The organism is Micromonospora sp. IBHARD003 (assembly GCF_056106285.1).
The window spans coordinates 6,365,550-6,423,220 of sequence record NZ_JBWBBX010000001.1; the positions used below are offsets into that span (position 1 = coordinate 6,365,550).

At 69.3% G+C, this 57,671-nt stretch carries 17 protein-coding genes (2 of these 17 cut by a window edge); 15 read left to right on the plus strand and 2 right to left on the minus strand.

The window, feature by feature from the left end; genetic code table 11:
• The 12 genes from eccB to ACTWOL_RS28300 form a co-directional block, all read left to right on the plus strand.
• Positions 1–484, plus strand: partial view of a type VII secretion protein EccB gene (gene eccB, locus ACTWOL_RS28245; protein ID WP_474299620.1) — the 3' portion only. The gene continues 998 nt to the left of window position 1, outside the view; the window shows 484 of its 1,482 coding nt (coding positions 999–1,482); its start codon lies off the left edge, out of view; its stop codon occupies positions 482–484.
• 329 nt (positions 485–813) lie between these two features.
• Positions 814–1,149 carry a hypothetical protein gene (locus ACTWOL_RS28250; RefSeq protein ID WP_474299621.1) on the plus strand — a complete coding sequence of 112 codons (336 nt, stop codon included), beginning with the start codon at positions 814–816 and terminating at the stop codon, positions 1,147–1,149.
• Between the two features lie 76 nt (positions 1,150–1,225).
• Positions 1,226–1,546 (plus strand): WXG100 family type VII secretion target, encoded by a 321-nt coding sequence (locus ACTWOL_RS28255; protein WP_474299622.1) that lies wholly within the window; start codon positions 1,226–1,228, stop codon positions 1,544–1,546.
• Positions 1,547–1,649: 103 nt separating this feature from the next.
• Positions 1,650–2,129 carry a type VII secretion system-associated protein gene (locus tag ACTWOL_RS28260; RefSeq protein WP_474299623.1) on the plus strand — a complete coding sequence of 160 codons (480 nt, stop codon included), beginning with the start codon at positions 1,650–1,652 and terminating at the stop codon, positions 2,127–2,129.
• 95 nt (positions 2,130–2,224) lie between these two features.
• Complete coding sequence (locus ACTWOL_RS28265) at positions 2,225–5,527, plus strand: AAWKG family protein (RefSeq protein WP_474299624.1); 3,303 nt, start codon at positions 2,225–2,227, stop codon at positions 5,525–5,527.
• Positions 5,528–5,555: 28 nt separating this feature from the next.
• The gene (locus ACTWOL_RS28270; protein ID WP_474299625.1) at positions 5,556–6,029 is read left to right on the plus strand and encodes a YbaB/EbfC family nucleoid-associated protein; all 474 of its coding nucleotides are present in this window, start codon (positions 5,556–5,558) and stop codon (positions 6,027–6,029) included.
• Positions 6,026–6,391: a hypothetical protein gene (locus tag ACTWOL_RS28275; protein WP_474299626.1), complete on the plus strand. Its 366-nt coding sequence runs from the start codon at positions 6,026–6,028 to the stop codon at positions 6,389–6,391. Before ACTWOL_RS28270 ends, ACTWOL_RS28275 begins: the two co-directional genes overlap by 4 nt.
• A 59-nt stretch (positions 6,392–6,450) precedes the next feature.
• Entirely contained in the window at positions 6,451–46,089 is a 39,639-nt protein-coding gene (locus ACTWOL_RS28280; protein WP_474299627.1) for a hypothetical protein, read from the plus strand.
• 439 nt (positions 46,090–46,528) lie between these two features.
• Positions 46,529–47,311, plus strand: coding sequence for a type VII secretion system-associated protein (locus ACTWOL_RS28285; RefSeq protein WP_474299628.1), 783 nt, complete (start codon positions 46,529–46,531; stop codon positions 47,309–47,311).
• Between the two features lie 1,053 nt (positions 47,312–48,364).
• Complete coding sequence (locus ACTWOL_RS28290; RefSeq protein ID WP_474299629.1) at positions 48,365–51,946, plus strand: DNA polymerase III subunit gamma/tau domain-containing protein; 3,582 nt, start codon at positions 48,365–48,367, stop codon at positions 51,944–51,946.
• A 212-nt stretch (positions 51,947–52,158) separates the two neighbouring features.
• Entirely contained in the window at positions 52,159–53,052 is an 894-nt protein-coding gene (locus tag ACTWOL_RS28295; RefSeq protein ID WP_474299630.1) for a hypothetical protein, read from the plus strand.
• 114 nt (positions 53,053–53,166) lie between these two features.
• Complete coding sequence (locus ACTWOL_RS28300) at positions 53,167–53,478, plus strand: YkvA family protein (RefSeq protein ID WP_474299631.1); 312 nt, start codon at positions 53,167–53,169, stop codon at positions 53,476–53,478.
• A gap of 180 nt (positions 53,479–53,658) precedes the next feature.
• Here the strand turns inward: ACTWOL_RS28300 and ACTWOL_RS28305 are convergent, their stop codons facing one another.
• Entirely contained in the window at positions 53,659–55,485 is a 1,827-nt protein-coding gene (locus tag ACTWOL_RS28305; protein ID WP_474299632.1) for a diguanylate cyclase domain-containing protein, read from the minus strand.
• A 400-nt stretch (positions 55,486–55,885) separates the two neighbouring features.
• On the opposite strand from ACTWOL_RS28305, the gene ACTWOL_RS28310 reads away from it, so the two are divergent.
• A complete protein-coding gene (locus ACTWOL_RS28310; RefSeq protein ID WP_474299633.1) occupies positions 55,886–56,017 on the plus strand; it encodes a hypothetical protein in 132 nt (43 codons plus the stop codon).
• On the opposite strand, the gene ACTWOL_RS28315 is transcribed toward ACTWOL_RS28310, so the two are convergent.
• Complete coding sequence (locus ACTWOL_RS28315; protein WP_474299634.1) at positions 55,998–56,141, minus strand: hypothetical protein; 144 nt, start codon at positions 56,139–56,141, stop codon at positions 55,998–56,000. The two genes, ACTWOL_RS28310 and ACTWOL_RS28315, sit on opposite strands and share 20 nt — an antisense overlap.
• Before the next feature lie 318 nt (positions 56,142–56,459).
• On the opposite strand from ACTWOL_RS28315, the gene ACTWOL_RS28320 reads away from it, so the two are divergent.
• Together ACTWOL_RS28320 and ACTWOL_RS28325 are read left to right on the plus strand one after the other, a co-directional pair.
• Positions 56,460–57,581 (plus strand): tyrosine-type recombinase/integrase, encoded by a 1,122-nt coding sequence (locus tag ACTWOL_RS28320; RefSeq protein ID WP_474299635.1) that lies wholly within the window; start codon positions 56,460–56,462, stop codon positions 57,579–57,581.
• Positions 57,582–57,584: 3 nt separating this feature from the next.
• A protein-coding gene (locus ACTWOL_RS28325) for a helix-turn-helix domain-containing protein (protein ID WP_474299636.1) crosses the window boundary here: on the plus strand, positions 57,585–57,671 show its 5' portion. Its footprint extends 258 nt past the window's final position; the window shows 87 of its 345 coding nt (coding positions 1–87); the start codon lies at positions 57,585–57,587; its stop codon lies off the right edge, out of view.

Genomic DNA, 57,671 nt, shown 5'->3' on the forward strand with positions numbered 1-57,671 from the left:
GGCTCCGCCGACCGCGGTGGCGCCGGAACCGGGCCAGGCGGCCTGCGCCAGGATCGAGCCGACCGGTGACGGGACCAGGGTGAGCGTCGCCCTGTCCCGGACGGCCGACTTCGGTCCGACCGCGCAGCCGGCGCCGGAGGGACTCACCCCGGCCTGTGTGCCCGTGGGCCGGATCACGGTCCGCCCGGGCGGCGGTGCGCTGGTGGGCGCCGTGGGCGCGGGCGGCGGCGTTGTCGGAATGACGCTCTATCTGGTGACGGACGGCGGAGTGAAGCACCGTGTGTCCGGCCTCGAGGCACTCACCGCCCTCGGCTACCACACGGGACAGGTGAAGGGGCTGCCTTCACCCCTGCTCGCGATGCTGCCGAGCGGGCCCGACCTCAACTCCCGGGCCGCCGCGACGGGACACGGCACCACGACGGCGGGCACCTGCACGACCGAAACGGGCGCCAAAACGGGCAGGGAACCGGGCGGCAAGAGCTGACGTCGTGTCCTCCTTGCTCGGAAAAGGGTCAGGAAAACAGGCAGGAAATCGGACGGGTGCAGCGGACGACGTTCCCTTCCGCGCCGAAACGGGCGATGGACCGGGCAGGAAAAGCAGAATTGATGCCCGAACGGATTCCCTCAAGTTACCTTTCTATGACGGTTCTTGGACCCGCCGTATGACCGGCCGTTCGAGTTCCCTGTTGGTGTTGTGTTATCAACTCACCTCTGGCATAAGATCTGTTGGACGCGCCAGCGGATGACAGGAATCCGCATTCGGCTCGCCGTATCGGCAGAGCCAGGCGGCCATTCCCCCAGGAGGTGCGGCACATGGCAGGGATGCAGCAGTCACAGGAACAGGCGACCCGGAACGGTATCAACGCCCTGGAGCAGGCGTTCACCGGCGTACAGAACTGCCGGCAGGACGTCGAGAACATGAAGTTCAACCTTGCCTCGGGGCTCAAGGGGTCGGACGGCAAGGCCTTCCAGGAGCTGCTCAAGCTCTGGGACGACCAGGCGGAGGTCATCTCCAAGAACGTCCGCGACATGGTCAACACCCTCAACGAGACGCTGACCCAGCAGGGCCTCACTCAGGGGTCCAACAACGACGACATCAACCAGGCCTACACGCAGTCCCAGAGCGTGTTCGACGCCCTCCACGGCTGACCGTCGGCAGGCCGGCACCCGGCCGAGGCCGTGCGCTACCCCTGTCCCGTACTTCCCCCAGAGACGAGGCCCCACCATGAGCGACTTCACCGACGGAACCATCTACGTCGACTACGCCCACATGACCAATGGCGCAGACGACATGATCTGGCAGACCAAGGCGATCGCCAGCATCCTGGCGAACCTGGACGCCGAACTCCAGGCGCTGAAGGAGACCTGGGAAGGTGACGACCGGCAGGTCTACAACGACAAGCAGGCTGCCTGGAACGGCGCGGTCGAGGCCATGAAGCAGCTGCTGCAAAACCACTCGGCCCTGCTCCTGGACGTCTCGGACAAATACCGGCGGAGCGAGACGACCCTCACCCAGCTCTGGAGTGAAGTGCGCATCGGCCGCTGAGCCGACTCGACCCCTCCCATGACTTCGGGCGGCGGGCGCGTGCGTGGACCACGGCTCCGCGCGCCCGCCGACCGGCAGTGACCGACGAGCAGGAGACGGACGCATGGCGGGCAACCCCCCGGTCAATCTCAACAAGGCCTGGCTCCAGTCGTTCCTCGACCACGACGTCGCGGATTTCCGCGGTGAGCTCGAGAACATCAGGAAAGATGGGAAGGACGAGGGCACGGAGCACTTCCCGGCGCTCGAGAGTCTCCTCCCCAAGGGCAAGCACCCTGACTATCTGGTGCCGGGCGGTTCCAAGCCCCTCACCCTAGGGGAGCTCGGGAGAGATGCCCCTTCGAACGGGCAGTATCTGAACGAGAGCCTCACGGAGACTATTACCTCTGTCGCCGAGATCTTCAAGAACCAGCACGATCTCTTCGAGGACATCGACGACAACCTGCGAACCAGCATCGAGAAGCTGTTCAAGACGCAGGATGGAAACCTCGAGAAGATCGAGGCCGACAAACTCCTCGACATCTTCTCCGACATCGACGAGTCGCTCGGGGCAGGCAGTGGCAAGTCGGATGACTCGGACGACTGACTCGTCATCAAAGTAGCCCCAGCGTACCGTCGACCGTCCAAGTCTGTCGCCGAATCCGGTACCCGCGCCCCACCTGATACGTATGGAGTATGTCCGTGCCAGAGGAAGTCGAAGAGAAGAAGTCGATAACCACCGACGACAACGACTCCTGGCAGAAAGTCGTTGGTCTGTTCACGGGATACGACGCACCGCTGCGGAATACTCTCTTCGAGAACCTCAAGGGCAATGAGGACATCCCTCAGATGAAGGTGGAGATCACCAAGGACTATGCCAAGGCGGTGAACGTAGACGACCTGTCATGGAAAGTCGACAACGCGGGTGGGAACATCCAGAACACTGATTTCGTCATCCCCTTCTACACGAAGCGCGCAGTCGAAGGAAATTCTGAATTCGTCGACATGTACAGGGCGCGCATCACGCTCCTCGGTCAGAAGAACGGCGATCATGCGCCGGTCGGCGGATCGGTGATGGGGGGGAAGTTCCAGAGCCATATGTCGAACCACCTGAAGTTGGGAAATCGCACGTGGGACACCGGCCCTCTCACTCAGTACTCCTACGGTACGGGTGCCGCTCTGCGTGCCATGCTGGAGCTTGAGAACGGTACCCACCGGTTCAACTGGAACGGCAAGGAAGTCGCTGACCACAACGCCGTAGTCCTCAAGTCCTTCGACACGACCGCAAACGCCTTCGACCGGACGGCGCGGTTCTTTCGTGACCGGCACAAGGAAGTGCAGGAGTGGGAACGCCGTGTCGGCACCGAGCAGAACGACGCATGGCGGGGCCAGGCGGCCGGAGTCTTCTGGAACCTCATCCACACCATCGGAAAGCAGTACGACGGGTATGCCAAGGACATGCTCGCCGGCGACGGACACCACTCCCTGCAGGGCAACAAAATCCGGCAGGCCAAAACGGACTTCCGGAATGCCGCCACCGCTCTGTACAACGCGTGGGATCACTGGCAGCTCTACATGGGCAACCCCTTGCGCTGGCTGCACGACCTGCTCTCGGAGATCACCGACTACATCTGGTATTACAACATCAGGCAGATCAACTACCAGTGGAAAGCCGACGAGAAAGACGCCACGAAGGGCGATATCGCATACGTAGCCACGCACGCGTTCGATCAGCACGCCAGGCGACTGGCAAACACATCTGAAGACTTCGGCGATCTCACGGAGCTCAGCACCTGGAAGAAGATCGGCGAACGTGCGGTGCTGAACTGGGAGAAGTCCGTCAAGGACAACCTTGTGGCAGCCGCCGACGAGGCGCTCAAGGCCGTTCACAACGGATGGAGTTCCTTCGACCTCGGCAACGTCAGGACGCGTGGCGACAAGGACCTCACCACCTCGGTCACGAACGACAAGAACGAAAAGGCAGCCGACGACGCAAAGAAAGCCGCCGACGCCGCGGCCAAGAAGGCCGACGACTTCATGGCCTGGCAGAAGAAGCAGGCGGAAGATAACGCGAAGAAGCAAGCCGAGGCCGAGGCGAAGAACGACCGGATCCGTAAGGAGCAGGAGGAGAAGAACGACCGGATCCGTAAGGAGCAGGAGGAGAAGAACGACCGGATCCGTAAGGAGCAGGAGGAGAAGGCCGCAGCCAAGGAGGCGGAGGCGAAGGCCGCGGCGGCTGCGGCGGAGGATAGGGCCAACAAGATCCGGGCGGATCAGGAGGCGAAGGCCGCAGCCAAGGACGCGGAGGCGAAGGCTGCGGCGGCCGCGGCCGAGGAGAAGGCTGACAAGATCCGGGCGGATCAGGAGGCGAAGGCCGCAGCCAAGGACGCGGAGGCGAAGGCCGCGGCGGCCACGGCCGAGGAGAAGGCCAACAAGATCCGCGAGGATCAGGAGGCGAAGGCCGCAGCCAAGGAGAAGGAGGCGGCCGCGGCTCAGGCGAAGCAGCAGCAGATGCAAGTCGCCCAGTTCAACCAGTCCCGCGCCGAGCAGGAAACCGCTCGCAAGAAGCAGGAGGCCAAGCAGGCTGAGGCTGACGCGAAGGCTGACCAGATTCGCGCGGAGCAGGAGGCGAAGGCCGCAGCCAAGGAGAAGGAGGCGAAGGCCGCGCAGGCTGAGGCTGACGCGAAGGCTGACCAGATCCGGGCGGAGCAGGAGGCGAAGGCCGCAGCCAAGGAGAAGGAGGCGAAGGCCGCGCAGGCCGCGGCTGAGGAGAAGGCCGACAAGATCCGGGCGGACCAAGAGGCGAAGGCCGACAAGATCCGGACGCAGCAGGAACTGCGCCAGGAACAACTGCAGACCGAGCAGGAGAAGCGGGCAAACGAGCAGCGCGCCAAGATGGAGGCCCAGCAGGCAGAGGCCCAGGCGCGTCAGCAAGAAGCCGTCAAACAGGCAGAGGCCCAGCAGCAGCAGATCCGGCAGGGCCTGCTCAACGGCGGCAGTCTTCCGGACGTTGGGACGCCCGGCAGCCCTGACATCGGCGACATCCGCTCCGGCATCCTGAACCCCGGTGATCTGCCTTCGCTCAACACTGCCTCGCCCCACTTCACGGGCGACTCTCTGACCATGCCGGACGGCAGCGTGGTCACCGTCGACGACAACGGACGGGTCGTCACACGGCAACCCGATGGCAGTTCCGTCACCATCGACCCCGACCTGCACACCTCGACCGTCACCCGGCCTGACGGTACGACCGTCTCCGGGCCGCTGAACGTGGGCGATCCGCAACCGCTCCCCGACGGCACCGTCTCCCACATCGACCAGGACGGCAGCGTCGTCCTCGAGTCGCCCGACGGCACGGTCACCACGATCGACCCGGACACGGGCATCGCCACGACCACGCGCCCCGACGGCACGGTCACCTCAGGCCGGCTCAACGGCGACGGTGATCTTCCACAGCTTCCAGGCGGCGGCCACATTCCGTCGTCGGGTTCGTCTCCCCGGACGTCGCCGTTCGGCTCGTTCGAGGAGGAGTTGTACGACGCCGCCCCGTACCAGCCGGGGACGTCGCGGGGTTCGGCCTCTCCGCTCGCGGCCTCTGCGGCGACGCCCGGTACACCGCTGAACACCGGCATGCCGCCGGGAGGCATGCCCATGGGCGGTATGCCCATGGGTGGTATGGGCGGGATGGGTGCGGGAGGCTCCGGGCAGGGCTCGTCGGAGCGTGTGCGCAATGTGATCGACGACGGGCAGACGGCCGGTCGCCGCGGTGCTGCCAACGGCAGGATCCCCGCCGCCCGCTCGGGTCATGAAGAGAACAACGTGCGGGTGTCCACGCCCCGCTCCACGGCCACGACCGGCGGTGCGCCGTTCATGCCCGGGGGCGGTGGGGCGCCCGCGCAGCCGCAGACCCAGAGCGGGGACCGGGCGCGTGACGCGTGGGTGCAGGAAGAAGAAGACGTGTGGGGCACCGACGAGGGCGGCGCGCCCGCCGTGATCGGTCGATGACCCGCCCCGCTACACGAAGGAATCACCGATGACCGACTCCATCGAACAGCAGATCGCCAAGGCCATGGCGGAACTCGAAGCCGTCCAGGGCGCGGTGGCCAAGGCGGAGCAGCAAATGGCCACGGCCTCCGAGACCGTACGGTCCCGTGACCGCGCGGTCGAGGTGACGGTGGGACCGCAGGGCGAGCTGACGGGCTTGAAGTTCCTGGACAACAAGTACCGCTCGATGAACGCTGCTCAGCTCGCGACATCCGTACTGGAGGCGGCAGATCGCGCTCGCGCCCTGATGGCGCGGCAGGTGATGGACGTCTTCGAACCACTCACCCGGCCCAGCGCCGGCGCCCCGGGGCTGCGCGGCGTCGACATCGACTGGGAGCGCATCTACGGGTCCGCGTTGCTCGAAGAGGCAGGGGCGGGACCGGGGCGCAGGTCGAGCGGACTGCACGACGAGATCCACGAGGACACCGACGACGGACAGGGCACGAGGAGGAACGGGTCATGAGCAACACCTACGAGGCGAATCCTGCAGCGCTCCGCAGTGCCGTGGAGCGGATGAAGCAACTGCCCGAAATGGCGAAGAAGTTGGGCGATGACTTCACTGAACAGGAGCGGAACTACACGGAGTGGCCCGGCTGGACCGACGACTTCGCTCGCGAGGTCCGCCCCCAGTACGAGAAGAACAACCAGTACTGCCTGGGCACGAGCAGGGCTCTCTACGAGGCCCTGCACGGTCTGGTGAGCGCGACGCTCGCCAACCTGGACAACATCGAGCGAAACCAGGCGGATGTGCACGACCAGATCGCCGAGCACCAGCGCAAGACCGAAGAGTCCGTCTTCGACGGCGATGCCGGAGGACGGCGCTGACGCGTACCAACTGATCAGCACGATGCGTGGCGTACGGTTCATGGTGAGTGGAGTTTCGGGTGGAGGAGATCAACTTTCCTGACGATGTCAGGAAGATGCTCTGGATCCTGATCGGTGAGTTGCCCCTGCAGGCGAGGGAGGCTCTCGCTTATGCGAGCCGTGAGCTGTACCTCGCGTTTGCCCGGGGGCTGTTGGCGCTCCTCAAGGCGATCCGGCGTTCCATCGCCGAGGCGGCCACCTCTCTGCCGGAAGGCGTGGCGGAGCAGTACGTCGGGGCGTTGTCGCTGCTCGTCGATGACGGGGGTGTGAACCATCTCGACGAGATGATCGCTCAGCTCGAGGCGATCGCCCAGGGGCAGGTCGATTACGCGATCAAGATCCAGGCGGCGAAGTGGGAGATCATCGCCGAGATCACGATGCTGCTGATCGAGCTTGCCACCCTTGCCGCGCTGTCCGTGATCACCGGCTTCACCTCGCTGTCCGAGATGGCACTCGCCAGGGCGCGGAGCCGGCTGGCTGTGCTCATGATCATCCAGCGGTTGCTGCAGAACCCTCTGACGCAGGGTCTCGGGGGGGCTTTCGAGGAGGGGATCCAGAACCTTGCCGTCCAGCTCGCCCAGATTGCTGGGAACCCGCCTGAGCTCAAGCCCAAGGGAGTCGACTGGGGCGAGGTCGGGAAGTCGGCGCTGATCGGCTTCTTCTCCGAATTCTTCAGCAGCCTGATTCGTAAGGGCTCCCAGTCCTTTCGGAACTGGGCCAAGAACAACTTCGACAACTTCGACAACTTCGCGAAGAACAATCCCAACTTCGCCAAGGGACTCCACAACACCAACAACGTCGTTGAGGCAGGTGTGGCCGGTGGGGTCGGTGAAGCGTCGGGTGAATGGGTGGGCAGGGGCCTCACCGACGGCAAGTGGGAGTTCAAGTTGGAGACGTTCGTCGGCGGTGCCACGAGCTCGTCCATCCAGGTGATCGCGGAAGGAGCCATCGGCACGGCCGGGGTGTCGGTGCACAAGATCATCGTCGCGGCCCGGTTCGGCTCCACGAACGTCAACAGGATGGACGACGGTGCAGGTGGCTTCTGGCGCGGAGGGGGCTCGGGTTCCGGTGGCGACGCGTCGCCGGCGTTCCCCGCTCCTGTGCCTACTCCTTACGGCACGGTCGGCGATCAGCCGACGTATGCGCCGCTTTCACCGCCGCCGGTCACCGCCCCCACCCCTACGCCGGCCCTGACACCGCCCCCACCGGTGCCGACGGTGACGCCCTTGCCCGACTCCCTGCCGGGCGCGGGGACCACGCCCGAAACCTCGCGCACGACGGAGTCGGGCGCGGACCTTTCCACACCCCCGCCGAGCCCGTCCGTACACGGGGGGACGACCGCGCTGAACGTGACCCCGTTCACCGCACCGCCCGTGCCGAACGTGCCTCCGTTCACCGCAACGCCCGCTTCGGACACGTCCGCACGCTCCTCGGACATCACGTCCACACTGCTCGGTGACGACCCCTCTGCCGCGACCGGCTCCCCGACAACGTCGCGAGGCGCAGGGGTCTCTCCCTCGCGGGGGACGACGGACGAGGGAATCCTCTCCGACGAGTTTGCCAATGCGCTGCCGGATCCCGCGGAGGTGGACGGCACCGGCAGCTCGAACACGACGGATTACACCGCGCCTGCGGCCGCGGCATCCCCTCCGGCCACCACGTCACCCTCCGGGGCCACGGCGGGTTCGCACCCCGGTCCGTCGGCCGGGCCCACGAACTCGGCGGCAGGATCCCGTACCGTCGTGGACGGTGCAGGTCACGACACGCTCGACGGGGCTGCGGAGCCGACCGAAGAGGCCGATCCCGTTCAGCACGGCAACAGTGGGGCGGACCTGAGCGGCGGGACCGGATCTCGTCCCCAGTCCGGCGTTTCGCGCGATGCCGGTACGCGTCCTGGCCTCGACTCCCACCCCGGGGACACCCCTCGTCAGTCGGCGCAGGACGACACGTTCGACGGTGCTGAGGATGCGCGGGACGCCGACGAAACACCCACCGACACACCCACCGACACGAACGCCGACACAACCACCGACACGAGCGCTGAGGAGACCTCGCAGGAGGCACCGGCCGCGCCCGGGGTGCACCTTGCCCCGCCCCGCCCGACCATCACCGAAACGACCTCGGGCACCGACACCGACATCGACACCGACACGAGCCCCGGGACCGGTCCCGACCTGCTCGCCGCTCCCGTCACCGCACCGCCGGCGGACAGTGCACGGCCTTTGGACGGTCGGCTCACCGACACGGCGCGCCCCGCCGTGCAGCCTGCCGCTCGACCGGGCACCGCACCCGACCCCACGACGACGACCACCGACAGCGGCCGAGTCACGCAGCCACGCACCGGCAACACGGCTACGGCTTCGCCTCCCGCTGCGACCAGCCCGGCCCAACCCGTCCGCACGGTCGGCGGCCCCGGCGGCGACGCGGGCAAGGGTTCGGACGGCAGTGGGGACGTCGCCCCAGCTGGTGTGCGCGAGGGCGACGGGTTGCGCGACACCGGCATGCAGGACGAAATCGATGAGATCACCCCGCTTCCGCCCGAGAGTGCCGGAGTGCGGGACGATCCCTCGGGGTGGCACCCGGACCTGGTCCGCTATGTGAACATCGCCCTGGAGGACATGGGTTGGACCGGCGATCCGGTGGGCGAGGCGGAGGTGGCGGCCCGGCATGCCCAGTTGCCGGAGCACTGGCGGGGTCCGGTGCCGCGCCTGCCGAAGGAGCGGGCCGAGCGCATCGCACGCGGGATCACGGGGCGGGAAGAGCCCGGGCTGCTGGGCGGTGCCCCCGCAGTTGTGGGGATGCCGGCGGGTGAGGATCCGATTCGGGATTGGGAGCAGATCTCGGGTGGTCGGCGGCGGTCGAAGGAGCTGCTGGTCGTCGATGGGGCGGTGCTGCGGCTGGGCACGAATCCGGGTCGGGCCGATCTGCAGCGTGTGCTTGCTGCTGTGGACGAGTGGAAGCGCAGCAAGGGCGGCAAGGCGTCGTCGAGTAAGCGCTGGCCGGCGGTTGTGCGGTTGGTGGGGGCCGTCCAGGCCCGGTTGGGCCGGCTGGAGGCAGAAGGCCGCGGTGCTCAGGCCGGTTCCTCTGCTCGGGCCGGGGCTGCCGTTCAGGGGCAGGCCGGGATGGCGGGATCCGTTTCTGCTGGGCCGCGTCAGGTCGAGGTGGAGGGGTTTGGTCCGTCCAGCGGTTTCGAGGGTGAGCTGCACAAGTTCCGTGTGCCGATGGAGGACGGGGACGATCCGGCGTCCTATGGCGGGGTCGTGGAGCTGCCGGGTCTGCTGAAGATCACCTTTGACAAGGTGGACGGCGTGGCAGTCCTGGAAGTGGTGTCGCTTCCGGCGCGTGGGTTGGTGCGGGGGCAGGACGACGGGCGAGCCGAGCGGTCCGAGGTGGTGGCTGCTTTCCTGGACGTGCTCGATCGGCTCGAGAGGGCGCGCCACGGTGCGAAGCTGTCGCAGATCTTTCCCAGCTCGGCGGGCTTCAAGGTCTTGGTGGACGCGGAGGATCTGCCGGTGTTGGGCGATGGCCAGGGGGTCATCCTCGTCCATCACACCGCGACGGCTCCGCTGAGCGGGGTGATCCCGTTCCTGGAGCATGTCGGCGAGCACATGCGTGTCGAGTCCCTGCCGGTCCAGACTGCGAAAAAGGATCTGGAGGGAGGGGTGCGGTTCGGTCGTGCTGCCGAGTCCCGGTTTCGGGAGTGGCTGGCCGGGCGCCCGGACCTGGCGCCGGCGGCGTGGGATGCCCAGGAGTTGGCGGGCGCGCTCGCTCTTGGGTATACGCAGGTCGCAGCCACGGCACGTGACACCAAGTCGACGAAGGCCTGGGGGAAGGACTTCACTGCGGCCGCTTCCCGGGACTCCCTCCAAGGGATCCGGGCAGCGCTGGGCGACGTGCCGCGCATGTTCCTGCAGGATCAGGCCGACTGGCTCGCGACCGAGTTCGATCGACCCCTTGCCGCCGACATGGAGCTGACCAGTGTGCTGGACAGGCCGCTTGCGCTGAAACACAAGGAGGGCGCCCCGAAACTGACGGTCCGGCACTACCTCGACAACCTGCTCCTCGCCGACCCTGCGCACGTCATCAGCCAGTACGACGCACTCCGGATCCGTACCGACTTCGCCACGCTGGACAGCAACCCGGACGAGAACGGGATACCGCGGATCGTGCCTGCGGTGGTCCGGTTGGAGGCCCGGCCCTACGCCTCGATCGCGTCCACCAAGGAAACCCTCCTGGCGGAGCACGAGACCCTGGCGAGCCTGTCCCTCGATCTCTACAACCAAGCCCGGCAACTACACGGACTCCGCCCGGTCGGCGGCCCGGTGACACAGCCGGCCCCCGCCGCGACCGGCACACAGTCCGGACAGCCCCTGCCCGCACCCCCCACGAACACCACCGTGTCGGACTCGGACCCGGGCGTGTCCACTCCGACACCGAGCCCGTCACGGCAGGGCGGGACCGCAACGTCGAACGTGACACCTCTCACGGCAATGGCCGCTCCGAACGCACTCTCGTCGGACATCACATCCACACTGCTCGGTGACGAACCTTCCGCCGCGACCGGCTCCCCGGCATCGTCCCTTCAGGCCACTGCGTCACACTCCGGTGCTACACAGCCTCGCACCGGCGACACGGCTACGGTTTCGCCTCCCGCTACGACTAGCGCTCCGGTTGGTGTGCGCGAGGGCGACGGCGCGCGCGACAGCGGCATGCGTGCCGACGTCGGCGTGCCCGAGGATGTCGATGAGATCACACCGCTGCCGCCCGAGAGCGCCGGAGTGCTTGACGACGATCCCTTGGGGCGGTACCCGGACCTGGTCCGTGACGTGAACATGGCCCTGAAGGGTGAGGGTTGGACCGGCGATCCGGTGGGCGAGGCGGAGGTGGCGGCGAAGCATGCCCAGCTGCCGGAGAACTGGCGGACTGGTCCCGTGCCGTACCTGAGCAAGGAGCAGGCGGACGGCATTGCGGACCTGATCATGGGCCGGGAGCTGTCGCCGGGGCTGCGGGGCGGAGCACCCGGCGACGACGCCGACGTGGAGATGTCGTCGCCCCCTCCCCGCGCCGCCGCGGATGGTCCTCACGTCTCTTCCGTGATGCCGGATGTGCTGTACACCAGCGACCCGCAGCGCTGGAAGGAGATTGCGAGGGACTTCGAGGAGAGGCTCGGCGACATCATGGCGGCCGACGCCAAATGGCTGTCGGCCCTGCGGCTCGGTATCCAGCACCTCCAGTTCCACCTGTCCGACAAGACCCTCTTCTTCGACTCTCCCGAGGATCCGGACTTCGACTACGACGCTGAGCTGGCGATACTGCTCGACGAGGGCAACCCGCCTCCGCTGAGCGACATGATGCGGGCCTTCGTGCTGGCCGCCCCGTTCCACGCCGAGCGGGCGGGGCTCGCCGAGCCCCTCGCCGCGCAACCTCTGGCCGAGCTGAACACCGCACTGGAACGGCTCGGGCATCCGGTCGACGGGAGGGCCCGGAGCACCGAACTCGTGCAGCAGGCCGAGACGCTCATCCGCGTCTACCGGGCTCTGGTTCCGCAGGAGGGCAACCAGCTGAGTTTCCGCAACGCCGTGTTCGGCCTGATGATGGCGCGGGACGAATCTCCCTCACTGGCGCAGCTGCTGGGCGCCGCGCAGCGGGCCGGAGTGTCCGAGCGGGACGGTTCGCGCCTGCTGGAGCCGGACTTCAGGACCGCGTCGTCCGTGGAGGCAGACGCGTCCCAGCTATACGGGCTGGTGCCGTTCCTGTTCGATCCCGCGAGCCGCGCCGCAGACAAGGCGCTCAAGGAGGCCGTGTCCCGTCTGCCGCACGAGATCCGGTATGCCGAATGGGCGAACGGACTGTTCGCCCCCGACATCACCGGAGGCATGTCACTCGGCGGGCTCGCCGCCCAGCTGAAGGAGGGCCTACCGTCCGGTCAGGCATCCCAGGAGGGGATGGTTGCCTGGCGGAGGCGTCAGGACGCTTTCCGGCAGTGGGTGCTCACCAACCGCCGCACCTTCAAGAACATCACCAGGTTGCCCGACGGCTATCGCATCGCTCTCTTCCTGCTGGGCGGCCCCGACGCCCAGCTGATGGACGAGCGGATCCTGAGCGGCGGAGCAGAGGGCCGCGAGCTGCTCGAAGAGCGGATCCTCGGCGGGCTCAAGGGGTTGAACGGCCCGAACCAGGAAGCTGGACGGGACTCCTTGCCGCTGGTGGTGCTGCGCGACCCGCGGGTGCGCCACCTCGTGGACATTCCGGGAGCGCGGTCGGACGAGGCTCTGGAAGAGGTGGCTGCGTTCCTGGCGACCGACGACCTGGTCGCGGAGCTGGGCGTGCACGCGCGTATGGCCGGCAAGGCGGCGGCCTTGCTGACGGAGAGCCGTGGCCCGGTCTACTGGGCTGAGTGGCACAAGCCGGGTTCGGGGACCGGCCACCTGGCCGGCGGGCAGACGTTCAGCCGCCCTCCGCTGTTCCAGGCGCGGTCGAGCATCGAGGCCGCCGTCAAGGACGCGTTCTCACGCGGGGAACCGCGCACAGCGGATCACCACTTGGTCGTCTACTCGGTCCAACGGCCCGGCGCGGCCTACGACTACGCGTCGTTCGCGCGTTTCCCTGCCCATCAGGTCGTATTTCCCGGGGCACAGAAGTACGTCGTCACAGGGCACGAGGCCGTCCTAAACCTGGCGGCTCCCTTGGTCGCTGCTGCGGGGAACTCGACCGAGCGTGGTCTGGCGTACTCGCTCGTCACCCTGGACCGGGTCGATCAGCCTGCCCGGGCCTGGCAGCAGCCGATCATCACCCGCGAGGTGCGCTCGACCGGGGGCGTCCATTTCGGCATGGCCAGCCATTCCGGCCCGGACTGGATCGCCAGGTTCCTCCGCTTCCGTCGCCTGCTCGACATGAAGGTGGGTGCCATTCAGCTGCCGGACGGGTCGAGCGTGGCGCTGCAGGTGCCCGTGGAGACCGGCTTGGGGACGGACGGCAAACCGGCGTACACGATCTGGGGTTCGCACGGCAAACGCGGAGCCCTCTCGGTCCTGACACCCGAGGGCCGGAAACGGGTTCTCGGCTGGTGGGCAGGCAGACAGGGCGAGGAGTTCCACAGGGCGAAGGGCCTCGGCCCCGGTGTCAAGCAACTGCTGAGCGCCTGCTACGCCGGCTGGAGCACGCAGGGCACGGCGGCGGTCGCTCAGACGGCGGCCGACGAGCACGCCGCAGGCGCCGAGACCGTCGGGCCGAACGTCAGTGTCACGGCGGTCCGCATCACCGATCCGCATAAGAGCGCGTCCGCGCGGCTCAGCATCAACCAGCGCGCGGGAGACGCCGCGGGCAGCTGGCAGACCTTCCGGCCCCGGCCGGCGAAGACGGCGGGGGAGGAGACCGCAGTCTTGCCGCTTGCCGGACAGGGCAGGCGGTACCGGGCCATGTACCGCCACGCGGACTGGGATGCGGCAGCCAAGGGGTACGAGAAGGCCTACGGGCAGATGCTCAATGCCGCGCCCCAAGTTGTGGACTATGTAAAGGAGTTCGCCGACGCGCTGAACGCGTCCGGGAAGTACCGGGTCGACATCACGGACGACATGACGTCGGCCGAGGACATGATGAAGGCGATCCGCGATGCGGTATGGCAGGTGCACCCGGGCACGAAGATCACCCTCGCCCCGGACAACAGCACCAGTGACGAACTGCGCACGGTACGCGGGCTGCTCGTGCGCTCGGGCGCGTTCTCCAGCATGGCGCCGCTGTTCGACGCGTACAAGGCCCTCGGGTTCCAGGGCGGCCACGATGGCCTCCTGCGTGCCGTACTCGCCTGGCTCCTGCCGACGGGCACCCGCACCCTCGCGGAGATCCTGGGCGAGTACGTCGCCATCGCCGAGGACGACAAGGGCATGGACGTAGACCGGCTCAAGCACGTGCTGCTCGGCGACGCCGCGGACCTCTACGGATGGACGCACTCCGACCTCTGGCGGATCCCGGGCGACGTCGGCGAACTGCACGCCACGTTCGGCCTGGCGTGGCAGCTGCCGCACCATCAGCTGTATCTCCACAAGATCAGCCCACGGACCATGGGTGACATCGACCTGACGGAGGACATGCGGGGCCTGCTGCCCGCGCAGATGTCCGCCTTGCTCCTGGCGGCCCACGGCCCGGACCTGCGACTGCTGCGTACGCGGCTCGCCAGGGACTGGGACGGGAACGACCGCCGGGAAGCCGAGATCGGCAACACGATCGACGAAGCCATGACGACCGGCTCGCTCGACTTCCCGCACCTGCTGACGGACCACTCCGGATTCAGGGAGCTGGCCGAGGAGGCCCGGAGCATCACCGATCGCGCGGACCCCAGGTTCGCTGCGATCCACGAGAAGATGACGGCCCTGGTCCCGAAGGTCGCCCGCTATGCGGGCAAGCACTTCGGTGAGCACCTGGGACTGCTGGCCGAAGGCCTGGCCGCGCTGCCGGGGACCGACGCGCCCGTGTACTTCGGGTACGTCGCCCCCGGAAACCTGGACGGGCAGCCGTCGTCCGGGCTGGGCTCGCTGAGCGTCCCGCAGTTCCAGCCGGCAGCCTTCGACCCCGCGGACACCTTGGGCCGACTGGGCGCACCCGCCGGTGGTCACCAGGTCGTGGTGAAGATCGCCGGTTCGCAGGCGCGTGACATCTCGTTCGCCGCGAACGGCCGCCGGCTGGCGATGCTCCCGTGGCAGATGGACGTCCATGTCACCGAACGCCATGTGCGGTACGACGCGGACGGCCACCCGTACGAGTTCGTGGTCGCCGAACTGGGCCCGCGGCCCGTACCGAGGGCGACCATCTCGGACCTCCCGGAATCCATGGAGGAGGACGAGGACTTCGGCGCCGACCACGGTGCCGGCTCGGCGATGGAGGTGGACGACGACGAGGCTGCCTTCGAGTACGACTCCGACTCCGATTCCGACTCCGATTCCGATTCCGATTCCGATTCCGACTCGGACTCCGAGTCCGACTCCGACGTTCCCGCCGCCCGCCAGCCGGGTGCGGCGGGGTTCGACGTCGACACGGCGCAGACTCATGCCCCGATGCCGTCGAGTCCTGGCGAGCAGGTCCAGGTGCCGGGCTTCGAGGGCACGCCACTGGCGCCGCCCTCCGGTCCGGCGAGCGCGGATCCGCTCCGGGACGGGGAGCCGACCACGACCCTCCGGGAAGAACCCTTCGGCGTGCGCGAGAGCAACGGCGCGTCCGACAGCGGCATGCGTGACGACATCGGCATGCAGGATGACATCGACGAGATCACACCGCTGCCGTCACTGCCGCCCGAGAGCGCCGGAGTGCGGGTCGACGATCCCTTGGGGCGACGTCCGGAGCTGTTCGATGAGGTGAAGCGGGTCCTGGCCCGACGGGGCTGGGCAGATGGCCCGATCAGTGCGGAGGAAGTCGCGGAACGGCACCGCGAGTTGCCGCAGCACTGGTGGAACGTCCCGGTGCCCTACATCCTCAAGGAACGGGCGGAGGGCGTTGCGGACCTGATCATGGGCCGGGAGCTGTCGTCGGGGCTGAGGGGTGGTGCGCCCGGTACGGGTAGTGCGGGCATGCCGGATTTCCTGCATGCCCCGCGGTTCCCCGGGCTGTTCACGCAGTCGGACTACCGGGATCTCTCGGAGCGCTACGGGCGGGTGGCCGCCGAGGCCTTGAGCAAGGACCCGTTGCCCAAGGAGCAGGCTCGGGTGGTGCTCGAACTTCTGGTCAAGGAGTTCAGGACCGGGCCCGGCGTCGACGCCGCGACGACCGCGTGGTTCATGAGCCGGGTTCTCGGTCAGCAGCCTCCGGCGGGGGTCGATGCTGCGGCTGCGGTGCAAGGCCTGCTGGCGAGCGACGAGTTCGGCGTGCTGATGGGAGCTCTGGAACGGGCTGTTCTCGCCTACTTCGAGCGGCTGGGGCACAAGGCACCCCCGGTCGTCATCAAGTCGCGCGGCGAGGACTGGGATGCTGCGATGCGAGGGCGCGGGTACCGGGGTTCGGCCGATCTCACGCCAGGGCAGCAGGCGCAGGCCTGGAGCATCGGGTTGATGCTGCACATGGCCAAGCACTTGAAGCTTCCGCAGGTCGAGGCATCCCTGTGGCGTGACGCGGTTGCCGGGTGGTTCCTTTCCCGTGAGGGTGCGTTGCCGTGGGAGTGGTTCCTGGACAGGTCGCATCGGGCGGGGATCTGGGACGAGCAGGTGGAGCCTGACCCCTGGCGGACGGATCTGTCCCGGGTGCACGGCTGGATCCACGGCACCCTGGATCCCAGGGGGCGGCTGACCAAGGGCTCCGATGATGCGTTGAGGGACGGGCTGCGGGTGCCGCCGCATGTGGCGGTGTACGCCGAGCGGATGACGGAGGATAGCGGTCAGTCCTTGCCGTCTTTGCTGAGTGACCGTGTGACCGGACTGGGCAACTGGGGCGATCCTGCTCCGGTGCTTGGACAGTGGCTGAGTTACTTTCCGGCAGTGGTGGGTTCCAAGGAGGCCGCGTGGTGGCAGGAGCGCCGGGAGGCGCTGGGTGGTCTGCTGGCCGACCCGGCCATGGTGGAGATCTTGGGAGAGCTGCAGTCCGGGTACTCGATGGCGTTGGCGCTGGCGTCCGGTCCTGACGCGGCGTTCTTCACACCGGGGGTGCTCGAGGGGCCGGGGGCGTTGGACCGGTTGCGGGAGGTGATTCGTGACATCGGCCGGCGGGCGGATCCGCGGGATCGGGCGTCGTGGCCGTTGTTGATGCTGCGCGACCCGGGTATTCACGCGGTGGTGGGAACGGGTGCTTCGGCGGCGATGGTGGAGGCGGCGGTCGGGCGCTTCGCCGCCGACGCGGATGCGGGGCTGCTGGATGAGATCCGTGGTCATGCGGCGATGGCCGAGGAGGCGTTGGACACGCTGCCCGCGAAGCCTGCGGACAGTGGACCGGTGCTCTACACCGTGACAAGCCAGGACCCGGTGTCGTACGCGCCCGACGGCAAGGAGTTGTCGTTCGGTGCCTTCCGTTCGGGGACGGCGGATCTGGGTGTGGCGCTGAAGGGGCTGAACGAGCAGGCTAAGAATGCCGTGGCCGGGAGCCGTCCTCCGATGGTGGTCGAGGTCGTGGGGTCGTCGGCGCGGGAGCTGTCCGTTTTCAGCCGGAAGCCCTCGGAGCGCCTGGTGACCTCGCCGACCGCGGTGACCCTGTCGGTGCGCGACGTGCGGTACGCGTACGACGCGGGGACCGGAGTGAGTTACGTGCACGTCGTGGCCGAAGAGAAGCACCAGCCGGCCGCCGAGATCGCCTGGAACGACGACGTCCTGATGCGCAAGATGGTCACCCCGCAGGGACGGAATTTCGGCTACGTGAGCGTGAGCGCGCGCGAGACCGAGTTCACAAGCAGCACCGCGGCAGGCCACTCAGGCAGGCAGTGGAACTTCGATCGTCTGGCGATGGTGACGCAGTACAAGGTCCAAGACCAGACCGGATCGTCCGTCCGGAAGTCCTGGCCGCTGCCGACCGCGGCCGACGGGACCGGCCAGCCCGGGTTCGTGGTCCTCGCCGGACACGGAACACGCTACTTCATCAAAACGGTGGGCCGGTTCGGACCTCGGTTCATGAGCGGTCGCCAGTTCGCGGCCAAGGCCGCCGTACTGCTGAAAGACGTGGACAGTAGCGTGCCCGTCTTGCAGTGGTCCTGCTGGGCGGGCGCCACACCGCCGCAGGTACGGTCGGCGGCGCAACAGGAGGCCAATGGGTTGCAGCGTGACGTCTACGCGGGCAACCAGCTCGTGGCTCCACCGGTCGACGGCACGGACGACGCTGCCTACCTCATCACGACATGGGGCTCGGGCAGTCCCGACATCCTGAAGTTCCAGCCGCAGAGTCAGCACAGTGCGCCCACACTCCCAGTCGGCCACGCGGCGCCGTACCTCGCGGGCCAGGCCGCGGGCTACACGCAGCCGTACTCGCGATGGAAGAGCCATGCGGAGAATTACGAAGGCGCTCTGGCCGAACGGCTGTCAGACGACGGAGAGTTGCTGGAGCTCATGCGGGACGCCGTCAAGACGGTGCCGGACGCCACCGTGCACCCGCAAGCCTCCCTTTCCCAACTCGGGAACGACGTGTGGACCGCCGCGGTGAAGAAGAAGTATCCCGGCTACGCCGGGTACTCCCAGGGCCCGCGCTATGCGATGCGGAACCAACTCGCGGAAGGGCGCGGCATCCACATCCACCGTAACGAGGTCCCGGACACGCGGGGGATGTACTGGTGGTACCGGGACCAGGGGCTGCCCAGCGACAGGTTCCCCACGTTCGTCAAGGCCGTGTTCGCGTGGGGACTGGACGCGAAGATCCCCCTCGCCTCGCTCTTCGCCGACCTGCTCATGTCCGGGATGAGCGGGAACAAAGCGGTGCTCTCCACGGCGCTGGCCGGCAACGGGGCCCATCTGTACGGCCTCGCCGACGCCGTATTCGCGCCTCGTGAGGGTCTTCCCCCCGAGGGCGCGAACCGCCTGCGTCTGCCGCACTGGCAGACGTACGCCCGGGACCTGCGGTATATCGGGGACACTCCCGACGGCATCCGGGTACCGCACGGCCTGACGGAGGCGATACGGACGCTGTCGGCCCCCGGGGAGCACCAGCAGCCGCCGGCCCCGGCCGGCGCGAAGTCCGGGCTGGGCGAGGACAGCTGGGACGCCAGGAGCATCGCGGTGCGCGAGTGGATGGCCCGCTACCCGGGTTCACCGCTTGACCGTCTGGACCCGGCCCACGTCATCGCCCTGTATCTGCTCACGCATGACACAAGCCAGCCGTTCTCCGACGCCGGCTCACTCCAGGACGGCCAGGGCACGCATACGGTGCGCAAGGCGATCGAGGACGCGGCGACCCGGGCGAAGAACGGCGAGACTGCGCAACTGCCGCTACTCCTACGGTCGCGGGACCTGGGTCGTACGTTCAGGAAGTTCCAGCAGGCCGTCGATCCGGACAACTCCGGACTCTACGAACCCGACGAGCTCGAGACAGTCTGGGGTGAACTACTCGACGAGCGTCCCCCCGCCGAGGCCGACCGACTGCGTGGCCTGGTGTCGTTCCACCGGGGGTTGGCGGTGGAGGGGCTTGCGGCGTTGCCTCCGGTCGGCGGCACGGTGTATTACGCGATGGTTGCGCCGGAGGGTGGTGCGGCGGGGGAGCTGGGTCGGATCAATGTGCCGGAGTTCCACCGGGTGACGCAGGACCGGGACGAGGCGCTGCGGTGGTTGCGGGACCTCCCGGCTCCGGCGCCCGGGTCGCGTCGGGTCCTGGTCGAGATCCCGAACTCCACGGCTCGCGATCACACCGTGCTGGCGCATGATCCCAGCGAGAGTCATGTGCGTTATGCGCACGCGGCCACGTTCGACGTCACACCCGGGTCGATGGAGGAGGCCACGGCGAGCGACGGCAGCGCCTACACGGTGCTGCGGGCCGAGGAGCTGCCTTCGGCCGACCCCCAACAGACGCAGCGGGTGCTCGAAGCCGTCATCACCGCCGCACCGAGCAGCAGCTCTGCCGGAAACACACTCGCCCCGGCACCGCCCGAGACCGTCCAGCTGTACGGCATCGGCAACTCCCCGGAGCAGGAGCCGGACGGTGCGGTCACGCCGGACTTCCTGCACGCCCCGAGGTTCCCCGGGCTGTTCACGCAGTCGGACTACCTGGACCTCTCGGACAGCTATGGGCGGGCCGCCGCCGAGGCTTTGAGTAAGGATTCGATGCCGAAGAAGCAGGTTCAGGAGGCTCTTGTTCTCCTGGATCAGCTCTTCAGCGCGCCGACCGTGCCTTCGTTCAGGAGAACTCGTTTTGTGCGGCGGCTGCTCGGCATCTCCTCACCGCAGGGCGCCGACACCGACGCTGCCGTCCAGAAGCTGCTGGACACCGGCAACCCACCGTCGTTCGACACGCTGATGGCTGCGTTCGAACGAATCGCTCCGTACTACTTGGAACAGAACGGGGCTATGCCACAGGGCATGACCGGCATCGAGCAACGGGGCGCCGCCTGGGATGCCGCGATGCGCGAGCGCGGGTACAGCGGATCGGCCGACCTGACGGAGGCGCAGGAGGAGCAGGCATGGAACATCGGGTTGATGCTGCACGCCTACCAGGAACTCAACGTCCCGGGCGGTGACGCGTTGATGTTCCGTGACGCGGTTGCCGGGTGGTATCTGTCGCGTGAGAGGGCGTTGCCGTGGGAGTGGTTCCTGGACGTCTCGCATCGGGCGGGGATCTGGGACGAGGACGTGGAGCCCGACCCCTGGCGGACGGATCTGTCCCGGGTGCACGGCTGGATCCACGGCACCCTGGATCCCGGGGGACGGCTGACCAAGGATTCCGATGACGTGTTGAAGGCCGCGTTGCGGGTACCGCCGCATGTGACGGCGTACGCCGAGCAGATGACGAAGGCCGCCGGTCAGACGACGAAGGGCGCCGAAGAGACGGCGAAGGATGTCGGCCGGCCTCTGCCGTCGTTGCTGAGTGACCGGGTGACCGGGTTGGGCGACTGGGTCGATCCCGCCCCGGTGCTCGGGAAGGGGCTGAGCCACTTCACGGCAGCGGAGGGTTCCGAGGAGGCCGCTTGGTGGCAGGAGCGTCGGGAGGCGCTGGGCGGTCTGCTGACCGACCCGGCCATGGTGAGCATGTTGGGAGAGCTGCCGTCCGGGTACTCCATGGCGTTGATGCTGGCTTCCGGTCCCGATGCGGCGTTCTTCACGCCGGGGGTGCTCGGGGAGGGGCCGGGGGCGTTGGACCGGGTGCGGGAGGTGATCCGTGACATCGGCCGGCAGGCGGATCCACGGGACCGGGCGGCGTGGCCGTTGCTGATGCTGCGCGACCCCGGTATCCGTGCCGCCATCGGCCCGGTCGCTTCGAAGACCATGGTGGAAGCGGCGGTCGAGCGCTTCGCCGCCCGCGCGGATGCGGGGCTGCTGGACGAGATCCGTGGTCATGCGGCGATGGCCGAAGAGGCGCTGGACATGCTGCCCGCGAAGCCCGCGGACACCGGCCCGGTGCTCTATACCGTGACGAGCCAGGACACCGCGTCGTTCACGGCCGGGGCCAAGGAGTTGTCGTTCGCTCCGTTCCGTCCCGGGACGGCGGATCTGGGTGTGGCGCTGAAGGGGCTGAAGGATCAGGCCAAGGGTGCTGCGGCCGGGAGCCGTCCTCCGTTGGTGATCGAGGTCGTGGGGTCCTCGGCGCGCGAGCTGTCCGTCTTCAGCCGGACGCCGTCACAGCGCCTGGTGACCTCACCGTCCGCCGTGACCCTGACGGTGCGCGACGTGCGGTACGCGTACGACGCGGAGACCGGACTGCGCTACGTGTATGTCGTCGCCGAGGAGAAGGCCCTGCCGGCCACCGGGCCGGCCTGGAACGACGACGTCCTGGCGCGCAAAGTTCTGACTCCGGACGGAACCGGAACGCAGTTCGGCCTTACGAGCTACACCGCACCGGACCACTCCATAAGGGTGGGGATGCACGAGCGTCTGCCCGCGGTGACCAACTACACCATCCTCGACGCGCAGAACAAGCCTCATCACCGCAAGCCCTGGCCACAACCAGCCACCCGGAACGTGCTCGGGCCCGGATACATGCTCTTCGCCGCACACGGCTCGAGCGACTACGTCAAAGTGCTGGGGAAGTTCGGGCCCAAGTATATGAGCGGCACCCAGACCGGAGCCTGGCTCGGCGTCCGGCTGGCGGAGGAGGACCCGAAACGGGAGCTGCTTCTCCTGATGTGGAGCTGTCTCGTGGGCGCCGCGCGCCCGGCCCTGCTGACGGTGGCCAAGCAGGCCGCGGACGCCGGGCGGCGCGACGTCGTCGCGTCGAACGTGATCGTCGCTCCGCCTAAAAACGAACGGGACACATCCGCCTATCTCATCGAGACGTGGGGCTCGCCCAGTCCCGAGATCCACACGTTCCGGCCGCGTGGTGAGCACGAATCGCTTCCGCAGGCGACCAACGCCGCGGCGCCGTACCTCGCCGGTCAGGCAGCGGGATATGCCCTGCCGTACTCGTTGTGGGAGGAGTTCGCCGAGACCTACGACGACTCTCTGCGGGAGTGGCTCTTCCACGACGTGGCGCTCTCCGAGTTCATGTGGGGAGTCGCGAGGGAGACCGTGCATCCCGACATCCATGCGAAACTGGTCGACCTGGCCGACATCGTGTGGAATGCCGCGGTGGCGAGGTATCCCGGCATCAAGTACAGGCCGGCCCTCAGTGAACTCGCACGGACACAACTCGCGGAAGAGCGCGGCATCCACGTCCCCGGGAACCAGGTGCCGAGCACAGTGGCGATGTACCGGTGGTACCGGGACCAGAGGCTGCCCAGTGACGAGTTCCCCATGTTCGTGAAGGCTGTCTTCGCGTGGGGATTGGACAGGAAGATCCCCCTCGGCTCGCTCTTCGCCGACCTGCATATGTCCGGGATGAGCGGGAACCAGGCGGTGCTCACGGCAGCGTTGGCCGGCAACGGGGCTCATCTGTACGGCCTGGCCGACGCCGTGTTCGCGCCCCGCACGAATGTGTCCTCCGATAGCCTCGCGAGCGGCCTGCGCCTGCCGCATTGGCAGACCTACGCCCGGGACATGAGGCATGTCGGGAACGCTCCCGACGGCATCCAGGTCCCGAACGGCCTGACGGAGGCGGTGCGGACGCTGTCGGACTCCGTGGAAACCCCGTCGATCCCGATCGGCAGGCAATCCGAACTGGGCCGCCGGAGCTGGGCGGCCAGGCACAACGCGGCGCGAAAATGGAAGGCCCGCTACCAGGGTTCACCGCTGTCCGGTCTGGACCCCGCCCATGTCACTGCGTTGTACCTGCTCACGCACGAGGCGAGCCGTCCGTTCCTCGATGCCAACCTGCTTTCCGGTAGCCAGGGTCCTGTACGGCTGGAGTCGACGGTATGGGCAGCGATCGCGCGGGCAGCGGACCAGGCCGAGCACGGCCAGGCGCCCCGTCTGCCGTTGCTCCTGCGCTACCCCCGCCTCCAGCAGCAGTCCAGGAAACTTGCGACCATCGACCCGGACAGCGACGAATTCGACAGCATTCGGGAAGAGATGCTCGGCCTTGCTCCTGCCCTGGCCGACAGCCTCCGTGACCTGGTTGCGTTCCATCGGGGTCTTGCGGTGGAGGGTCTTGCGGCGTTGCCGCCGGTCGGTGGCACGGTCTATTACGCGATGGTCGCGCCGGAGGGTGGATCGGCCGGGGATCTGGGTCGGATCAATGTGCCGGAGTTGCACCGGGTGACGCTGGACCGGGACGAGGCGTTGCGGTGGTTGCGGGATCTGCCGTCGTCTGTGCCCGGGTCGCGTCGGGTCCTGGTCGAGGTCGCGAACTCGTCGGCTCGCGATCACACGGTGCTGGCGCATGATCCCGGTGAGAGTCATGTGCGCTATGCGCACGCTGCCACGTTCGATGTGACGGGGCGGGACGAAGCGAGCGACGGCGACGAGTACACGGTGCTGCGGGCCGTGGAGTTGCCGTCGGTCGATCCCCAGGAGGAGCAGCGGGCCGTCAACGCCGTCATCACCGCGACGCCGTTCCTGACCGACCGCGGCCCCGCCAGTAACGCGAGCAAGGGACCGGAGGGCAGCGGAGACGTCGCCTCGTCCGGCGTGCCCGAGGACGACGGCGCGCGCGACAGCGGCATGCAGGACGACATCGGCATGCGTGGCGACATCGGCGTGCCCGAGGACATCGACGAGATCAGCCCGCTTCCGCCCGAGAGCGCCGGAGTGCAGGATGACGACCCCTTGGGGCGGGATCCGGAGCTGGGCGATGAGGTGAACCTCGCCCTGACGAAGATGGGTTGGACCGGCGATCCGGTGGATCCGGCGGAGGTGGCGGCTCGGCATGCCCAGCTGCCGAAGTACTGGCGAGGGCCGGTGCCCCGTCTGAGGGGCGACCGGGCCGAGCGCATCGCGCGCGGGATCATGGAGCGGGAAGAGCCCGGACTTCTGGGCGGAGCCCCGGGCGACGACGCCGACGTGGAGATGTCGTCGCCCCCTCCCGAGGCCGCTGCGCACGGTCCTCACAGCTCATCCGTGATGCCCGCTGTGCTGTACACCAGCGACCCGGAACGCTGGAGGACCCTCGCGAGGGACTTCGAGGAGAAGCTCGGCGACATCATGGCAGCCGACGCCAAATGGCTGCCGGCCTTGCAATTCGGCATCAGGCACCTCCACTTCCACCTGTCCGACAAGACCCTGTTCTTCGACTCTCCCGAGGACCCCGGCTTCGACTACGACGCCGAGCTGGCCAATCTGCTCGACGAGGACAACCCGCCTTCGCTGAGCGACGCGATGCGGGCCTTCGTGCTGGCCGCCCCGTCCCACGCCGAGCGGGCACAGCTCGCCGAACCCCCGGCTGAGGAAACTCTGGCCGAGCTGAGCGCCACACTGGAACGGCTCGGGCATCCGGCCGACGGGAGCGCCGGAAACATCGAGCGCGTGCAGCAGGCCGAGGCGCTCATCCGCGTCTACCGGAGCGTGGTTCCGCAGGAGGGCAAGCAGCTGAGTTTCCGTAACGCCGTGTTCGGGTTGATGCTGTCGCAGAACGAATCCCCCTCACTGGCGCAGCTGCTGGGCGCCGCACAGCGGGCCGGAGTGTCCGAGCGGGACGGTTCGCGCCTGCTTGAGCCGGACTTCAGGACCACGTCATCCGTGGAGGCAGACGCGTCCCAGCTGTACGGGCTGGTGCCGTTCCTGTTCGATCCCACGAGCCGCGCCGGGGACAAGGCGCTCAAGAAGGCGGTGAAACGCCTGCCGCACGAGATCCGGTACGGCGAATGGGCCGGCGGTCTGCTCGCCCCGGACATCACCGGCGGCATGGCACTGAGCGGGCTCGCCGCTCAGCTGACGGAGGGCATACCGTCGGGTGACGCCTCCCATGAGGGGACGGTCGGCTGGCGGGCCCGCCAGGACGCCTTCCGACAGTGGGCGCTCGCGAACCGCCGCACCCTCACGAACATCACCAAGCTCCGCGACGGTCATCGTGTCGCGCTCTTCCTCCTGGGCGGCCCCGACGCACAGCTGATGGACGAGCGGATCCTGAACGGCGGAGTACAGGGCCGCGAACTGCTCGAACAGCGCATCCTCGAAGGCCTCCAGAGGCTGAACAGCCTGGACCAGGAAGCCGCACTTGCCTCCCTGCCGCTGGTGGTACTGCGCGACCCACGAGTGCGCCACTTCGCGGAGCATCCGGAGACGCGGTCCGACGGGGCCCTGGCAGAGGTGGCCGCGTCCCTGGCGACCGACAACCTGATCGCGGAATTGGGCGTGCACGCGATGATGGCCGGCAAGGCGGCGACCCTTCTGACGGAGAGCCGCGGCCCGGTCTACTGGGCCGAGTGGCACGAGCAGGGTCCAGGAGCCGACCGACTGGCTGGCGGGCTGACGTTCAGCCGCCCTCCGCTCTTCCAGGCGCGGTCGACCATCGAGGCCGCCGTCAAGGACGCGTTCTCGCGGGAGGAACCGTACACCGCGGGTCGACGACTGGTCGTCTACTCGGTCCAACGCCCCGGCGCGGCCTACGACTATGCGTCCTTCGCGCGCTTCCCGGACCACCAAGTCGTGTTCCCCGGGGCGCAGAAGTACGTCGTCACGGGGCACGAAGGCGTCCGGAACCAGATGACTCCTTTCGTCGCTTCTCCGGGGAAAGCGACCGCAGGCGGTCTGGAGTACTCTCTCGTCACGCTGGACCGGATCGATCAGCCTGCCCAGCCCTGGCAACAGCCGGTCATCACCCGTGAGGTGCGCACACCCGGCGGAGTCCCCTTCGGCAATGCCAGCCACTCCGGCCCGGACTGGATCAACAGGCTCGTCCGCTACCGCCGCCTGCTCGACATGGCGGAGGGCACCATGCAACTGGACGAGTCGAGCCTCCCTCTGCCGGTCCCGGTGGAGACCGGCCTGCGGGCGGACGGCAAACCGGCGTTCACGATCTGGGGATCGCACGGCAAACGCGGAGCCCTCTCGGTCCTGACACCCGAGGGCCGGAAGCAGGTCCTCGGCTGGTGGGCGGGCAGGAGCGGCGCGGAGTTCATCAGGTCGCAGGGCCTCGGCCCCGGCACCAAGCAACTGCTGAACGCCTGCCATGCCGGCTGGAGCACCCAGGGCATGCCCGCCGCCGCCCAGGCGGCCGCCGACGAACACGCCGCAGCCGCCGAGACCGTCGGGCCGACCGTCAGCGTCACGGCGACGCAGATCACCGATCCGTACCAGAGTCCGTCCGCACGGCTCCGTATCAACGCCGCGGGCACCTGGCAGACCTTCCGGCCCCGGGGCACGAGGACGGCGGGGGAGGAGACCGCCGCCTTGCCGCTCGCCGGACAGGGCAAGCGGTACCGGGGCATGTACCGCAGGGCGGGCTGGGAGACGGCCGCCAGGGGGCACGAGAAGTCCGTCGGGCAGATGCTCAGCATCTCGCCCCAAACCAAGCGCTACGTGCAGGACTTCGCCGACGCCCTGAACGCGTCAGGGAAGTATCAGGTCCACATCACCGATGACATGAAGACTGCCACGGCCATGATGAAAGCCGTCCACAAGGCAGTACGGCAGGTTCATCCGGACGGGACGTTCACCCTTGCTGCGGACGACGCCGCCGGGGACCAAATGCGTACGGTGCGCGGTCTGCTGGTGCGCTCGGGCCCGATTCCCAGCATGGCGCCGCTGTTCGATGCATACGAGGCCATCGGGTTCCAGGGCGGCCACGACGGACTCCTGCGGGCCGTACTCGCCTTGCACCTGCCGACCGCCGGCCGCACCCTCGCGGAGATCCTGGGCGAGTACGGCGATATCGCCCAGGATGACAAGGGCGTGGACGTCGACCTGCTCAGGCACGCGCTGCTCGGCGACGCCGCGGACCTCTATGGATGGACGCACTCCAATCTCTTCCGAATCCCGGGCGACATCGGAAGTCTGCAGGCCAAATTCGGCTCTGCCTGGCAGCTTCCCCATCATCAGCTGTATCTGAGCGACATCAGTCCGCAGACCATCAACGTCAATCTGTCCGGGAAGGTGGGCAGGCTGCTGCCCGCGCAGATAGCCGCCCTGTTCCTCGCGGCCCACAGCCCTGACCTGCGGTTGCTGGGTACGCGGCTCGCCAGGGAGTGGGGCGGGAACGACCGCCGGGACACCGAGATCGGTGACACGATCAACGAGGCCATGACGACCGGCTCGCTCGACTTCCCGCACCTGCTGATGGACCATTCCGGATTCAAGGCGCTGGCCGACGAGGCCGGCAGCATCACCGATCGGGCGGACCCCAGGTTCGGTGTGATCCACGAGAAAATGACGGCCCTGATCCCGAAGCTCGCACGGGTGGGCAAGCACTTCGGTGAGCACCTGGGACTGCTGGCCGAAGGCCTGGCGGCGCTGCCGGAGACCCACGCGCCCGTGTACGTCGGGTACATCGCCCCGGGAAACCTGGACGGACACCCGTCGGCCGGGCTGGGTTCGCTGAGCGTCCCGCAGTTCCAGCCAGCCGCGTTCGACCCCGCCGACGCCTTGGGCGGGCTGGGCGCACCAGCCGACGGTCACCGGGTCGTGGTGGAGATCGCCGGCACACAGGCCCGTAACATCTCGTTCGCCGCGAACGGCCGCCGGCTGGCGATGCTTCCGTGGCAGACGGACGTCCACGTCACCGAACGCCATGTGATGTACGACGCGGACGGCAGCCCGTACGAGTTCGTGGTGGCCGAGCTGGGCCCGCGGCCCGCACCGGTGGCAGCCGACCCGGACCGCTCCGAATCGATGACGGAGGACGAGGAACTCGGCGCCGAGTACGACGCCGGCTCGGCGATGGAGGTGGACGACGGTTCGGATGATTCCGATTCCGATTCAGAATCCGAATCCGTTTTCGACTCGGACTCTGAGCCGGAGCAGGAGTCCGGTGCCGAATCGGACACCACGACACCCGGGCCTGCCGCGGATCAGGCCGCAGAAACGTCGGTTCCGCTGACGGGTCCCGTGTCACCTGACGCGGTGGTGAAGCTTGGTGCAGTTCCGATGGCGCCTGATGCCGCGCAGTCGGATGCGACGCAGGACCCGGACGCGCCTGGTACGGGCAGTGCGGTCATGCCGGACTTCCTGCACGCGCCGCGGTTCCCCGGGCTGTTCACGCAGTCGGACTACAGGGATCTCTCGGATCGCTACGGGCGGGCTGCCGCCGAAGCCCTGAGCAAAGATCGGTCGGCCAAGGGAGTGGTTTGGTCGTTGCTCGGCTATCACATCCGGTTCTTCAGGACCGGCTCCGGCTTCGACGCCGCTACGACCGCGTGGTTCGTGAGCCGGGTCCTCGGTCAGCAGCCAGCGCCGGGTGGCGACACCGACGCTGCCGTGCAAGCGCTACTCGCGAGCGACGATTTCGACGTGACGATGGGAGCCCTCGAACGGGCCGTTCTCGCCTACGCGGAGCACGACGGATACAAGACGCCCGGGAAGCCGGTCTTTGTCCGTCCGCGAGGCGCCGCCTGGGATGCCGCGATGCGCGAGCGCGGGTACCGCGGATCGGCCGACCTCACGCCGGAACAGCAGGCGCAGGCCTGGAACATCGGGCTGATACTGGAGCTGGCCAAGCACCTGAAGCTTCCGAAAGCCGACGCGTTCCTCCTGCGTGACGCGGTTGCCGGGTGGTACCTATCGCGTGAGGGTGCGTTGCCGTGGGAGTGGTTCCTGGACATCTCGCATTGGGCGGGGATCTGGGACCCACAGATCGAGCCCGAGCCCTGGCGGACGGATCTGTCCCGGGTGCACGGCTGGATCGACGGCATCCTGGATCCCAGGGGACTGCTGACCGAGGATTCCGATAGACCGTTGAAGGCTGGGCTGCGGGTGCCGCCGCATGTGGCGGTGTACGCCGAGCGGATGAGGAAGGATGCCGGTCAGTCCTCGCCGTCTTTGCTGAGTGACGGGGTGACCGGGGTGGGGGAGTGGGCTGATCCCGCCCGGGTGCTCGGGCAGGAGCTGAGTCACTTCCCGGCGGTGGAGGGTTCGAAGGAGGCCGCGTGGTGGCACGAGCGGCGTGAGGCGCTGGGTGGTCTGCTGGCCGACCCGGCCATGGCGGCGGCCCTGCCATTCCTGCCGTCCGGGTATTCGATGGCGTTGATGCTGGCTTCTGGTCCTGATGCGGCGTTGTTCACACCAGGGGTGCTCGAGGAGGGGCCTCAGGCGTTGGACCGGTTGCGGGAGGTGATCCGTGAGGTCGGTCGGAAGGCGGATCCGGGTGATCGGGCGTCGTGGCCGTTGCTGATGCTGCGCGATCCCGGTATCCGCGCTGCGATCGCTTCGTCCGATCCGGCGACCGTGGTGGAGGAGGCGGTCGGGCGTTTCGCCGCCAGCGTGGATGCGGGGCTGCTGGATGAGGTCCGTGGTCATGCGGCGATGGCCGATGAGGCGTTGGACATGCTGCCGGCGAAGCCCGCGGAGACCGGTCCGGTTCTGTACACGGTGACGGGCGAGGACACCGGGTCGTACACCGCTGGGGCGAAGGAGTTGTCGTTCGCTGCGTTCCGTCCTGGGACGGCGGATCTGGGTGTGGCGCTGAAGGGGCTGAAGGAGCAGGCGAAGGGTGCCGCGTCCGGGGGCCGTCCTCCGCTGGTGGTCGAGGTGTTGCGGTCCTCGGCGCGGGAGGTGTCGGTCTTCAGCCGGAAGCCGTCACAGCGTCTGGTGACCTCTCCGTCCCCGGTGACCCTGACGGTGCGTGAAGTGCGGTACGCGTACGACGCGGAGACCGGACTGCGGTACGTGCACGTCCTGGCCGAGGAGAAGCCCCGCCCGGCGGCTGCGGTTGCCTGGAACGACGACGTCATGATGCGCGAGGTGTTCACCCCGCAGGGACACAAATTCGGCTACCGAAGCCTGAGTGCGCGGGATATGCGGTTCGCAAAGAGCGACGAGTCAATCGTGCGCCTTGCCAGGGCGAAGAACTACAAGATCAGAAGCGAGAGCGGGTTGTCCGCGGCCACGCGTTGGCCGCTGCCGGCGGTGGACGATGAAACCGGCGAACCTGGGTTCATGGTTTTCAACTGGCACGGGTCGCGCTACTACTCCGAGGCGGTGGGTCGGTTCGGCCTCCGGTTCATGAGTGCTTCCCAGAATGCGGCGAAGGCCGAGGTGCTGCTGAAGGACGTGGACAGCAGCGTGCCCGTCCTGTCGTGGGCCTGCTGGACGGGTGCCACGCCGCCGGACCTGCCGTCGATGGCACAGCGGTGGGCCAACGCGTGGCAGCGACGCGACCTCTACGCGGGCAACCAGGTCGTGGATTCACCGATCGACGACAGGGACGACAACGCGTACCTCCTCGCGCCATGGGGCTCGGGCAGTCCCGAGATTCTGAAGTTCCAGCCGCAGGGCCAGCATGGTGCGCCCGCGCGCCCGGTCGGCCACGCGGCGCCGTACCTGGCCGGCCACGCCGCCGACTACAGGCAGTCCCACTCGCTGTGGAAGAAGGATGCGGAGACCTACGAACGCGCCTTGGGCGAACGGCTGGCCGGCGACGAAGAGTTGCTGGAGCTGATGCGGGACACCGCCAAGAAGGTGCCGAACGCCGCCGTGGATCCGGGGACCTCCCTTTCCCAGCTCGGGGACGCCGTATGGGCCGACGCGGTGAAGAGGTATCCCGGCAGTACGTACTCCCCGGGCTTCGACGCGGATGCGCGGGTGCAACTCGGTGAGGGGCGGGGTATCCACGTACATCGCTACCGGGTCCCGGATACGCGGGCGATGTACTGGTGGTACCGGGACCAGGGCCTGTCCGCGGACGCCTTCCCTTCGTTCGTGAAGGCCGTCTTCGCGTGGGGACTGGAGAAGCGGATCCCCCTCGCCTCGCTCTTCGCCGACCTGCTCACGTCCGGGATGAGCGGGAACAAAGCGGTGCTCTCCGCGGCGCTGGCCGGCAACGGGGCTCATCTGTACGGCCTGGCCGATGCCGTGTTCGCGCCCCGCGATGGGCTGTCTCGCGAGGACGCGGCCGGCCTGCGTCTGCCGCACTGGGGGGCCTACGCCCGGGACATGGGGTATATCGAGGGCTCCGACGACGGAATCCACGTCCCGCGCGGCCTGACGGAGGCGGTGTGGACGCTGTCGGACCCTGGGGAGCACCAGCAGCCGTCGGCTCCGGGCGGTGCGAAGTCGGGGCTGGGCCAGAACAGTTGGGATGCCAGGCGTATCGCGATGCGCGAGTGGCAGGCCCGCTACCAGGGGTCGCCGCTGGACCGTCTGGACCCGGCTCATGTCATCGCCCTGTACCTCCTCACGCATGATGAGAGCCGGCCGTTCTTCGACGCAGGCGCGCTCCAGAGCGGCCAGGGCCCGGATCCGGTGCGCAAGGCGATCGAGGACGCGGCCACCCGGGCGAAGAACGGCGAGACCGCACAACTACCGCTGCTCCTGCGGTCCCAGCACCTGCGAGAGCCGTTCGCGGACTTTCAGACGGCTCTGGATGACAACGCACTCGAGGCCCAGGAGCTGCTGGACGAACTGCTCGGTGAGTCGGCTTCCAACGAAGTCCGCAGGTTGCGCAGGCTGGTTTCGTTCCATCGGGGTCTTGCGGTGGAGGGTCTTGCGGCGTTGCCTCCGGTCGATGGCACGGTGTATTACGCGATGGTCGCGCCGGAGAGTGGTTCTGCCGGGGAGCTGGGCCGGATCAATGTGCCGGAGTTCCACCGGGTGACGCTCGACCGGGAGGAGGCGTTGCGGTGGTTGGCGGATCTGCCGGCCCCTGCGCCCGGGTCGCGTCGGGTTCTGGTGGAGGTCGCGAACTCGTCGGCTCGTGATCACACCGTGCTGGCGCACGATCCCGGTGAGAGTCATGTGCGCTACGCGCACGCCGCCACGTTCGATGCCACGCCGGGGTCTCTTGAGGAGGCCACGGCGAGTGACGGCACCGCATACACGGTGCTGCGGACCGTGGAGTCGCCGTCGGCCGATCCCCAGCAGACACAGCGGGCGGTCAAGGCCGTCATCACCGCAGCGCCGAAGAGCAGCTTTGACGGAAACACACCCGCCCCGACACAGCCCGACAGCGGCTCCGGCGGCTACGCGGGTGAGCAGACGGGCGGGAGCGCAGTCGTGGGCCCGTTCGGTGTGCTCGAGGACAACGGCGCACGCGACACCGGCATGCGTGACGACGTCGGCGTGCCCGGGGATGCCGACGAGATCACCCCGCTGCCGCCCGAGAGCGCCGGAGTGCTTGACGACGATCCCTTGGGGCGGGAAGAGCCCGGACTGCTGGGCGGAGCACCCGGTGACGACGCCGACGTGGAGATGTCGTTGGCTCCCTCCGGGCCCCCGGCGGGCGGTGTTCCCGGCTCTTCCGCGATGCCGGATTCGGACGCCACGACACCCGGACCTGCCGCGGATCATCCCGCAGAAACGTCGGTTACGCAGACGGGTCCCGTGTCACCTGACGCGGTGGTGAAGCAGGGTGCGGTTCCGATGGCGCCTGTTGCCTCGCAGTCCGATGCGACGCAGGACCCGAACGCGCCTGGTAAGGCTGGTGCGGTCCTGCCGGACTTCCTGCATGCCCCGAGGTTCCCCGGGCTGTTCACGCAGTCTGACTACCGGGATCTCTCGGACCGCTACGGGCGTCATGCCGCCGAGGCCCTGAGCAAGGACCCGTTGCCCAAGGAACAGGCTCGGGCGATGCTCGAACTTCTGGTCCAGCAGTTCAGGAGCGGGCCCGGTGTCGACGCTGCTACGACCGCGTGGTTCATGAGCCGGGTCCTCGGTCAGCAGTCACCGGCGGGCGGCGATCCCGCGGCAGCGGTGCAAGCCCAGCTGGCGAGCGACGATTTCGGCGTACTGATGGGAGCTCTGGAACGGGCCGTTCTCGCCTACGTGGAGCGGCACGGTTATACGGCACCCCCGATCGCCATCCAGCTGCGGGGCGCTGACTGGGATGCCGCGATGCGCGAGCGCGGGTACCGGGGATCGGCCGACGTCACGCGAGAGCAGCAGAAGCAGGCTTGGAGCATCGGGTTGATGCTGCAGATGGCCAAGCACCTGAAGCTTCCGCAGGCCGAGGCGTTCCTCCTGCGTGACGCGGTGGCGGGGTGGTTCCTGTCGCGTGAGGGTGCGTTGCCGTGGGAGTGGTTCCTCGACATCTCGCATCGGGCGGGGATCTGGGACGAGCAGGTGGAGCCCGATCCCTGGCGGACGGATCTGTCCCGGGTGCATGGCTGGATCCACGGCACCCTGGACCCGAGGGGGCGGCTGGCCAAGGGTTCCGATGACGCGTTGAGGGCCGCGGTGCGGGTGCCGCCGCATGTGGCGGCGTATGCCGAGCGGATGAGGAAGGATGCCGGTCAGTCCTTGCCGTCGTTGTTGAGTGACGGGGTGACCGGGTTGGGCGAGTGGGCCGATCCCGCCCTGGTGCTCGGGCAGGGGCTGAGTTACTTCCCGGCGGTGGAGGGTTCGAAGGAGGCTGCGTGGTGGCACGAGCGGCGGGAGGCGCTGGGTGGTCTGCTGTCCGACCCAGCCACGATAAGGATGCTGCAGAAGCTGCCGTCCGGGTACTCGATGGCGTTGATGCTGGCTTCCGGTTCCGATGCGGCGTTCTTCACGCCGGGGGTGCTCGAGGGGTCGGGGGCGTTGGACCGGTTGCGGGAGGTGATCCGTGACATCGGTCGGCAGGCGGATCCGCGGGATCGGGCGTCGTGGCCGTTGCTGATGCTGCGCGACCCCGGTATCCACGCCGCTATCGGCTCGGACGCTTCGAAGGCCGTGGTGGAGGCGGTGGTCGGGCGTTTCGCTGACGGCGTGGATGCGGGGCTGCTGGATGAGATCCGTGGTCATGCGGCGATGGCGGATGAGGCGTTGGACATGCTGCCCGCGAAGCCCGCGGACACCGGCCCGGTGCTCTATACCGTGACGAGCCAGGACTCCGTGGCGTATACCGCTGGGGCCAAGGAGTTGTCGTTCGCTCCGTTCCGTCCTGGGACGGCGGATCTGGGTGTGGCGCTGAAGGGGCTGAAGGATCAGGCGAAGGGTGCTGCGGCCGGGGGCCGTCCTCCGCTGGTGGTCGAGGTTGTGGGGTCCTCGGCGCGGGAGTTGTCGGTCTTCAGCCGGAAGCCGTCGGAGCGCCTGGTGACCTCTCCGTCCGAGGTGACCCTGACGGTGCGCGAAGTGCGGCACGCGTACGACGCGGAGACCGGACTGCGCTACTTGCAAGTTCTCGCCGAAGAGAAGCCCCAGCCGGCGGCCGAGATTGCCTGGAACGACGACGTCCTGATGCGCAAGGCGTTCACCCCGGACGGAACGCAGTTCGGCCTTACGAGCTTCTCCGCACGCGAGATGCAGAGATCAAGCCGCACCGCGGAGAGGGCTTCCTCCAGAGAGTGGAACGTCGAGCATCTCGCGGAGGTGAAGCACTACAAGATCAAAGTCAAAGGCCAGACCGGGGCGCACCTGCCCAAGCCTTGGCCGCTGCCGGCGGCGGCCGACGGGACCGGGCGGCCCGGGTTCGTGGTTCTCGGCGGGCATGGATGGTTCTACTACATCAACGTGCGGGGTCGGTTCGGGCCCCGACACATGAGCGCTTCCCAGTTCGCGGCCAAGGCCGCGGTGCTGCTGAAGGACGTGGACAGCAGCGTGCCCGTCCTGTTGTGGTCCTGCTGGGTGGGTGCCACGCCGCCGGACCTGCGGGCGCTGGCGCAGCTGCTGGCCAATGCACTGGGGCGCGACGTCTACGCGGCCAACCAGCCCGCGGAAGCGCGGGTCAACGAAAAAGACAACACCGTCTCCCTCCTGGCGTCATGGGGCTCGGGCAGTCCCGGGATCCTGAGGTTCCAGCCGCAGGGTCAGCAGGGTGCGCCCGCGCGCCCGGTCGGTCACGCGGCGCCGTACCTGGCCGGGCAGGCCGCGGGCTACGCGCAGCCGTACTCGCGGTGGGAGAGATACGCGGAGGCATACGAAGCTGCTCTCGTCAAACGGTTGTCCGGCGACGAAGAGTTGCTGGAGCTCATGCGGGACGCCGTCAAGAAGGTGCCGAACGCCGCCGTGCCCCCGGGAGCCACCCTTTCCCAATTCGGGGACGCCGTGTGGGCCGACGCGGCGAAGAAGTACCCCGACCACGCGTTCTCCCAGGGCTCCAGCGTGGCTAGGCAGAGGCAACTCGAGGAAGAGCGGGGCATCCACGTCTACCCGGACCAGTTGCCGAGCACCCGGGCGATGTACTGGTGGTACCGGGACCAGGGCCTGCCCAGCGAAAAGTTCCCCACGTTCGTGAAGGCCGTATTCGCGTGGGGACTGGACAACGAGACCCCTCTCGCCTCGCTCTTCGTCGACCTGCACATGTCCGGGATGAGTGGGAACAAGGCGGTGCTTTCCGCGGCGCTGGCCGGCAACGGGGCTCATCTGTACGGCCTGGCCGACGCCGTGTTCGCGCCCCGCGAGGGTCTGTCCCCCCAGGACGCAGCCCGCCTGCGCCTGCCGCACTGGCAGGCCTACGCCCGGGACATGAAGTATGTCGAGGACACCCCCGACGGTGTCCGCGTCCCGCGCGGCCTGACGGAGGCGGTACGGACGCTGTCGACCCCCGGGGAGCACCAGCGGCCGCCCTCCCCGACCGGCCCGAGGCCGGGGCTGGGCGAGGACAGCTGGGATGCCAGGCGCATCGCCATGCGCGAGTGGAAGGCCCGCCACCAGGGTTCACCGCTGGACCATCTGGACCCGGCCCACGTCATCGCCCTGTACCTCCTCACGCATGACGCGAGCCGGCCGTTCTTCGAAGACGGCCCACTCCAGAGCGGCCAGGGCACGGATCCGGTGCGCAAGGCGATCGAGGACGCAGCGACCCGGTCGAAGAACGGCGAGACTTCGCAACTGCCGCTGCTCCTGCGGTCGCGGGATCTGGGACGAACGTTCAGGCAGTTTCAGGAGGCCGTCGATCCGGAAAACTCGGGACCTTACGAAGCCGACGCCGAGGAGCTGCTGGAGGAGCTACTCGACGAGCGGGCCCCTGCCGAGGCCGACAGGTTGCGTGGGTTGGTTTCGTTCCATCGGGGTCTTGCGGTGGAGGGTCTTGCGGCGTTGCCTCCGGTCGATGGCACGGTGTATTACGCGATGGTCGCGCCGGAGGGTGGAGCGGCCGGGGAGTTGGGTCGGATCAATGTGCCGGAGTTCCACCGGGTGACGCTCGACCGGGAGGAGGCGTTGCGGTGGTTGGCGGATCTGCCGGCCCCTGTGCCCGGGTCGCGTCGGGTCCTGGTCGAGGTCGCGAACTCGTCGGCTCGTGATCACACCGTGCTGGCGCACGATCCCGGTGAGAGTCATGTGCGCTACGCGCACGCCGCCACGTTCGACGTCACACCGGGGTCTCTTGAGGAGGCCACGGCGAGTGACGGCACCGCGTACACGGTGCTGAGGACGGTGGAGTCGCCGTCGGCCGATCCCCAGCAGACGCAGCGGGCCGTCAAGGCCGTCATCACCGCGGCGCCGAACAGCAGCACTGCCGGAAGCACGCTCGCCCCTCCGGCGGACGTGACCGTCCCCGAGGAGGCAGGGGAGACCTCCGGTACCCAGCAGGACGTGGATTCCCCGGAGGAGGGGGGTACCCACGACTCCGCCTCGGTCACCGTCCCCGCCCCACCCACCGTCACCACTCCGGACGGTGTCACCACCGTTGCCACCAGCGGCCAGGAAAGCCCACTGCCCGACTTCGTGACCGAATACGGTGCGCACCACGACGGCCACATGGGCCTCGTCAACGTCGAGACCCTCCCCGACCCGGTGATCGAAGGCCTGCACACCCAGATCATCCGGGGGCTCGGTATCGACCCGTCGACCGCCGCCGCCGATCCGGTGCGGGCTCAACTCCGGAGCGACGTCAGCGCCGCGCAACTGACGAGGGACTTTCCCTATCTGAACAGCCAGGCAGGACAGCGCTACACCGTCACGTACAAGGGCGAGGAGTACACCGTCGACGTGCGGCTCGGGCTCGCCGATCCGGTCCCTTCGGGTCGGTACGGCGAACACGGCGCCGTGGATCCCGGCAAGACCGTGGACCGGCGGGTCTTCGGCAGCCAGGACACCGCGGCGTCAAAGAGCTCCGGAACCATCCGCGCGGTGTCACTCCCCTGGACGGGCAGCTTCCCGATCGCCCACAGCGGCGTGGTTGCCAAGGTGGACGTGAGTACGAACCTCTCCTTGACGCACAACCAGTTCTCGTCCAGCACCTCTGTCGGCAGCGTCGTCCAGACGGGGACCGTCCAGAGCAGCGACGAGCCTTCGCACCCGATCGAGTACACCACCCGGTGGCAGATCCGTATCGACGGGGCGCCCCCTGCTTCACCACCGGCCGCACTGGAGGCATCGCCGGCGTCCGACTCACCCGGGACGGACGTCGAGGACCCGTCTTCGCCACCGCCCGCACTGGAGGCATCGCCGGCGTCCGACGCACCCGGGACGGACGTCGAGGACTCGCCCCATGACCCCGAATGGGGACCCAGTCAGGCGCACGGCCCGGTCACCGTGTGGTTCCCCGAGCATCTCGCCGTGGCTCCCCAGGAGGACGTGCCGGAGCCCGCAGCCCTCGACGACCTGCCGTTGTGGAGTGTCGACTCCGTGGGCGATCCCGTTCGTCTGCTGACGCAGATCCGCGACAAGTTCGCCACCGAACTCTCCGGCATCTCGGACACCTCGGCCGGCGAACTGGAGCAGTTCGTGTCGGAGGAGATGCTGCGCGCCACGCTGCCCCTCCAGCGGGACCGCGGCTACTACTCCCCGGTCCTCGTCGACGCCAATGGCGCTGCTCTGGGCATGTTCAAGCTGACCACCGAGGTGGAGCTCGGCGACCCCACGCATGCGTCGACCGACGGCAAGTCCAACCTCGAGGCGCACGTCATGCAGACCTCGAAGGTGGAGAGCTCCGCGAAGTACTCGAGTGGCATCGGGGTGGACGGAAGCGTGGGTCCGTCCTTCACCGCTGACTACACCGCGGGGCACAAAAAGGCCGGTTCGGTCCTCGGCGGCAGCCTCTCCGGCAAGGGCGGTGGCAAGTACCAGTCCGACATCGCGCTCGCCTCCGGTGGTGCTGCCACCATCGATCACGCCCTGCGCAGCGGCCACAGCAATCTCCTCACCCCGGCACGCGTGAAGCACCGGCTCACTTTCGTCCGGGCTCGCGGGGACAGCGTCAGCCACTCGTTGGGCCCCTGGGACGACGGGATGCGCCTGCGGATGCTCCCCAAGTCCGTGGCGCTGGGCATCGAGCACCTCCCGGGCGAAGGAACGCGCGAGTTGCCCGCCGAGCTCGAGAACCTCACGGGCCTCGGGATGTCCGCCGCCCTGCTGGAAGCCGAAGGTACCGAGGAGATGTTCGACCGGGCCGAGGCATGGTTGCGGGCAAAGGGGTACCTCCCGCCGGTGGCCCAGGAAAGCGGGATCGACGAGACCAAGGCCCAGGCGCAGTTGCGGAACCAGCGAACCCTGGACCTGGCCCGCTCCAAGGTCGGTCTGCGTGCTGCCGGCGACGCCATCCTGGACGGCGGACACGACATCTGGCTCGACGGGCCGAGCGGTACGGACTCCGACAAGGTGCAGCTGCGCCTCAGTGCCTTCCGTGACCGCGGATTCGCTCCCGGCGGCCGGACACAACACGTGCGTAGCCTCCCCGACGTCGAGGTCCTGGGCGTCGCCTCCTACGGCATCGGTGGTACCGAATCCAAGGCACACTCGTACCAGTACCAGTTCGGTTTCGGCGGTGGCCCCTCCGCCCCCCTGGGCGACCCGGTCGGCAAGGGGGGGAGTCTCGGCGGCAGCGGCGACTACACGTTCACCAAGCAGCACGGCCGCCAAGTCACACTCGGATCCGGGAACAGCCGCGATCAGGTGTTCATCGGCACCGACAAGGGGACCGAGGTCTTCGACGTCCCCGCGCAGCTGGCGCTCGACCTGTACCGGAGCCCGGACGACGAGATCGTCCGGTTCGCCGACCCTCTCAGTCATCCCGACGCCAAGCCCTCGCTCGCCACGGACGTCGAGCGGCCCGCGCCCGAACCCGTCCACACCACGGGAGGCCGACTCAGGCTCGCCGTGGAGCACCACCGCACCGTGCCCCGGGGCACGGAGCAAGAGCCCCCCGCGCAGCCCACGGTGCGGAGGGTGACCAACACCGACCGGCAACGACTCGCAGGTGTCGGGCCCGACGGCTTGCCGCTGGCCGGCGTCGTCCGGCTGCCCGACGACGCCCTCATGGACGTCCTGCCGGCATCCGCCGTGCTCAACGAGGCCTTCGACCAGATCGTGACCGGTCGCTACCCGGGCAGTCCGGAACGCGGTCGGCTCCAGAAGGCCGTCGATACCGTCGCCGCCGCCCTTCCGAGCAGCGTGACCTCCACCGCCGACAAGCTCTCCACCAAATTCGCCGGAGCCCACCCCACCGACCAGCGCACGACGTTCACCAAGGCGAAGCGCACGGCATTGGGCCCGGCCAAAACATTGGCCCACTCCCACCAGATCTTCAACGGCAAGTACGTCATCGAAGGCCTGACGCTGCCCGGCCTGGGAGTGGACCAGGAGTACTCCATCGAGCTCGAGGGCTACTTGTACGATCCCGACCATCGGGACGGCGCCAAGCAGTACATGGAGTCGGACATCACCGCCACCGACGCCGTCACACAGCAGTCGACCACCAGCGCCAGTCACCAGATCGCCGTGGCGGGCTCGGGCGCGTACAAGCAGACTCCGTCCAAGGGGGCGGCAGCCAAGGAGGCAGCGGCCAAGGGCACGGCGGCCAAGGAAGCGGCGGCGAAGGCGGCCCAGCCGGCACCGAAGGGCGTCACCGTCTCCGGCCGTTACGCCTACACCCGCCGCACCGACGAGGTCCACTCCCTCGGCGCGTCCACCTCCGTCACCCGCATTCCCACCGAGACCGGCACACAGCACCGCATCGGCACCACCGCCACCATCCTGATGACCGTCCGGCGAGGGCGGCGGAACGTCATCGACGGCACGGGTCCCGAGCCCGTCACCGTCGCTGTGGACGTACCTCTCGCGCAGTTCCTCGCCACCGACACACAACTCGCCCGGGACGCCGTATGGTTCGCGGGCATCGCGGGTCTGACGATCCCCACGCTCCCCGATGCCACCCTGCCCCTGCCCGACCGCTTCGCCCGGACCGGTGAGCTGGGCTTCGGGGGTGTCCGGTCCGTCCGCCAGTTCGCGGCCGACGGCCGCACCGAGCAGCGCGACCGTCTGGGCGATGAGCTCAGAGCCCTCGTCGAGCTCGAGGCGCCCGGATCCCTCGATCCCCAACGCCGCTCCTACCTGTCAGGTGTCAGGTCCCGGATCTCCGACCTGACGTCACCGACCAACCTGCAGGCCCTGCCCGGCAGGGGACGCCGCGGGGTCCAGCGTTTCCACTTCCTGTACGTTTCCAAGGGCGGTGCGCGCCTCGTCGAGGTCGCGCTCCGGGCCCGGCCCGCACAGGACACCGCAGGACTGCGCACCGTGCGTGGCAGGCCGGCCCCGGAAAGCGGCCAGGACCAGGCCGACATCCACGCCGCGGCGAACATCGTCACGGGCGCGTCCCATGTCCGTCAGCACACCACGACCGTGACCCCCTTCGCGAACTACCCCCGTCCCACCGACGACACGCGTCCCGACCGCAGCGGCTTCGCCGAGACCTACACGAAATCGAAGACAACGGCGTCCAAGGTCGCCATCACCGCCGACGACCGTACGTGGACGCGGACCGCGAACGTGGCCGATTACGACGTCGATTACCACTACACCGGTTCGGTGAGCTCCCAACTGGTCTGGTCCTGGCCGGTGGACGCGTTGGGCGGCACCGTCGAGGCCGGGGTGCTCGCCTTCTACGACGACGACGCGTCGCTCGCCAACTTCTTCAAGCGCGTCTTCTGGTACGGCCGGCCCACCCGCACGGCGATCGTTCCGGCCATGGTCAGCCTGCGCTTCGCCGGCTCCGAGGCGGCCAACCCGGCGACACCGACGGCGCCGCTCCCGCCGGCCGTCGGGACCGCCCATCCGCTTGGCCGGAGCGTCACCGACGGGCAGCGTCTCATCCCGACCGACCCCACCCCCGTGTCCGAGTTCAACGGCTACGAGGAGCTCGCGGAGGCCCTCATCGACGTTGACCCCGGCGTCCGCTCCCGGTGGCGGACCAACGTCTCCGAATCCGCCGAGACCACCGCCGCTCGCATCGGCGAACTGATCCAGGCAGGCCGGATCAGCCTGGACCGCCCCCGCGCCGCGGGCTTCATCGGCAGCATCCCCGGGGCCTTCCCCTCCGACTCGGACAACGCCACCACCCTGCAGATCGAGCTGCACAACCCGCGCCGCATCACCGACGCCGGGGACATCGCCAGGGACCGGGCGCGTCAGACCACGCGGTCCGCGACCACCACGCGGTCCACCGGCTCGACGTTCTCCACCACCGGACAGGGCGCCTTCACGGTGTCCGGCAGCCAGCTCCTCGGTTTCAGCGCCCCCCTGCTCGCGCAGCAGCCACAAGTCCAGGGAGGGGCGTCGGCCAACTCCGCCACCACCGTCGAGTGGCTCAAGACCGGCAAGAACGCCCTGCCCGCCGAGGGACGGGGCAACCGCAGCTACGAGACCATGGTCGACGTCATCATCACCGCCACCGGGCCCCTCGGCACCCGCTATGTCAGCGGCAGCAGCGAAACCCGGCTCTCCGAACGCGACGTGCTCGGCTACGGCATCACCGAGAACCCGCGGACCGACCCGCAGATCTACGATCTCCAGTCCCTCCTCGCGGACCAGTCGGCCGCCGATCTGCGCGACTGGGCGACCCACCCGATCGGCGAACTGCCCCAGGTCCTGGCCGCCGGACTCGACCCGGACGAGGACGCGGCGCAGCTGTGGCTGGCCCTCGGGCCGGACCCCGACGGTTCCCGTCTGGCCCGCGCTCTCTACGCCGGTGCCCGCACCGCCGTCGCCGCCGACCGGCCGCTCGAACTCGTACTGCGCACCGATGACGGCTTGCAGCACTGGACGTTCGACCGGTCCGGCCGGCTCGTCGGCGCCGACTCCGCCGATGGTGCCCAAGCGGACGCCTGGAGGGATCTGTACACATCCATCACGGATCACGCGGACGCGGTCGTCGCCCAGAACGCTGCCCTGGTCGAAGAGCTGGAGCAACAGGGTCCGCTTGACGAAGCCGACCAGGCACTCACCGAGGCGGAGGACGCGCGCAGGACAGCGGACGCCGAACTCGACAGGGCCGAAACCGAGTTGACCAGCACAGAGCAGGCCGCCGCCGCCTTGTCGGGCCGGCTGGACGACGCACGCGCACAGCGCGCCGGCCTGGAGGCCGAGACCCGGCGCATCCGCAACGAACTCCTCGCCTTCCCCGAGCGCATCCGGGGCGTCCAGGCCCGCGTGACCAGCACTGACAGCGAATCCCGCGCAGCCGAGGCACGCGCGGAGCACATCGCCCGGCAGCCCCAGGGAAGCGTGCCCGCGAGCCGCGTCCGCGAGGTCACCGAGCACGCGCAGCAGACCCGTGCGCGATGGGAGGCTGCCGTCAGGGAGCTCGACGACCTCCGAGCCGAACAGGCCCGGCTCCAGAGGGAGCTGAACACCGTCCGTCAGGCAGCCCACAAGGCCGACGGCGAGCTCGCCGACCTCGACTCGGCGTTCGCCGATGCGACCGCCGCGGCGGATTCCGCGCGCACCGCGCTCACCGAGGCGACCGAAGGACTCGAACGGACCACCGCACACCGCGACACACAACAGGGCCGGCTCCGGGAGATCAACGAGGCCATCAAGGCCGCCCTCGCGGAACAGGCCGCCCAGGCCGCCGCCCAGGGCGAGGCCCTCCGGCAGCTGCCCGACCTCGCCAGGGCAGTCGACGACAGCCGTCGTGCCACGGGCGAAGGCCTCGTCAGCGTTCCGCTGTCCTCGCTCGCCAAAACTCCTGCCCGCCGACCGGGCAGCAACCCACTGCGGCCCAAACCCGTCAACCCGCCGAGGCCCACACACGAGACACCGGCCCTGCCGGGTGCAGCCGCTGCTTCACCGGAGGAGGCGATCACGGGAGCCGCGGATCCGGCGACGGGGGCTTCCGTACCTCAGCTTCCGCCGACGGCCGCAGAGCCCGCTCCCGCAGCGGCCACAGCGTCGACAGCCCCCGCAGCGGCCACAGCACCGCCGGCGGCCCCTACCGCGGCGGCAGCGTCAACAACCGCGGCAGCGGCCGAATCGGCGCTGAAGCCGACGCCGGAGCAGTCTGAAAAGGCGACGCCTGCCGTCACCGGCGCTGCGCAGCCCGTGCCTGCCGCCGTAGTGGCCCCGCCGGTGTCCGCTCCCGAGGCCGCCGCCCCGCTGACGGCTCCTGAAGCGGCGGCACCGTCGACGGCCCCTGCAGCGGCCGCACCGGTGCTGAAGCCGACGCCGGAGCAGCCCGCCACCGCCGCGCCTGCCGCCACTGGCAATCCGCAGTCAGCCCCCGCCACCTCGCCGCCGGGCGCCGGGGCGGCGACGCCGGTTCCCGCTGCCGCCGCCCCGTCGGCCCCCGCCGAAACCGGGCCGCCGTCCGTCGACGCCGCCAGTACGCCTGCCGTTCCGGGGCAACCGGTGGCAAAGGCGGCTGAGACTGCCGGGACAGTGAAAACGTCCTCGTCTCCGGCGGTACCTTCACCTCCACTACCTCCGCAGCCGTCGTCGAAGCCTGCGAAGGTGGATCCCGCAGCGCCGTCGCCCTCGGAGGCCGGGCAGTCGTCGTCGGCAGAGCCCGCGCCATCGTCGATGCGCAAACCCGCCGCCGGTCGCCCCGTGCGCACCGTGGCCAACGGCGAGTGCCTGCTCTATGCCTTCCTCTGCGGCGCGCCGCAGCTCGTCCGGGACCGGCTGCCGAATCTTGCGGCCACCGCTCCCGAGGTCCACCAATGGCTGTCCGATCCCGCGCTCGTCCGTTCCACACTCCAGCGGGCTGCGGAGCACTGGTCGACGACCAAAACCCCGCTCGCGCACCGGCCGATGCTCAATGCCATCGAGGCCATGCGGGGCCACGTCGATGACTACCTCGTCCGGGCAACAGCCGAGGGCAGGCTTCCCTCTGTGGTCGTCGGGCAGCTGCGGGTGATCACCCTTTCGGACCCAGCCACCGGCCGCGCGGAGCTGCTTGCTCTCGCCGCCTCGTACGGCGTCGCCGACCAGGCGACTCTCGCCCTGCTCACTGATACCGAACTGCGCGAAGCGCTGGTCGGCCGGGAACCGGCGACATCGGAGGAACTCGCCGGTTTGCGGCACGCCGTCCAGAACTGGGAGAGGGACTGGGATTCGGCGTACGGCGAGACGTTCCTGCCCCTGCTGGCGCACGCCTTCGGCGTGCAGGTCGATATCGCATCCCTTCCCCAAGGCACCGATCAGTACGTCGTGAGAGATACCTACGGGCCGGAGTACGCCGGGGAGACCGTCGAGGTCCACTACAACGGGACCAACCACTACCAGGGGACCGACGCCGCCCCCACGAACGTGTCCACCTCTCACGTTGGCACGGCGTCCCCGCAGGCGACCGCGATGCCGGCTTCGTCGCAGCCGGTGCCGGTGCCGGTGGTGGCGGGTGGGCAGGCAGATTCTGCGTCTGCGAATGTGGCCGAAGCGTCGGCTTCGACTGTTGTGGCGGATGGGCAGGCACCTCCCGGGTCCGCGAATGTGGCTGAAGCGTCGGCTTCACCTGCTCCAGGTGCCGCCGAGAGCGGCTCGCATGAGGTGTCGCAATCGCCGGAGCAGTCGGTGACTGTTGTGGCGGATGAGCAGGCAGGCTCCGGGTCCGCCCAGGCGACTGCGATACCGGCTTCGTCGCAGGCAGTGCCGGTGCCGGTGCCGGTGCCGGTGGTGGATGGTCAGGCACATCCCGGGTCCGCGACCGAGGCCGAAGCGACGTCGGGTTCGGCCGGCTCGGTGGCCGCTCAGAGCGGCTCGCAGGAGGTGTCGCAATCGCCGGAGCAGTCGGTGACTGTTGTGGCGGATGAGCAGGCAGGCTCCGGGTCCGCGCAGGCAACCGCGATGCCGGCTTCGTCGCAGCCGGTGCCGGTGCCGGTGCCGGTGACTGTTGTGGCGGATGGGCAGGCGCATCCCGGGTCCGCGAACGTGGCCGAAGCGACGTCGGCTTCGCCCGGCCCGGTGGCCGCCGAGAGCGGCTCGGACGAGGCGTCGCAACCGTCCGAGCAGCAGGCCGGCACGGACGACGCGGGCACCCAGGCGCCCGATCAGGACACGCAACAGCAGGGTCCGGCCAATGGCGTCCCCGTTCCGTCCTTCGAGGAGGGCGTGTTGGCGGCCCTCGGCCAGGCGGCGGTCGCCGGGCTTCTGGACCGTTCCCAGTCGGTGCCGGTGGCCGAACTCGCTGCCGTCGGCGTGCCCCTGAGCGCCGGTCAGAACGCGCAGGCGGTCTTGCTGGGTGGCGCGCTGACCGTCGAGCAACTGGGGCTCACACCGCTGGATCACCTGCGCTGGCTGCTCGGTCGGCCCGACGTGGCCGGCGGCCAGCCCAACGGAACAGGTAGCGGCCCCGCTGGTGACCGGCTGGAGGCAGCTGCCGCCGCCGCGGCGCAGCGGCTGGGCATCGAGATCATCCTCGAGGCTCCGGGACGGGAACCGCGCTTCTTCGGCCGGGGCGCCGAACGGACCGTACGGCTGTTTTTCGACGGGGAGCGCTTCTACGTTTCGGAGAACGCGTCATGACGGTCCGGCGGCCCGGCACAACGAACCAATTCCACAACACCCGTGTCGGCGATCCGGTCCTGGCCGGTCAGGAACCGGGCGTGACCTGCCAGCCGCAAAGACGGTCGTGGGGTGACGATTCCTCGGGGGAGGAAGTTCTACGAGAAGTAGGAGATCCCGTACAGCCCACTGATCGGCCTCGCGCTGTATGGTGGCGGCGGGTTGGGCTCGGCGGCGGACGACGTCAGCGACATGCCGACGGTCCTCGTGCACACCGAGGACGAGGCCGGAGCCGCAGGACGGCAACCGCGGTCGTCCGGGATGGTCCGGTCCGGCCGGAACCCGCCCCGGGCCTACGACGCGTAGCCGTTCCCGGCGCGCCGCACGAACGGTGTGACTGCCCCGCCTGTACGGCGGACCCCACGACCACATCCGGTACGAGTTGACGGTGGAGTACGAAATGAACGGCACATCGGGCGGCAGTGTCCCGTCATGGCAGGCGGACCCGGCGGACGCGGCGGACGCGGCGGCACCGCGGGCGGAGACGACGGATCCGGAGCCGTCGGGCGCGCTGGAAATGCCGCCCGCTCCGGACCACATCCGTGAGGCTGCCCGCCTGGCGCCCGACCACTGGCTCGCGATGGTCGATCCGACCTGGTCGGGGGAGGGGGAACCGCCGAACTGGGCCGTGGTGGGCCAGTGGCGTTCGGACCTGGACGGCGAGCTCGTGGAGTGGCGGGAGAACGAGGACTACCGCCCGTCGCCCAGGGCGCTGGAGTGGCCCGACCCGACCGATCCGGTGGACGCCGCAGTGCAGCTCGCGGCGACCGGCTACGGCCCGGCCACGGACGTGACGGAGGCGCTGGCCACCGCGGAGGTGGCGGTGTTCCTCGCCCCGGGCGGCAGCTTGCTGTCCGCCGTCGCGCCGGACGGCGAGACCCCGGTCGTGCCGGTGTTCACCTCGCCGGAACATCTGCAGGCGGCCGGCCGGCTGTCCTTCAAGCCCGTGAAGGCGCCCGAACTGCTCGACCGGCTTCCCGAGAACCACCTGATCTACTTGAACGCCTCGGGCCCGGTGAGCATGGCGGTGGAGCCCGAGTTCCTGCGTGAGGCGGTGGCCGCTGCCGAGGCGGCCGGAGAGCAGACCTGGGACGGCGATCTGAACGACATCCTGCCGCTACCCGCCGACCCGCCCGCCGACACGGAGGGTTCGGCCGGGCACACCGGCACCGCGGCCACCTGACCCACTGAACCGACTGACTCCGGTTCCGGTCCGGGCGCGGTGCCGCGGTCCGGGCCCAACGGCGCCGGACCGCTGCGTCGTGGAGAGCCACTACGCCGTGGAGACCACCTACCCGTCCGAGGCAGTCACGGAGTCCGTCGCAGTGCACGACAACGGAACCGACCGCTACCAGGGGACGGATACGCCGATACTGAGGAACATCCACTCCACACGTCGGCCCGCGTCCGCCCACATGGCCGAAACACCGTCCTCTCAGGGCCCGGTGACCGCCGAGACGGACACACCGGTGCCGTCCGCACCGTCCGGGTCCACACTGCTCGGCGGGCGACCGACCACACCGGTGTGCGCCCTCGGTGCGGTCGCGGCGGGCCGGTATGAGACACAACACCCGCCCGTGCGGCCTGCCGACGGGGAAGATTCGGGCACTCTGGTGCCCGATCGGGGCACCCAACAGCGTGATCCAGCCATCGGCGCTCTCGTCCCGTCTTTCGAGGAGGAAGTCTTGTCGGTCCACGGCAGCGAAACCGCTGCCCGACTGCCGGACCGCTCCCAGTCGGTTCCCGGGGCCGAACTCATAGATACCGGTGGTAACTTGAGTGCGGGGCAGACGGCGCGGGAGGGACTGTTCGGCGGCGCGCCGACCCTTGAGGAACCGGGCGGGGACCCCGCCTTTTCGGCCAGGGCGCCGAACGGACCGTGCGGCTGCTTTTCGACGGCGAGCGCTCCTGCCTGCCGGAGAATGCCTCATGACGGTCCGGCGCCCCGCGCAGTGCAATCAACGACAGGCTGTCACACCAGAGGACAGGTAGTGCGCGGAACATCAGCGGAACAACAGCGACACAACAGTGGCGCCCGCACGGGGACGACAGCCAGATCCGGCCGACGTCGTTTCGCTCCCGGCGCCGCAGGCGCTCCACGGACATGCTGTCGCCGGACGCCCTGCGCAATCACGCCGGACGTTCTCATGAAACGGGCCGCACGCGATCGCGGCCGTCGTTCCGCGGTAGGCATGGCAGGTGACATCCACGTGACGCTCTCCCATATCCGTCCGGCATGCGCACGACCGGGGGGCCGCCGGTGAAGCGCTGGCGTATGCGCCGGCCCGCCCCTCCCGTGGCCACTGCACCGCGAGCGGCTGAGAGGACCGGCGAGGAGCACGAGCAGGGGCAGGACAACGCATTCCTCGTCGAGGAGTACGACCGTGTCGTGCTGGTGCGGCAGCCTTCCGACGAACTGCTCGGCCCCGTGGAGATCGCGGACCTCACGCGCTGTCTGGAGGCGGAGGACCCGGCGACGGTGACCGTCGTCGCGGGGGCGGACGAGGCGTCCGCGCACGCGCTCTGGCCCCGTCTCGGCGCTGTGCTGGACACGTTGCGCGCCGACGGCACGACCACCACCGTCCGGCTCGTGATGTCCGGCGCGGGCGACGACACGCCCGACCGGCCCGCACTCGCCCGCCGTATCGCCGACGCCTGGAAGCTGGACGTCGTCGCACCCGACGGCACTGTCCTCGGCGTCCCCGGTGGGGGGCTGTTCGTCCGCGAGACCGACGCGTCGGGAGTGGGCGGCCGGCGCGGGTGGTGGCGTTTCGCCCCCGGCGGCGATCCCGTCCCCCTCGGCCCGCGCCAGCCCGCTCCCGTCTGGCAGCCCCGGCCCGGCGCCCTTCCGGAACGGACCCGCGGCGGCTGCGTCGTCGAGCAGATACCCGCCGGCGTGCTCGTCCGGCCGGACGACGCGCTTCCGCCACGGCCGGGCGATCTGTGCTGGGCGGTGCCGGTCGACCGTCGCGGCCCGCTCCTGGTGCTCGGTGTGCTCGACGGCGAGGACATCGACGCCGACGACGTGGCCGACGTGGTCACCTCCCTGCCGGAGGCGGCGCGTTCGGCACTGCGCGTGGCACCGGGCGGCCGTCGCGACGTCCTGCGTGCCGCGCAGCAGGCCGCCGATCTCACCGGCGCGGAGGTCGTCGTCTACAGCGGCCTGCCCCTGCTGCCCGAGTCCGCGACCGGACCACGGGACACCGTGCGGTCCACGGTCGTCGGAACGGACGGCGCACCCGGTTGGCAGCCCTTCGTCGACGCCGTGGTCTGCGCTCCCGGCGTGGCCGAGCCCCGCCTGCTCCGCTGGAGCCCGCCGCTGCCGGGTTCCGGTGACGCGCGGCGAGGGGTGGTGCGCCTCTCGGACCGCTGGCAGGTGGCCGCCACCCGGGCCGGACTGGTGGTGACGGGGCGCGACGGCGAGGTGCCCTCGCCCACCGCACGACCGGTGGAGGCCGAGGGACCGGCCATCGAGGTCGGGCGGCCCGGCGAGACGCTCGACAGCACCCTCTGGCCCGAACTCGCCAGGCTGCTCAGCGGGTTGCCACCCGCGCTGCGGTCCAGAGCCCGCTTGGACGTGCACGGAACCGTCACGGACGGCGGCCGCGAGGTGCGGCGCCTGACGGCCCAGCACGGTCTGCGAAGCGTGCGTTTCACCGGCTTCGGCCGGCCCGCCGCCGTCGGCGCCGGGCAGTCCGCCGGCACCGCAACCGCAACCGCGCCTCCGGCCGTCGGCTCGCCGGGTCCTGGGGCGCCGGCCCCCGCGCCGGACGCCCCTGCGGGCGCGGTCCCCGGGGTTCCGGCCACGCAGGCGCCGGTCCGCACCCCGCGGACTTCCCTCAGCGAACTCGTGGACGGACCGGAGGCGGAAGCGACCGCGTCACCCGTGCGTCCTCCGTCGGGCCCTGCACCGACCGCGCCGGGAGAGGAAGCCGGAGCCACGTCCCACGCACCTGCGGCGCGTCCCACGAGCGGCACCGCGTCCGCCACCGGACCGGCCGAACCCCAGGCTCCCGGAAGCACCCGTCCGCCGACGACCACCGCCCCGGACGGTCGAACCGAAGGTCAGGGCACGGTGTTCCCGGGCGTACAGCGCCCCGGTGTGTCCGCCACCAGTGCGGCGATCCCGGCGGTGCCGGGCGCCTTCACCACCCCGCTGGCGTCCGCGACCCTGTCCATCGGCACAACGTCCGGCACAAGCACGCCGGATGAGGCTGCGTCAGGTTCCGAGGGTGTCAGCAGTGCCCGCGCTGCCAACGGTGCCGAGCCGGACCGCACCACAGCCGCGCACGGACACACCACGCCGCAGTTCACCGGAGCCGCCCCGGCAGGTCGTGACGGTGCGGGGAACGACGCGGCCGCCGAGCCGACGACCGGCGGTGCGACTCCGCACCCGGGAACCACCGGCTCCGCCGCTGGAGTCGGAGCCGCCCCATCCGGCCTCAGCGGCATCACAACTCCTGCAGCGGCCGCATCCGGGGCATCCGTGCCGGTGGGCAACGGAACCGCTGAGGGCCAGGAGCCCGCCATGCCCGCCATGCCCGCTATGCCCGACACGGTCGCCCCCGCCGCCCCCGCCCGCAGGGCCACGCTCGGGGGAGAGCCCGCGAGCCGGACGGGAACCACCGGCCCCGCCAATGGAGTCGGAGCGCCGTCCGCCGACGTGGAGCAGGGCACGGCCGCACCGGCGGGACCCGGTGGTCGCGACGAACGGCCCGCGCCCCCCGCCGTACCCTCCACACCGGCCACGCATCAGGAGGAGGCCCCGGGGACCGCTCCCTCCGGCTCCCGGATCGCCGCGCTCTTGAGCGAACCCGAAGGTCCCAACGGGGCGTCCGCAACAGCGGGTGACAACGGCTCCGGCCGCACCTCGCCCGGAGCCACATCCGCGAACGGTGAGGTATCCGCGCACCGACCGGCACACGAGCCCCCTTCCGCTCCGACACTGCCGCCGACCGTCCCCGACGCCACGGCGCCGGACGGAGGTCCGCCCGCCGCGCCCCGCCCCACGGGCGCGCCGACCGCCCCCGTCCGGCCGCCGCGTGCCGTGCCGATGCTGCCCGGCCACCACAGCACGGAGGCCGAACGGGCAGCCTTCCGCGTCCTCGTCGGAGAGACATGGGAACGCCACGCGGCCACGGTCACCCGCACCTTCACGCGGATGCCGGTCCTGCGCGGGGACGAGCAGGAGGCGGCCCGTGCCGACCTGGTCGCACTCCTGCTCTACCTCCGCCCGCCGGACGGCCCGCTGAGCCACGCGGAGTTGTCCCGCTCACTCCGGGCGGGTTCCGCCGGGCTCCTGCCCTACGCCGCCTGCCTGTCCTCTGCCCTCCGGCGGATGCCGTCCTTCCGTGGCGTCGCGCTGCGCGGCCCCGGCCCGGCGTCCGCGGCGGAGGTCCCGCCGCCCCCGCCCGGCTCCGTGCTGCGCGACCCAGCCGCGCTGAGCACCCTGTCCAGCGGCGCGGGAGCGGTGGACCCGGCGCTGGCGCGGTACGCGATCTGGTCGGTCACGGGCCGCCGCGTCCGGCAGATGTCCCAGGCGGTGGAGAGCGAGGCCTGCCACGACGAGGTGGTCTTCGCCCCCGGCACCACGTTCCGCGTACTGGACGTGCGCGACGGAGTCGGCACACCGCTCGTCCTGCTGCGGGAGCTGACCGACGTGGCGACGGCCACGCCCGAGCAGATGGGGGAGTACGACCGGGGCGTCCTCGCGCGCCTCGACGACGCACTGGGCCGGCTGCGGTCCCCCGGAGCGGGGTTCACATGGCCGGAGCGATGCGAGGGACCACTTGACGGATCCGGACAGCCGAACTCCTGAGACGACCTACATCGAGGAGGAATGACGGGATGGTTCCCCAACAGGGCGCAGCAGCACCCGATCCGGGCGGTCCGAAGGTGAGAACGGCCGTCCCGTTGCCGGCTCCGTCCGAGCCGCCGAATGGCGCGTTCAGCCCCGCCGTGCCCATCGCGGCCCCCCGTGCGGAGGACCCGGCGCCGCCGCCCCCGGCGCGGCAGAGCGTCCGCGGACCCGTGGAGGGAGAACGCGCCGAGACCCGGACCACCGGCGAACCACAGGCCGCCGCCGCGGAATCTGCCGGCCCGGGCTCCGACCAGGCCTCCGGAGCGGAGGCATCGGCACGCGCCGGAGGCGACGAGGCAGAGGCTCCTTCCTCGCTGGTCGCCGCCGGTGCGGCGGGACAACCCCCGGACGACGACGCCGACACGACCGCAGTGGGGACCGGCCGGCCCCGCAAGCCGGTGCTCGCCGGGGCCGCGATCGTCGGCGCGGTGCTCATCGGCGTGCCGCTTCTGCTGGCCGGAGGAGCCTCGGACGACAAGCAACCCACCGGCGCGGCCGTCGACGCGAGCCAGAGGCGCTCCGACACACTGCTGGGGCCGGCTCCTGAGCACAGCGGAACACCCGGGAGCTACGCCACCGAGCGCCCCCCGCCGCCCCCGCCGAGCAAGAAGGCCGAACCCGCCGCCGCGCCCAAGGCCGCCACACCGTCGGCGAAGCCCGAGAGCAAGCCCAAGTCCACACCGTCGAAGCCGGCTCCCGCCGCCACGCCCAAGAAGGCGCCGCCCGTCTCCCCGGCGCCGCAGTGGTCCACCACCACCGTGTCGGCACGCAGCGTCCTCACGGTCGGATCCTCCTGGAGCACCAACCGCATTCGCATGACGATGCAGCAAGACGGCAACCTGGTCGTATACAACGAGCGGAACAAACCCATCTGGGCCGCCATGACCTTCGGCCGTAACCACCGTGCGATATTCCAGGACGACGGCAACCTCGTGATTCACAACGCGAACGACCGGCCCATCTGGGGAGCGGACTGCTGGGGTCATCCCGGTGCGAAACTGGTGCTGCGCCCGGACGGCAAGGTGGTCGTCAAGGACGGTGACCGCGTCGTCTGGTCGACCTGACCACACAGCCGAAGGGCCCACGGCCCCGGAGGGTGCTCCGGCCTCCGTCCTGAGACGACACGCCGCGGCCGGGCGACAGCGGGACGGAAGGGCACGGCGGGGTAGAAGAGCACCATGGACAGTGCCTGGTGGCTCGTCGCGGCCGTGGTTGTCGCGTTCCTGATGGCCGTGTACGCGGCCGTCCTGCTCGTGCGCGTCTTCCGGGCCCGGAAACTGCTGCTGGACGCGGGCATCCCGCTGCGGTCCAAGGCCCTGTTCTGGGTGGCGGTGGCGTACACCGTCTCGCCGGTCGACCTGGTCCCGGACCCGGTCTACCTGGACGACATCGGAGTGCTCCTCCTCGCCCTGCGCACGCTTCACTCCGCGGCCGCCACCGGCAGGATCGGCGGGAGCACCCCACCGCGGCGGCTCGGGCCCCGGAGCTGAGCTTCCCGTTGGTTCGAGGCGTGCGGCGGGTGCGCCGGGAGCGGTGGCACCCACGGTGCGTGCGGCTGCCGAAGCCGAGGGCCGTCGGTACCCGGATACGCACGGGGGGCGGGCGCACGGGGCGCGCCGGTCCGGAGCCGCTGTTGCCGCAGCGCGAGCGACGTATGTGCTGTGACGGTCTCAGGCCCTGGTCGGTGGGGCAAGGCTGCCGCGCGCCGGTGGAAGGTGCATCCGGATGCAGCTCTTGCCTGCCGCCTTGGCCTCGTACATGGCCAGGTCGGCGTGATGCAGGAGTTCCGCGGGGGTAATGCCGGGGGTGGCGATGGCAATGCCGATGGAGGCCGAGACCATCGCGTACCGGTTACCGATGCGGTAGGGCTTCGTCAGGGCGGTGAGCAGCCTCTCGGCGACGTCCCTCGCACGTGTGGGGCAGTCCCCTGGCTCGTGCTGCAGCAACGCGGCGAACTCGTCGCCACCGAATCGGGCGACGGTGTCTCCCGCCCGCAGGTGTGTCGGAAGCCGGCGCGCGGCCTGGACGAGGACGGCATCGCCGGCGGCATGCCCCGCGGTGTCGTTGATGGTTTTGAATCCGTCCAGGTCCATGAACAACACCGCAGGCGGGGCCGTGTTGGCAGGCTGCCTGTGCAGAGCCTGTGCGACTCGTTCGGCGAAGAGAGCCCGGTTGGGCAGCCCCGTCAACGCGTCGTGGAAAGCCAGACGCTCGAGCTGTTGCCGCTGGGTGACACGGTCGGTCACATCGCGGCTGCTGACGATCACTCCCTGAGAATGGTGGCTGACCGTGGATTCGACATGGCGCCACCGCCCGTCGGTGTCACGGACGCGGCAGGCTACACGCCGTCCCGAACGACCCGTACCTGACGTGGCGTCCTGACGCAGCGCGGCGGCCGCTTGCCCCAGCGCCGGCAGGTCCTCCGGGTGACAGAAGAGGGACACGCGAGCACCGACCAGCTCCTTGGGCGCGTATCCGAAGACGTGGTACGCGGCCGGGCTGGCGAAGAGCACGCCTCCGTCCGGGCCGATGATGGTGATGACGTCGCAGGTGCCGTCGACCAAGGTGCGGTAGCGCGCTTCGCGGGCCGCAGTGTCGAGGGTGAGGCTGAGGTGGCGGGCATGGATGACACCTTGCCGGGCACCGAGTGACACCAGCACCGAGCCGGCCAGAAGTGTTGTGACGAGATCGATGGGGCCCCCGGCCAGGGCGTGGGCCGCCAAGGCGAGGGCGCAGACGATGATGGGCACGAAGGCCGCCACCACCCCGAGGACCGGCATCGTTCGCTGGTCCACTGCCACGACGACGCCGCTTCCAGGCAGCCAGGGAGCGGCACAGATGAGGAAGGCCCCGGTCATCGAACAGGCCGTCGCGAGCGGGAGCCCGCCCATGACGGCGGGAGGGGGGCCGGCGATGCGCAGCATGTCGCCCGCGGACAAGGCGACGAGGGCGAGGACACCCGCGGTGGCTGCGGTGCGCTGATTGCGTCTCACGCAGAAGCGAAGAGCACCCAGAAGGCCGAGGACGAGGATGTCCGGTACGACAGGGGCCAGTGCGAACAGCGACGGTGAGACGTCACCGTTCCGGTCCGTTCGATGGAGCACCAGTACCCAACACAAGGTGAGCAGGGCTCCCGCGATCAGCCAGCTGTCCAGGAGGCGCCGTAGACAGATCAACCGCGCCCTCTGGGCCATGCCGGCGGCTCCCAGCCCCAGACACGCGGCGGCCCCAGCGGTCGCCAACAGGGGCACCAGGGCCAGGCCGGCACCCGCTCCGGAAAACGGTGGGAAGGGGAGGGCGAGGTACTGCACACTGCCTGCGGCGACCGACGCGGCAAGCAGCCTGAGGCGGGCCGATGCCTGTCCTGCGGCGCTCTGGGCACGTGCGAGGAGAGAAAGGGCAGCCGCCCAGTGTGCTACGGGGATCCCTATGCCGGCCGGGAGCAGCAGGGCCGTGGACATACCCGCTGCGAGAGCGGCGGCGACCGAGACGCCCACATGGAGCGACGCCCCCCTGCCACCCCGCGGGCTCTGTAACGAGCCAACCTTCTCACCAGCACATCTCTGCGTCACGCCAATCCTCCAAGAGAGCGAGCTCAGAAGGCAGAGTCACACTGTCCAAACCGCTTGAATGCCATGTGAGAATAGGACGATCTACTGCGCCACCCGCACATGCCACGGGACTTCACCTGAAATGGTGACGACGGCCGCGCTTGCACGACTTCAGCACAGGGTCGTCCGGTCTGTTGAATCGAAACGGTGCGTTTTCCCGAGCCGTTGGCTTCTGTGCGAGTGAACTGGTCGGAGAAGCACGGAGGTTGCCCCCATCAGGGCGGGAACCAGCGCGGGTGCGGGCGCTCGTCGCACTGGTGGCGGGCCGGGTCGTGACAACGTCGCCGTGTGCGAGCGGTTCGCCGCGCGTCTGCGGGACGATCTGGACAGCGGAGCCTGGGACCGCAGTTACGGCCTTCTGCGTACACAGGAGTACTTCGAGGGCTCCCTGGTCATCGTCAGATCCGAGCCGGCCTGACCTGAGCCCGCTCGAGGAGCGGGACGAGCTGCGTACGGCCGGGGAGACGTCCGGCGAGACGGCCGGAGGGAAGTCCGCCCGCGGTGCGGGCGCTGCGCAGCACCGCGTCGAGGGTGTGGCGCATTCGTCCGTATGCGGCGGTACCTGTGCGCGAACGGTGTGCCGAGGCCGCCTCCGTGGTGACGACCGTGGCTACAGTGCCCGGAGAACAACCGTGGGGAATCGGTACATAACTGGAGTTCACGCGGGTTCGTCAGCGCTTCTTGTACGGGGATCAGTGCAAGTGGGGAGGTGAGCCTTCTTGGCGGTCGTCATCCGTCCGTGTCGAGTTTCCCGAGTTACTGGCAGATTCTGCGAGTTCGGCCAGTAACTTGCGGGGCTATGCGGTATTCAGGAAGTCGCCGCCGTCTGACGTTGCTCACCGGGCAGCCGGAGGACGGCGATGAGCAAGGCCCGGGCGGCCCGGAGGACAGCGGCCTGGCGGGACGTGCAGGTGCTGCAGCGCCGGGCTGCAGCACAGACACATGCCGTCGATGAGCAGGGTTTCTACCTGGACACGGTGTCCGAGTATCTGTGGGCCCGGGACGTCGCCGGACTGGCTCCCACTACCTTGGAGAAGCTGGTCAGGCCGGTGATGGAGTTGTGCTCCTTCTACGACCTGGTGCCGTGGCGGCTCACGCCGCGGCATGTGGACCGGTTCTATGCCGGGCAGGAACGTCGGCGGGCCCGCTCGACAGTGCGGAGCAAGCTGGTCAAGGTCGACAGCTACTTCGCGTTCCTGGAACAGCGCTATGCCGGGGAGATCGCCCGGAGGTTCGGTGCGACGGTCGAGTCGCCGGTCGACTCCTTCAACAGACCGGTCCACCGCGGTGACTTCGGACTGCGGATCCCTCCCTCGCAACGAGCGCTGACGGAGTGCTTCACACAGTGGCGGGCGTCGCTTCCGGCGGCGCGCAAGTACCAGGTGGCCGTACGCGACTACGTGATGGCCAAGATCGCTTATGTCTCGGGGGTCCGTGCGAGCGAGTTGTGCGCGGTCCGTCTCGGGGACATTCACTGGGAGCTGGGGCAGTGGGGCCGGTTCGTCGTCCAGGGCAAGGGGGCTGGCGGTTCGGGCAAGCGCGAGAGGCAGGCCTACCTGTTCGCGGAGGGACGCGAGCTGCTGTGGTGGTACATCGAAGAGGTCCGCGGCTCGTTCAGCGACGACGTCTCGGACCCGGCCGCGCCGCTGTTCCCTTCCGAGCGGCGGCCGCGGGCGCTGGCTGCCGTGAACATCGCCGTGGGCATGCCGGTGCAGCCCGACGCGTTCCGCAAGGCGCTCAGGACTGCTGGCGAGCTCTACCTTCCCGGTCCTGTGACCTGTTTGATTCCCCATCTGCTGCGGCATGCGCGGGCGACTCATCTTAATGAGAGCGGCATGGCGCTCTGGGACGTCCAGAAGGTCCTTGGTCATATCTGGGCCAGCACTACGGTCGGGTATCTCTCGACCGTCCAGGCGGACCCGGAGCTGGCCAGCCTGCAGTCCGCACGCCGGGCGGTCCGCCGGCTGAGTATGGAGGCATGAACGATGAAGTGGAATCTGCGGATGGTCGCCGCCCAGCGCGATATCTGGCGGCCGACGCAGCTGCAGACAGTCCTTGCCGAGCTGGGGTTC

Excerpts from the sequence above, each read along its gene's own strand:
- ACTWOL_RS28250 (WP_474299621.1), top strand. The coding sequence starts at position 814 with ATGGCAGGGATGCAGCAGTCACAGGAACAGGCGACCCGGAACGGTATC.
- ACTWOL_RS28255 (WP_474299622.1), top strand. The coding sequence starts at position 1,226 with ATGAGCGACTTCACCGACGGAACCATCTACGTCGACTACGCCCACATG.
- ACTWOL_RS28260 (WP_474299623.1), top strand. The coding sequence starts at position 1,650 with ATGGCGGGCAACCCCCCGGTCAATCTCAACAAGGCCTGGCTCCAGTCG.
- ACTWOL_RS28270 (WP_474299625.1), top strand. The coding sequence starts at position 5,556 with ATGACCGACTCCATCGAACAGCAGATCGCCAAGGCCATGGCGGAACTC.
- ACTWOL_RS28275 (WP_474299626.1), top strand. The coding sequence starts at position 6,026 with ATGAGCAACACCTACGAGGCGAATCCTGCAGCGCTCCGCAGTGCCGTG.
- ACTWOL_RS28285 (WP_474299628.1), top strand. The coding sequence starts at position 46,529 with ATGAACGGCACATCGGGCGGCAGTGTCCCGTCATGGCAGGCGGACCCG.
- ACTWOL_RS28290 (WP_474299629.1), top strand. The coding sequence starts at position 48,365 with ATGCGCACGACCGGGGGGCCGCCGGTGAAGCGCTGGCGTATGCGCCGG.
- ACTWOL_RS28300 (WP_474299631.1), top strand. The coding sequence starts at position 53,167 with ATGGACAGTGCCTGGTGGCTCGTCGCGGCCGTGGTTGTCGCGTTCCTG.
- ACTWOL_RS28315 (WP_474299634.1), bottom strand. The coding sequence starts at position 56,141 with ATGCGCCACACCCTCGACGCGGTGCTGCGCAGCGCCCGCACCGCGGGC.
- ACTWOL_RS28320 (WP_474299635.1), top strand. The coding sequence starts at position 56,460 with ATGAGCAAGGCCCGGGCGGCCCGGAGGACAGCGGCCTGGCGGGACGTG.